The organism is Nitrosarchaeum sp. AC2 (genome assembly GCF_013407385.1).
GTDB classification, from domain to species: domain Archaea; phylum Thermoproteota; class Nitrososphaeria; order Nitrososphaerales; family Nitrosopumilaceae; genus Nitrosarchaeum; species Nitrosarchaeum koreense.
The window spans coordinates 172,111-228,821 of the sequence record NZ_CP030847.1; the positions used below are offsets into that span (position 1 = coordinate 172,111).

A 56,711-nucleotide genomic window follows, 5' to 3' on the forward strand; every position below is an offset into this window, starting at 1 on the left:
TCAATGTCACCATCATAAAACAATGAGCTAATGAAAATATGGTGTTTGGTTACTGCAAACAAATCTTTCAGCATCTGTTCATAATAAGGTAACCATGAAATGGTTCTCCAGCTAATTGAAATATCAAAAGTTTTGCTATATTTTGTTGTAATATTAGAAATATCATTTACTTCAAAAGTAATATTGGATTTATTCTGGCAGAGTTTTTTTGCTTCCTCTATAAGATAAGTTGTTTGATCAACACCTAAGAATTTTGATTCTGGGCTAATTTCACTTAAAAAATAAGATATGTGACCTATGCCACAACAAGCATCCAAAATTGTAGATTTTTTTGTTTTTATAAAAGGTAAAATTATTCTTTCAAGATCTTTATCTATTTCTCTTTTTTCTGTCACACATTTTTTAAATGATGCAATAATGAAATCTTTGTCTTTATTTCCATCATAGTGTTGTCTTTGTTCGTTTTTCATATTAGAGATCTCTCATTAAAATCGATATGCTTACTATCTTTTTCGGATAATATGGGTGATTTGATAGGCCATGTTATGTTAAACTGCGGATCATTCCATCGTATACCTCTAGCAAATTCTGGCATATACAATTGAGTCATTTGATAAAATACCTCGGTATTATTTTCTAATGTCTGAAAACCATGAGCCACTCCTTCTGGCATGTATATCATTTTATAATTTTCTTCAGATAACTCTACACTGATCCATTTTTTAAAAGTCTTGGAGTTTGTTCTCAAATCTATAATTACATCAAATATGCTACCTCGTGTGCATCTCACCAGTTTTGTTTCACTGTACGGATGAATTTGAAAATGTATTCCTCTTATGGTGCCTTTTTTATTGTTAAAAGAAATACTGCATTGTGAAAGATTCTCATTTAAATTCTGTTTTTTGAATATTTCTCTGTCCCAGGTTCTTGCAAAGAAACCTCTGGTATCAATTTTCTTTTCGATTTCTATTATAATGCATCCTTCAATTTCCATGTTGATAAATTTCATCGATATATTCTCACCTTTGGAATTGGAACTACAAATTTACCACCCCATTTACGTATGTCTTTATTCTGTCTCATGATTTCATTTTTTAAATTCCATGGTAAAATCATAACATAATCAGGCTTTGTCTTAAAAATTTCTTGAGGGGCTCTGATTGGAATATGAGTTCCTGGCAAATACAACCCCTGTTTGTGAGGATTCATATCTACTGTATATCTAATTAATTTTGAATTCACCTTACAATAATTTAATAAAGTATTTCCTTTTGCCGGTGCACCATATCCTACAACAATTTTTTTTGCATTTTTAGCATTTGTAAGAAAATCAACAATTTTTTTTTGAGACAGTTTTGTTTTTTTACTAAAATTTGTATATGTACTCAACTTAATTAATCCAAATAATTTCTCCTTTTTTATTAATCTATTAACTGATTTTTTTCTTTTTATATTCTTATTTTCCTTATGTTTTACATAAATTCTCAAAGATCCTCCATGAGTTGAAATTTCTTCGACGTCAAAAATTTCTAAGTTATGTAATTCAAATAATCTTTTTACGGTAATTAATGAAAAATATGAAAAATGTTCATGGTATATTGTATCAAATTGATTCTTTTTTATTAATTGTAGTAAATGCGGAAATTCAATTGTAATGATACCTTTTGAATCTAGAATAATTTTTAATCCCTCTACAAAATCATTTACCTCTGGAACATGAGCTAAAACATTATTTGCAATAAGCAATCGTGGTATTTTTCCAGATTTCTTTAACTCGGTAGCCAATTTCGTTCCAAAAAATTTGGTAATTGTTGGTATATCTTTTTTTTGTGCTATTTTAGCCACATTAATTGCTGGCTCAATTCCTAAAACAGGTATTTTTGATTTTTTAAAATACTGCAGTAAATAACCATCATTACTAGCTATTTCTATAACTAAACTTTTTGAATCCAGTCTGAATTTTTTCATCATTTTATCTACATAATCTTTGGAGTGTTTTAACCATGTTTTAGAATATGATGAAAAGTATGCATAATCTGAAAAAATGTTTTTTGGTTCTTCAATTTTCTCTAATTGAACAAGAAAACACTGTGAGCATACATAAGCATGTAATGGTAATGTTAGTTCTTTATGAACAATGTTTTTCTTGAGAAATGCATTTGCTAATGGCATATTGCCTAAATTAACAAAAGTCTTTGTTATCTTTGCATTACAAATTCTACATCGTCTAGTTTTCATTTTTGCTATAAATCACTAAACTTTGTAATTTGTTCTTCAGTAAATTTTCTCATATCTGTTTTATCTAAATTTTTTTTATACCACTCAATTGTCCATTTTATTGCTTGTTCTGTATTTAATTTTGTTTGCCATCCAAGTTTTGTTTTGGCTTTGTGACAATCTAATATTAGATATTTTGCTTCATGTAAATCCGTTTTCATAATTTCCCAATTAATTTGTGTCTTCCACATATCATTAAATTTCTCTATTATCCATGACACTGGTTTAATTTCATTTTTATCTGGTCCAAAATTCCATCCTTCTGCATATTTATTTTTATAATTCCACATTTTCTCAGCTAGTAACAGGTAACCATTGAGCGGATCTAAAACATGTTGCCATGGTCTAAGTGAGCTTGAATTTCTTATTTTTATTCTGTCATTGTTAATAATACCTTGTATGATGTCTGGAATTAATCTATTTTCAGCCCAATCTCCACCCCCAATAACATTGCCTGCACGTACGGATGCTAATGTTACATTATTTCCGCTATCTGCAGAATTAAAAAATGAATTTCTAAATGATGAAGTAATTAATTCTGAACAACCTTTACTGCTACTATATGGATCATATCCTCCCATGGGATCATTTTCTGTATATCCTTCAAGTGTTTCCCTGTTTTCGTAACACTTGTCACTTGTTACATTGATTATGACTTTGGATTCTTTATTTTCTTTAATGATGTTTAACAAATTCACAGTACCCATAACATTGGTCGAATAGGTCTCTATGGGGTCTTTGTATGATTTTATTACAAGAGATTGTGCAGCTAAATGAAATATGATTTCTGGCTTATGTTTGATAATTACTTGCTTAAGATATTCATAATCTCTAATATCACCAAAAATTGAGGTTATTCCATCTTCTACATTTCCAATCTCAAATAAACTTGGTTTTGTTGGAATTGATTTTGAAAATCCTATGACTTCTACTCCTAATTTTTTTAACCATATTGTTAACCAACTTCCTTTAAATCCTGTATGACCTGTAACTAGAACTTTTTTGTTTTTCCAAAAATCTATCGTCATTCCCAAATTTTCCATGGGGGATTTCCATCTTTCCAAAGTTTCTCTAAATAATTTTTATCCCATAAAGTATCTACCGGATGCCAAAATCCCTTATGTTTGTATGCTGATAGTTGATTATTTTTCGCAAGTTTTTCTAATGGTTCACGTTCCCAAATTGTTGAATCATCATCCAAATAATCAAAAACTTGTGGTTCTAAAACAAAAAATCCTCCATTAACCCATCCTCCATCTCCATCCGGTTTTTCCTCAAAAGATTTTACTCTATTTTGATCTAGATTCAATCTACCGAACTTTCCAGGAGGTTGTATTGCAGTAATTGTTGCAATAGTTTGTTTTTTCTCATGAAACTGTAATAATTCTGAAATGTTAACATTACTTAGTCCATCTCCATATGTAAAGCAGAAACTACTGTCATCTACATACGACTTAATTCTTTTCAAACGTCCTCCAGTCATTGTTTCAATCCCCGTATCAATCAATGTAACTTTCCATGGTTCGCCAAATTTTTTATGCACGTCCATTTTGTTATTTTTTACATCTATTGTAACATCAGATGTATGAAGAAAATAATTTGCAAAATATTCTTTTATTATATATCCTTTATAACCGCAACAAATCAAAAAATCATTGATGCCGTAAAATGAATAATTTTTCATTATGTGCCATAATATTGGCATGTTTCCAATCTCAATCATAGGTTTAGGTTTACCTTGGGTTTCTTCACTAATTCTAGTTCCATAACCACCAGCTAAAATTACAGCCTTCATTATTCTTCTAAGTGCTTATAAATTCGATATAAGGGCTTCTTTTTCAAACCATTAACTTACAGACAGCTTTTCCGTACCTAATTTTTTTAACGATTGTTTTTTCATTTATTTTTAATATTTTATCTATCTATGAATAATTTTTATTTCTTTACCCTCATATTATTATATGATGAAAATCTACCACGTATAATGATTAAGGTAAACAGTTCAGAATTTAACTATACTTATAATGGACGTGTATTTTTTCCTTATAGTATTGCCACATTAGTATCTCATATACTAACTAATACTAGAATAAAAGAAAATTTCAAGTTTGCTAAAACCTTTATCTCTAGACCAAATGTTGATGAATATATTCAAGAGTGTAAGAATTCTGATATTTTGTTATGTTCTTGTTATGTATGGAATTGGGAAATCACTACATATCTAGCAGAAAATGTAAAAAAAATTAATCCCAACTGTTTGATTGTTTTTGGTGGCCCACAAGCCCCTGATCTTACTGATGGTTTTTTTGAAAAATATCCTTTTGTTGACATTATTGTTCATGGTGAAGGAGAAAAAACTCTTGAAGAAATTCTTGAATCTTATCTTGTCAGTAAAGATTTTTCAAATATTGCTGGATTAGAAACAAAAGATTTCAAAACTGGATTAAGACCGAGAATGGATAATCTGAATATAGTTCCGTCTCCGTATTTGAGTAATTTGATATGGGATCTAACTGAAAAAATTGAGGGGATGAAGTATATGGCAATTTGGGAAACTAATCGCGGATGTCCATATCAGTGCACTTTTTGTGATTGGGGCAGTCTAACCTATACAAAACTACGTAATTATTCCGATGATCGACTAATGAAAGAAATTGAATGGTTTGCAGATAATAAGGTGGAATTTGTACATTGCGCAGATGCAAATTTTGGAATTTTTCAAAAAAGGGATTTAGAAATTGCGAAGAAACTCAAAGAACAAAAAATCTTAAAGGGATATCCCCTTGGATTTAGACTCACATGGGCAAAATTCTCTTCTGAAAAAATAATTCCAATTGCAAAAGAATTACAAGATGTGGATCTACTTACAGCTGTTACTTTAGCAGTTCAATCGTTAGATCCTACAACGCTTGATATTATTAAACGTGAAAACATAAAATTTGATACCTTTTCAGAATTAACTAAAGTTTTTAATCAAAACCAAATTCCAACATATACTGAAATTATTAGAGGTCTTCCAGGAGAAACTCTGGAAAGCTTCAAAAGAGGATTAGAAACTATGTCTAAAACTCAAATTAGCACTACATACATTTACAATTGTGTGCTTATGCCTAATGCACCAATGAATAATCCTGAATATAGAAAATTTTATCAAATAGAAGCTGTACGTTCTCCAATATATCTATCTCATTCTTCAACACATAGCAGAGAAATGCAAGAATATGAAGATTTCGTAGTTAGTACATCTTCATTTTCTGTTAATGATTTTAAAGAAATGCATATTTGGTCATGGTTTATGCAAACTTTTCATACATTTGGTATTTTAGATATGATATTGGAATTTTATATTAAATCACATGAATTGTCTTTCATTCAATTTTATGAATCATTTTATAATTTTTGTAAGCAATCCAATTCCATTTTTGCACGAGAATTTGATGTAATGTTACAACATACTGAAAATGGATGTAAAGGTGGAGGTTGGAGTTACTTTGATTCAAATTTGGGGGAAATTTTTGGGCTATTGAAGAGGGTACGTGGCTACATTTAGTAGAAAATGGAAATGATTTAAAGCGTGATATTCTTCTATTTCTCAATTACTTAGAAAATGAATACTCCTTTCATAGTGATCCAATGCTCTTAGAGGATCTAATTACCTTTCAAATATTTCTCTTAACAACAAGAGATGATAAACGAGAAACTAAAACAATGATTTTTAACCACTCTTGGAAAGACTTTTTCGTATCAGAATCACCATTAAAAAATGAAGAAACTATGTATTTCTTCAAAAATCCAGTTCAAGAATTGGATTATGTTAAATGGGGATTTGAAACAATTTGGTGGGGAAGACCTCAAAAGAAATTCAAATTTAGTCCTGAAAATTTAGAATTATCACAAAATACTGAAATCCAAATATGATTAATTTGGATATATTATGAACAATTAGATATTATACATTATGGATAACTAATTTATTAAAAAAGGTTTTATTAAATCCAGATCGACAATTTGACTATTGACATTATCTAAATCTGAAATTATTTTGGTAGATTCTACAATTTCAATTGATGATGTAAATTATAACCTAAATCATGAAATTATAGCCCTTGATTATCTTTCTCATATTCAATTATCTAATAAAAAAATTGACCATAAAATTTCTGATGATTTTGTGACCATTGAAGAATTACAAAAACTTGAAAGTCAAATACATCATTTTGTAAATTGGCATGCATTACCAGAGTTTTCAACAATTATTCTAGAAGATGGTATCAATCTTGGTGAGTTATTTTATATCGAATTTTATGACATATTGACATCATTTTTAAAAAAATTTCTTGAGATCTCAAGTTTTTTAACAATATATCCAAATAATACTTTTTTAGTATCAGAATATGTCTATGAAATTATTTCTAGATATACGAAAAATGTTAAAGTAATTAAAACTAAAACTAAAAATGAATCAATTTATTCCTATATAGAAATCCCAGTAAAAATCGGTCCAAAAATTTTTACTTTGAAGCTAAATTCAGAACACGCTTCAATGATTCAAACAATACTTGATAAATGTATTAAGATTTTTCTGTTAAATAAAAAAATTAAAACTGATGATAAATCAATTTTACTCGTGAATTTTACTACTTTGAAAAATGAAAATTTTCTTTTAACAAGCTCTAAATTTCACTTAAACTTGATAAAATATGATCGAGGTATTCCATCAATTTGGAATAAGAAGACATTCAACATAATAAAGAATTCAAATTGTATAATGGAAAATGAATCAAATCTTCTGAATAAAGAAACAATGACTAGGATAAAACTAAATCAACAAATTTTTGAAACTAAATTAGATTCTATTCTATCTTACGAAAATGTCTTAGCCAAACATTTCTCAATTAACACGACATCTTTTTGGAATGCATTAAAACCCTTTTTTATTCAGCTCTACAAAAGAGGTTTTTTTGAGGCTGCTAAAGAGATAGAACTTGCTAAACAACTATTTCAGAAATATTATTTTTCTAAAGTTTTAATCCTTAATGAAGCTGAAACAATTGAACAAATAATACTACATTTCGCAAAAAAACAACAAATACCAGTTTTTCAACTACAACATGGTCTTTATTATGATTCTCCACAAATGATTTCTAAAAATACATTTCAAAGACTCATACCAAAAAATTCTGATTTTTTTATTTCATATGGTGATAGTTTTAAAAATTATTTGATACATAACGGAATTAAATCTAATAGAGTTAAAAGTATGGGTAGTATATTTTTTGATAACATCTTTGATAATAAAATTTCGGAATTTTTTTCTTCTGATTACGTTTTATTAGCGGCAGATCCTTATGCATTTAATAGATCTTTAGATTTAACAATTAATCAACAAAATCAATATCATAATACTATTGCAAAAATTTGTCAAGTTATTTCCAACCAAAAAAAACATTTGATTATTAAAACACATCCTCAAAAACATGCAATGGAAGATGTAATAGCTAAGCAAATTGATCCCAAGATCCAAGTATTCCATTCAGGTGATATTCAACCACTAATAAAATCCAGTTCCTTAGTAATTGTTACAGATATGAGTACTGTGATTTTGGAGGCACAAGCTATGAAAAAACCTGTTATTTCTATACCAATAAAAGATCATTTTGGCAAACCTGAAGTTTTTAATTTTTGTCCTCAAATCAAATCTAATGAATTAGAATCATGGATTAAATCATTTTATAAAAACCCTGATGTGAAAAATAATTTAATAGAAAAAGGCAACCAATTTCTAAAACTATACCTTGCAAATCCTGGAAGTGCTTCTTCCACAATCCTTAGCTTTTTAGAGAATGATGTATGAACTAAATACTGGAAATAATCAAGACTTAGTGTGAAGAAAAAAATAATTGTAATTCTTGCTATTATGATCTCAATTTTGATTTTTGGTGCAATTGCATACAAGGCACCCTATATGTTACCTCATGAAGTGCTAGAACCAATAAGGTTCTTAAGAGATTTTCAGCAGGAATTTACTCGTACAGCAGAACGAAATGTCGGCATCCCACTAAAAGCACAAACTGTTGACTCTACTTTTATGATTGAAGAATTTGTTACAGGACTTAGTCAACCTACAACCATGACCTTTATGGGAAATGACATATTGATTCTTGAAAAAAATAAAGGAACCATAAGACTAATAAAAAATGGACAACTCCAAACCGAACCTGTACTTGATTTATCAGTTAGTAATACTAATGAACAAGGATTATTGGGAATTCTCGGTATAGATTCTACAGTATATTTGTACTTTACAGAAGCTAAAAATGATGGTGACATAGCACTTGGTAATCATATTTACAAATACAAGTGGGACGGCTCAAAACTTTTTGATCCTAAACTGGTAACAGAACTTCCTAGTAAGTCATTATGGCATAATGGAGGCATCTTGGTTGCTGATTCTGACAAGAATGTATATGCAGTTATTGGTGATCAAACAAGTACCAATTCTCCCTTGGAAAAATATAGAATCTTACAAAACTATCAATCTGGAGAATTAGATGATACTGGTGTCATCATTAAGGTAGGTTTAGATGAATCAATAACAAAACCAAGAGATACCTCAAATCCAATGGATCATTATTATGCAATGGGAATAAGAAATAGTTTTGGTCTTGCTATTGATCCAATAACTGGTCATATGTGGGATACCGAAAACGGACCAGAATTATATGACGAAGTAAATCTTGTATTGCCTAACTCCAATAGTGGTTGGGTAAAGATACTTGGACCATCTCAAGGAAAATCTACTGATCTAACTTTAACTGACCATTTTGAATACAGTGATCCAGAATTCACCTGGGAGTTAACCGTAGTTCCAACAGCACTGATATTTCCAGTTTCACCTCAATTTGAAAAATACAATAACAGTCTTTTTGTGGCTAACTGTTTAGGTGATATCTATAATTTCAAATTGAATCAGGAACGAACAGCATTTGTTTTTAATGATGAGCATCTATCAGATTTAGTATCTAATAAAATCATTGATAACGAAGATAAAACCATTCTTGAACCAATGACTGAGATAATTTTTGGTTCAAATTTTGGTTGTATTACTGATTTAAAATTTGGACCAGATGGTGCGTTATACATAGTGTCCCTTTCAGATAATATAATCTATAAAATGTATAAAAAATAAGATATGACCCAAATTTTTATTATAATGTTCAAATTAGATCTGATCCAATGAAAGTTCTTGTAGTTGGTTATGGTTCAATTGGAAAAAGACATACAAAAAATATTGTTGATAATTTTGATGCAGATATAATAATCTGTACCAAACAAAAAAATATAAATCTACCAAGAAATGATATTCACATAGTTAAATCGATTGAGGATGGTATTGATCAAAATCCCGATATAGCTTTCATAACTAATGAAACAAGCTTTCACATAAAGTCTGCATTGCAACTTGCAAACAAAGGAATTGATTTGTTTATAGAAAAACCCCTTTCTAATTCTATGAAAGATGTAACAACACTTGAAAAAATCATCAACAAAAAAAAACTGATCACTATGATCGGTTGCAACCTCCGATTTTACCCACCAATAAAAAAATTAAAGAACTAGTTGAACAACAAAAAATTGGCAAAATCCTTGCCGTTCAAGTTGATAGTAGCTCATACCTTCCAGATTGGCATCCGCATGAAGATTATCGGAAAGGATATGCTGCACGTAAAGAACTAGGTGGTGGTATAGTACTTACTGCGATACATGAATTAGATTATTTACACTGGATTTTTGGAGATGTGCATGAAGTATTTTCGGTCTCTGAAAAATTAAGTGATTTAAAACTCTCTGTAGAAGATTATTCTGCTGTAATTATGAAGTTTGAAAATAATGTTGTTGCCGAAGTTCATCTTGACTTTTTCCAGCGACCTTACTTTAAGAGTTTTAAAATTAAAGGTACTACAGGAATAATCACATGGAATACTGATGCTAATCTGGTTAAAGTGTTTAATGCAAAGACAAAAAAATGGAAAACTGTTATGGATTCTACACATACTCTTCTTACCTCCACAGCCCAAAATAACAAAATGTATGTAGATGAACTAACACATTTTTTTCAATGTGTACATAAAAGAACAAAAACCATAAATGATCTAGAAGGAGGAATTCGCTCTATGAAAACTGCATTAGCATTAAAGAAATCTTCCAAATTAAAAAGAACAATTTCTGTTTGATTAGATTTATTTTATTTAGATTTTCAATAACTTGTTTTGTATTATCATCTGGGCAATTTTAAATTCAAGTTCCGTGTCGATCATTAATCCTGTTTCAATTGGGATTTCAAATGGTACAGATCTAGACAGATTCATCTTACCTGTTTTTAGAAATTTTTTTACATTGAAAACATGTAACCCGTTCATCTGATAAACTATGGGTGCTTTTTGACGCGAAGTGGGTCTTTCTTTATTTCTTTTTACCAATTTTAAAAAACCTTTTGATGTTTTCTCTACCATGTTGTAATATGGATTGAGATGTTGATTGTAAACTCCTATGACAGTGGTACAGTTTTTTCTGTGTATTAGTTTGATGGAATTTATAATGTCCTCATTTCTGATAAAAGGAACAGTACAATCCCTCCAAACAAAAGTATCAAATTGATAGCCTAATGATAATAGTTTTTTTACATCATGAAAAAGTACATCTTGAATTGGAATTGTATCTCCTGCTAGTTTTCGTGGTCTCAAAAATGGAATCTCTGCACCATACCTTTTAGATATTTTTGCAATTTGTTCATCTTCTGTAGATACGAAAACATGACTGTAAATCTTTGATTTTAAAGATGATTCTATTGTGTATGCAATAAGTGGCTTTCTAGCCATCAGTCGAATATTTTTTTTTGGAATTCCTTTAGAACCTCCACGTGCAGGTATGATGCATATAGGCTTCACGCAGTAACATTCCTATCTAATATAATATCTCTTTTGTTTGGCAAAACCGTAATTTAAGAAAACTAATTAATGAATTACTAAAATAATCTTCATTGAATGTTAAGTGTCTTTTTGATCTGAATGGGAGAGTTGTACTATTAACTGGTGCAGGTGGATTGTTAGGAGAACAATATGCAGATGGTCTTAGTCAAGCAGGAGCACACGTTATACTTGCTGATATTAATTACTCTAAAGTAAAATTGATTGAAAAAACACTAAAATTAAAATACAATACTAAACCTTTTGCAGTTAAATTCGACATTACGGACAAAAAATCAATCAAAAAAATGATTGATTTAATTCTAAGAAAATATTCAAAAATAGATGTTTTAATAAATAATGCAGTAGATCAGGGTAATGCAAAACTACGTACAACAGATTTTATCGACTTGCCACAATCAAGCTGGGACAACGCAATCAAGATTAATCTTACGGGCATGTTTCTATGCTGCCAGGAAGTCGGTAAAGTTATGTTAAAACAAAAAAAAGGCGTGATAATTAATATTTCATCAACATATGGTTTGGTTGCACCAGATCAACGAATATATGGAAAAAGTGGCCAAAATTCTGCAATATTTTACGCTGCTACTAAGAGTGCAGTTCTAAACTTCACTCGTTATCTTGCATCATATTGGCATAACAAAGGCATTAGAGTTAACACTCTAACTCCAGGTGGAGTGGAAAAGGGACAAGATCCAGAATTCATAAAAAAATATTCCAAAAAAACAATGTTGGGTAGAATGGCAAAAAAGAATGAATACGTGGGCGCAATCATATTTCTTGCTTCTGATGCATCATCATATATGACTGGCTCTAACCTCATTATCGACGGTGGGTGGACTGCATGGTAAAGGAGTTCATCAGAATAGGTGATAAAAAAATTGGTGATGATTATCCTTGTTTCACAATAGCAGAAGCAGGAGCAAATCATGATGGCAGCCTAGAAAAAGCATTCAAACTAATTGATGCAGCAGTATCTGCCAACTCTGATAGTATAAAGTTTCAAACATACAAAGCTTCAGAACTCACTACAAAAACTGCACCTAAATACTGGAACGATGGTATCATAAACGAAACCCAATTCGATGTTTTTTCCAAACTGGATATCTTAAACAATGATGATTGGAAGCAAATTTTTGAGCATGCCAATAAAAAAAATATTATGTGCTTTTCTACTCCTTTTGATGAAAAAAGTGTAGATTTGTTATATTCGCTTGGTGCACCTGCTATGAAAATTGCCTCAGCTGATATCACTCATTTACCACTGATAAAACATGCAGCAAAAAAACAGCTACCTGTCTTTATCTCTACTGGAATGGCATCGTTTGATGAAATTGATGATGCAATTAACACAATCAATGACTCTGGAAATCACAATATTGTGATTATGCATTGTATTACTTCTTATCCAACAGAACCGCAAGACGCTAATTTAGAAATGATTAGAACATTAAAACAAAAATACTCTGATTCCATCATCGGTTATTCAGATCACACAATTGGAATTATTGCATCTATATGCTCCACATTTTATGGTGCCAGAGTTATAGAAAAACACTTTACCTATGACAAATTGCTTTCAACAAGTAGAGATCACAGATTATCATTGGATACTAACGAATTTTCTAAATTGGTTGAAGGTCTTAGAATTGCAGAAATCTCAAAAGGAGCACATCTTAGAAAATCATTTGACTCAGAAAAAGAAGCAGTAAAATTCGCTCGTAGAAGCATAGTTTCTACTAGAAAAATTCCAAAAGGTTCCATTATCACTAAAGATATGTTAGCAATAAAAAGACCTGGAACTGGGATATATCCAAAATACATTGACAAAGTTATAGGCTCTGAAACAATAGTTGACATTGAACAAGATATTCCACTACAATTCACTAATATCAAAATTAAAGAATGACTAAAGATAATCTGGCTTTAATTTTAGCAAGAGAAGGCACTGACACAATATCAAGACAGAATTTACGTTTGGTAAATGGTAAACCGCTTATCAAGTATGTGATAGACCAAGTTTTGGCTGAAAAGTCTTGCGATGTATATGTCTCAACAGATTCTAATGAAATTAAAGAACTATCAAAAATATATGGAATAAAAATAATTGACCGACCAAAATCACTTGCTATGGATCATGCTACGATTGAAGAAATAACTCTTCATGCAATATCTTATCTTCGTGATAATGGAATTGTTTACAAAAAATGTCTAGTTCTTAACCCCATGTTGCCTCTGATTAAAAAACAAACAATAAAATCTTTTTTTTCACATCTTAATTCTAAAGTAAACACTATTTTTGGCTATACTGTAGTTGAAGAAAAACATGCACATGTCACTAAACAAATAAATAAAATTTCTACTTTAGAAGAAATAAACACTGATATAGTTAACATTAAAAAAATAGTATCATTTAACTGTCAAAGTTTTTTTGTAGCAAAAGGATTTGAAAAACCATATTATGGTTTGCAATTGCTACCTAATGAAGTATTCTCTGTAAATAGCTATCATGATTTTGCAAAACTAGAAAAATTAATTACACGACGTAAAATACTTGTCAGAGTCAATGGCTCTAGTTCTATTGGTCTTGGACATGTATACAATATGCTTACAATTCTTAATCATTTTCGTGATGACGAAATTTTTATTGTTATGCATAACAAAAAAAAATTAGGCTTTGAAAAATTTAAGGAAAATCTCTATAAAATTAAATTTGTCAAAAATAATTCTGAATTTCTGAAAATTATGTCCATTTTTAATCCTGACATAGTAATTAATGATATTCTTGATACATCTGAATCTTATATCAAACGTCTCAAACAAGACGGAATATTTGTAGTAAATTTTGAAGATCTTGGATATGGGAGAAAATATGCTGACTTGGTTTTTAATCCGATTTATTTATCAAAAAAGAAAAGTAAGAACGAATTCTATGGAAGTAAATATGCCTGTGTTCGAGATGAGTTCTATTTGTGGAAAAAACCACAAACCAATAAATCTGTTAAAAAAATCCTAATTACCTTTGGCGGTTCAGATTCTAATAATTTAACAAAACAAGTTCTTGAAATAATAAAAAAATCAAAACTTAATCAAATTCACTTCAAAGTGATACTTGGCTTAGGATATTCTAGAAAAAATGATATTCAACTCATGGGCAATTACATGCGAAAACATGGATTTTCAATAGAAATTATTGAAAAATCTAATCTGATGGCCAAATATATCTCTGAATCTGATATCGTAATTACTTCAAATGGTAGAACTGTTTTTGAGATAGCATCACTAAATGTTCCGATGATTATAATTTCTACAAATAAAAGAGAGGAAAAACATCCTTTTCTTAGATATTCCTGCGGTGGAATATTTTTAGGAATACATACGAAAATTAATTCTGAAAATTATTGTGTGCATTAAATGAAATGATGCCTCTTAAAAAAAGAGCTGAATATTCTACAAATCTGAAAAAATTTGAAATTCTTAATGGTGTCTTTGAAATAAAAAAATTAATTAATGAAAAATTTGCTAATTATAAAAAAACCTGACACTAAACCAATTTTGATTGCACTATCAGTTTTTTCAATTCATCTTTGGTTATCATCTTAACCGAATCTGAGGAATATGATTTAGTTAAAGATGTTTTTCTACCTGCAGAATATGTCTTAATTTCATCATCTGTTGGAACTTTTTGTAGAATTACATATTTTGAATCTGTCTCTATAGTAGTTCTCATTTCATCTAAATTGATTAGAGTTTCATGATATTTTTCTCCCTGTCTTACTGGAACTCTTATCTCACCCGTATTTTCTAATAGTTCTTGTAATGCCTCTTTTACCGTTTCAATTGTAAATGCTCTTAATTTGGGAACAAAAACTTCAGAACCTTTACCAGTCATTGCAGATTCCAAAATAAAATTCAATGCCTCATCCATAGTTATGCTAAATCTTGTCATTGTTGGATCAGTAATAGTTATTTTTTGTTTTGCTTTTATTTGTGAAATGAATTTAGGAATAACAGAACCACTACTGCCTAAAACATTTCCATATCTTAATGAAATGAATTTTGTTCTATGTCTTTCTTTATTCACGTAATTACTGGCAGTTACAAATAATTTTTCCATTAGTAGCTTTGTTGCACCGTATGTATTTAGTGGCGAAACTGCTTTATCAGTTCCAATTCCTACAACTACTTCCACATCTTCATGAATGCAAGATTCAATCACATTTCGTGAACCTACAACATTTGTGTTAATACCCTCAAAGGGATTGAGCTCTATTACAGGAACATGTTTTAATGCCGCCGCATGAAAAACAATATCTACATCTTCTACAGCACGTTGAATTCTAGAAAGATCTCTTATATCTCCTATCAAAAATCTTAGCCTATCCTCATTCAACTCTGATTGCATCATAACCTGTTTGTTTTCATTTCTACTGAAAATTCTAATCTCATTAACTTTTTCACCTAATAGTCTTTTTGTTAATGCCTGTCCTAAAGAACCAGTTCCACCTGTAATGAGAATTTTCTTGCCCTTTAGTTCATTCATAATGAATTTGTGCTGATTCTATTAAATAATCTTCCTCAATTTTCTATTATCAGGTAATTGAAATTCTCCAACTGTGGTTATGATCTTTCAAATGATTCAATTCTAACAATTTCTACTAATAAACGAAAAGAATTATATCAATTTTCTAATTAACAGGAGATCCAACTCATCTTGAAAGTTATTTAAACTTAAATTTTTATTTACAAAATCAATTCAAAAAATGTTAAAATATCAAAATAGAATTTAACACTTAAAATACACAAAAATATAATTTATTGATTTGTATCGATAAGATTATTTCTGAAGTAAATCATACATATGAAATATTCTCTATTAAATAATTTCTTTATCTTGATAATCTTATTGAAATTGCTTGTTTAAACTTGGTGTTTTCGACTTTAATCGTCCTTCGAGATATATTTTTACCATATCATCATTAAATATATTGTAGATTACTCGTAAATGTTCTGGTTTAAAATCACTCTGAAGAAAATTTTTTCCAGTGCCTTTCTGAAAAAATTTTTGCCAACATTTTTTTTCATTAAAAATTTTAAGCAATTTTAATGCATCTTGAGTAGATTGAATTATTGTCTTACATGCAACATCATGAATTGTATCATTTTTTTCTAATTTAGGAATAGATTGATGTATGATGTCTCCTGCATCTGGTTCTGATACAATGTAATGAAATGTACTTCCTGCGTAGTTCGGCTCCATAAAATAAAATGGCCAAAACAAAGTTGCAGAGCCTCGATATTGTGGAGATAATCCAAGATGTAAATTTATAGAATCTTGTGGAAGACTAGAATAAAGTGGGTCTTTAATCAAACTACAACCAAAAATCAAAACCAAATCAGGTTTAATTTCACTAACGAATTTGGTGGAATTTTCTGTATTAAGTTTATCCTTATCAACTTCTAGTATAGGGCAACTTGGAAATTTTTGTTGTCTGAAGTACTCCAATTCCAATTTTTGACGATTAAAAAAATGTCTTACAAAATTTTGTTTATCTTGTTCTTCTAAATTTGGTTCAGGTTCTGGAAGTAGATTTTCTCTTATCTGAATTATTGCACCAGAAAAAGGGAATTTTTCATGAATTTTATTTGCATAATAAAGATGACGTGGATGATTTCCACCAATAAAAAGAATCTTCATAATTTATTCTCCTCGTCCATAATTTTTAATAAATTATGAGTACATAGTTCATTAGCTACTGACAATAATTCATCATATGGGATATTGGCTTTTTCTATTATATCTTCTAGATTGAATACTCCATCACTATAGAACATAATCCATCTAATTGCATCTAGATGTTTTCCTGTAATCTGTTTTTCTTTTATATTCTGATATGTTCTATCCTGATGTTTCTTTTTTATATCATGTACTTTTTGCTTAATTGTTCCACCACTTGTTGGATATAGATTTCTCTTACTTAACATTGGTTCACAAATAATGTTAGAGATAAATTTTCCCCCCATGTTCTTATTTTTAGAAATTGTAATTCTTTCATTTGAAAAATTATCCATCTCTTCAATCTCTTCAATTACTGAAGTGTAAATCTGAAATAGCTCGATTAAACTTTCTGGTTTAATAAATTCCAAATTGTCTTTCGATGTATGATAATAATCATATTCATAATATTTTGATTTACATATAGTTCCAATAGGAATACGAAAGAATGATGATGAATATTGCCGTTCATCACTACCGTTAATATCGAAATCATAAATTTTAAAATCGATTTTTGTTTTTTTTAAAATTTTCAAAACAATTTCATCTAAAAAATGATTACCTTGAAAAGTTTTTTTGTATTCGATATTATTTGGTCCTGCAACACATGTTAAAATAAAACCTCCTATGATTTCTTTCATTTGTAACTCATTTTTTGATAAATAAGCTATTGCTCCAATTGTTTCAGGTACAATAACAAATCTATAACTATGTTTTCTTTTTTTTGTTTAATCCAATGTAATAATAATATCCATAAGACCATTCCTGACAAATTATCGTTTGCTAATGAGGGATGACAACAATATGTAGAAATTAAAAATTCAAATTTTGATTCTCCTTTTACTATTTTTTGACCGTATGTTAATGAACCATTTTTGAGTGATGTGTCAATCACAACTTCATATGTAGCGTATTTGTCAAGATTTACATATTGATTATGGGATATACAAAACCCCCAATCTTCTTTATAATATGACGTACGATATGGAATTGCATCAGGCATATCTGGTAATGTATCTAAATGTGATTCAAGTTCTTCAAAAGATATGATTTTCTGGATTGGTATACTGTAGTTTTTCAAATGTAAATTATTTTTTTGAAAATCAATCACCTTATTACCACTTTGATCTTTTACATATGCATCATTTACATTCCATTCTTTTGGTATGCTCCAATCATAACATATAGTTCCGGTTGGAATTTCCAAAATTTCAAAATTCGTTATTTCTCTTAAAATAGCAAGAGTTTTTCGAACACCATTACCAGTAATGCTTCTACATATGGGAAATAATTCTCTTAGAAGATTAGATACCTGTTGAATATCTGGCACAAATATACCATCAATATGGGATCCTTTTCAACTTTTTGACAAGATTAACCGAATCACTATTATCATGCAAACTGATTTGTTTTATTTTTTACATAGTCAATTGATTTCATAGATGAATAGATCTATCTTATTAATATGACTTTGTAGTAGAGTAATCTAAAAGGATAGTGTAGATTAATGGTATATTTACTATCCACTTTGCTAAAGATAATGGATCTGTTTTTGATAAAATAGCTGAAAAAATATTTTACAATGCACCAGATTCTCTCATTATTGCAAAAACAATGTGATTTACGTTATTTAAAAAATGAAAAAGTTAAAAGATTCAAATAAATTTATTCTGTATGTCAAAAGAAGAGCATAACAAAATGACCATGATAGAGAATTTGGTATGGGAAGCAGCTAAGATAATGTTCCCAAATTCATACATTGATCCAAAAAAAATCACAAAAGCAAAGGAAAATTTACTAGAGTCTCTTATGAAAAGTAATTGAAGACTGGCTTTAGTACAAATGCATTTACTGAAAAATCGCTGTTATATGGTCTGAATACTATATCTGATATTGGATATGACGGAGTAGAGCTTGTTCTTGACACACCTCACGCTTTCTTACCATTAAATAAAAAATATTTATCTGAAATAAAAAACTGTATTAAAAAAAATAAAATTGAGATAGCAAACCTAAATGCCAATACCGTGGTAGGCTGGTATGACAACAATGCCGTAATAGAGAAATTTGAACCGTCACTTTCAAATAAAAATGATAAACTTAGACAATGGAGATTAAATTACACTAAAAAAGCAGTCGAACTAGCTGACGAACTAGAATCTCCTAGCATATGTCTCACTTCAGGAATTTCAACTAACTTCGAAAAACAAACTTGTCTACGTATTTTTACAAAATCTTTAACTGAACTTGCATCGTTTGCAGAGACAAAAAATATTTCAATAGCAATAGAATACGAACCAGGATTGTTAATTGAGAACTCCGATGATGTATATCATATTGTTTCTCAGTTCAATAACGTCGGATTAAATCTTGATGTCTGTCATGCAGCTGTTTTAGGCGAGAACATATCCAAAATTATCAAAAAATTTCGGAAAAAAATCATTCATACTCACATAAGTGACTGCAAAAATAACATTCACTTTCATCTAATTCCTGGTTTGGGCAGCATCAACTTTTCTGCCATGTACAGATCACTAAAAGAAATCAATTATGAAGGATTTCTTACAGCAGAGCTTTACACATACTCAAAAAATCCAGAGTATGCAGCAAAGATTACTTTTACATACCTAAAGAATTTGATATTAAATCATGTTTATTGATCCACACATTCACATGTATTCTAGAACAACAGATGATTATGAAAAGATGATCTTATCTGGGATTAAGACTGTTATAGAACCTTCGTTTTGGCTTGGGCAAGCACGTACTTCATCAAAAACACTGATTGATTATTGGGAGTATTTGATAAATTTTGAACGAACAAGAGCTAAGGAATTTGGTATAAATCATTATTGTGCCATTTCTGTAAATCCAAAAGAAGCCAATAACTCACAACTTGCAAATGAATCCTTAGATGTTATGGCTAACTATCTTAGTAAAGAAGGGGTTGTAGCAGTTGGCGAGATAGGATTTGATATGATTACCAAGGAAGAAGAAAAAGTGTTTGCACGACAATTGATAATGGCTGAAGAACTTAAAATGCCAGTTATTATTCACACTCCACATATCAACAAAGTGGAAGGAATAAAAAAAACATTTGATATTATAAAAAATTACAATGCCACAAAATCAAGAATTATAATAGATCATAATACTGAAGAAACAATCGAACTTTCTTTGTCTTTTGATGTGATGGCAGGAATTACTGTTTACCCGTATACCAAAGTGAGCTCCATAAGAGCAGTTAATATGTTAAAAAAATATGGTACAGATAGGATTTTGATCAACAGCTCTGCAGATTGGGGAATATCTGATCCTCTAAGTGTGCCTAAAACTGCAATTCAAATGGAAAAAGATGGTTTTAGTAAAAACGAGATTGAACAATTACTTTTTCATAACCCAAATAATTTTTTTAAACAATCAAAAAATTATGTTCCATTATAGATTAATTACATGAAATTATCCTTCAGCACAAATGCATATCGAAATTATTCTATTGAAGATAGCATTCGTTCAATTTCTTCTGTAGGCTATACTGCAATTGAATTGATGTGTGACACACCACATGCATTTCCTCCGTTGTCTGTTGAAAAAATAAATTCAATTAAAAAAGCACTACAAGAAAATCAAATGGAGATTTCCAATTTAAATGGATTTATGATGTGTGCTGTAAATGACTTTCATCATCCATCATGGATTGAAAAAAATCAAAAAGATCGTAATATTCGAATACAACATACCAAATATTGCATTGAATTAGCCTCGAAACTTGGCGTGAAAACGATTTCTACAGAACCTGGAGGGCCACTTTTGGGATTATCTGAAAAAGAAGGGCTTGAATTATTTTATGATGGCTTAAATGAAGTCATTCCTGTAGCAGAAAAAAACAATGTAATACTTTTGATTGAACCTGAACCTGGACTGCTGATAGAAAACTCATCACAATTTCTAAATTTTATGTCTCGTTTTAACACTAAGTACATTGGTCTAAATTTTGACGTGGGTCATTTTTTTTGTGTAGGTGAAAAACCAGATGAATTAATTAAAACACTTGCAGATTTCATATCTCACATTCATCTAGAAGACATTGCAGAATCACAAGAACACAAACATCTGATCCCTGGTCATGGTGCAATTGATCTCAAAAAGGTTTTTGATGCAATTAGTGATATTGATTATAAAAATTACATCACAATCGAATTATATCCTTATCTAGACAATCCAGAAAACGCTGCTAAAGAGGCAATGCAGTTTATGAATTCTCTTAATCTGAAATGATAAAATCATATTTTCAGCTAGTACGATTTCCAGGTATCTTTACCGCATTCTCAAATATTCTTTTAGGGTTTTTTTTATCTTCAGAATTTATTGTAGATTGGTTTAATCTATTTCCACTTCTTGCAGCTTCAGGTTTTTTATTTTTAGCTGGAATGACACTAAATGATTATTTTGATTACAATATAGATAAAAATGAACGACCAGACAGACCACTTCCTTCAGGAAAAATATCAAGAAAAGCAGCATTGTATCTTGGCATTGCATTGTTTATTGCCGCAAACATTTCTGCATCTTTTGTTGGATTTCAAGCAGTAATGATATCTATCATTATGACAATTCTCATCTTAGCATATGACATAAAACTAAAAAATATCAAAACCATTGGAATCTTAAATCTTTCATCCATACGATTTTTGAATGTTATTTTAGGTTCCAGTATGGTTCTTTTTAATTTTGAAATTATCTGGATATCTATCCCAATTGCAATTTTTATAGCAGGAATTAGCACTCTTGCAAAAACCGAGAGTTCCATTTATCCAAGAACAGCGAAAATCATTAATCTGGTTCTTGTTTTGTTCACCATATCATATGTTATAGTTTTAACATATGATGCTGGATTTACTCATTGGCTAGTTCTTGGAGTATTTGTTATCGTTAATTATTTACCTTGGATGATCATCAAAGAAAAATCCTCCAAGACCACACAAAAAATAGTAACGATTCAACTACTTTCAATCCCTATTTTAGATGCAATTTTAGTTATGGCTTTTTCTAATATTATTTTTGCAATAGTGACACTGTCTATGATATTTCCAGCATATGTTGCTTTACGAAAATTATATTTGACATAAATTAGTATGAATGGTTTATTTTTAAGTTAGAAATATTCTGAATAACTAAATGAAAAAATTAATTGTAATTAATGTTGTAGGATTAACAAAAAATTCAATTAACAGTATTTCGCTTCCTAACATGTCAAAAATTTTTACTGATGGGTTTTGCTCTTCGATGATTCCTTCTTTTCCTGCAGTAACGTGTAGTGTCCAGTCTTCAATTACTTCAGGATATTATCCGGCAGATCATGGTATCATTTCAAATGGTTTCTATGATCGAGATACAAAACAGGTTTCGTTCTGGGAGCAGTATGACAGTTTAGTTCAAAAGCCAAGAATCTGGGATATTTTAAAGAAGGCAAATCCAAAATTAAAAACAGCTGTACTTTTCTGGCAAAATTCTCTTTACACAAATTCTGATTTTATTATTACTCCAAAGCCGATTCATCTTGAAGATAAAACCGTAATGTGGTGTTATTCAAAACCTCTCAATTACTATGAGGAAGTTACCCAACATCTAGGCGAATTTGATCTCAAATGGTATTGGGGACCATTTGCATCCATCAAGTCTAGTCAGTGGATAATTAATGCATCAATGTATACAATAAAAAAACATAGACCTGATCTAGTCCTTGTATATCTACCTCATTTGGATTATTCTGCACAAAAGCATGGCCCTCAAAGTAATGAATTCAAACAGAGTTTAATTGAGATTGACAATATGATTGGGGATTTGATAGATTTTCTTGCTGACAATGAGTTTGGCAATGAATATGAGATAATGATTCACTCTGAATATGGATTTAATGAGGTGAATCACTCTTTGTCCCCAAACATACTTTTACGTCAAAATGGATTACTTTTCACTCGAAATATACTTGGAAAAGAATACATTGATTTTGAAAACAGTAATGCATTTACAATGGTTGATCATCAGATAGCACATATTTTTATAAAACCTGGTTATGATAATATCGTTACTTCAATTTTCAAAAAAGAAAAAAACATTGCAAAAATTCTTGATAAAGAATCTCAAATAAAATTAAACATAAATCATACAAGAAGTGGCGAGTTGATTTTATACGCAAAGAATGATTGCTGGTTTAATTATCATTGGTGGGAAGATGAAAATCTTGCACCCTCATTTACTTTTAATGTTGATATCCATCGAAAACCTGGATATGATCCACTTGAATTATTTCTTGATCCAATAACTAAAAGAATTTCTCATGACACTTCATTGATCAAAGGTTCTCATGGTGTGTTTGATAGTGAAAATACTGACGCTTTACCTATATTTGGAATGTCTATTAAACCAAAGAAAGAAACTAATGTTATAGATATTTCTCAAATAGCGCCCACCATATTGAAATTCTTCAACTGTACTTACAATCTTCCAAATGATTCAATCTTGTAATGATCTTTTTTAAAAAGCATGACCATATTATCCAATTCAAAAAATATTCAGAATCTTATATAGAACAAATTCTATAAATTATGATTCATTTGTAATTATTACTTTCATCACACCATCTTTTGATCTAGCATAATTCAGAGCTTTTGTGATGTCCTGAATGGGAACTTTGTGTGTTACTAACTGCCTGACATTGATTGATTTATTATTTATAATTTCAAATGATTCTCTTATCTCGTTTGTTGATGCAGCATAACTTGGTATAATTGAAATCTCTTTAGAATATATCTCACTCAAATTAGTTTTTAAATTACATTCTTTGCTAGGTTCACCAAATAAAAGAATGGTGCCTCCCTTTCTTACTAAATTAATTGCATTATGAAAAACTTCGGTCTGTGAAGTGGCAATTATAATCAAATCCAAATCACTTGTATGTGTACTGATTTTTTCACTAATATCTGATTCATCTCCTTTTAATGGAATTCCAATATTTGCTTCCTTGCAGAAATTTAATCTAAATTCATTAACGTCTACACAAAATATCTTCCCAAAACCATAGTGTTTTGCTAACATTGCGTGCATGACGCCAATTGGTCCCACCCCAAATACCAATACTGAATCATTTTTTGAGAAAGAAAGTTTCTTCCAAGCCCTAATACAACATGCCAACGGCTCAATTAGTGACGCTTCCTCAAAACTCATGGCGTCTGGAATTTTAATTAAACTTTCATGTCTGATATTCCATTCAGGAACCAAAAATTTTTCAGACATACCGCAAGGCTCTAAACATTCAATATACTTTTCACACATCGTCTGATTCCCGTGTTTGCAATAATGACAGTTATCACAAGGAGAATGATGATGTACAAACACTCTATCGTTTAAATCAAATTCCTTAACATTGCTACCCTTTTTTACAATGATTCCTGCAACTTCATGACCGAGCTTAGATGATGGTCTGCACGAATCACCAAATATGTTTCCCAAGTCTGATCCGCAGATTCCACATGATTTCATTTTTATTAATACATCATTATCTCCACATACTGGTTCTGTGACATCTATAAGACTAACTCCTGACGCTTGATTTTTTCTAACACATTTCATGTTTTTATCATTAATTTTGTAAGTGTTTCCTTACTTAGACATTATGTTTAATCAACAATTCTACACAATAAAATCATTTGTAGCATTTGTTATTCTATCAGTGTGTTTGATTCTATGATTTAATCCAATTTCAGATACATGTAAACTCATTTGTAAATAAAAAGAATAATGATATTTCAGAAATACTATTATCAGTTATAGTTATAATTAAGTTGAGATCAAATGACATTAAAATTTATTAAATCTATAAATGATGTTCGTGGAACTATTTTGTTTTATTCTTTTGGGAAATTAACTATTCATTTTGTTGAAACAAAAAAAGGGTTTTCACGTGGCGGTCATTATCATAAATTTAAAAGTGATCATATACTTTTGCAGGGCCAAATTGAGTTCAGGGAATTCAACCTTAGCACAAATATGGAGCAAATTAGTATTATCTATGCACCTTACACTATCTCTGTAGAGCCCAATGTGGCTCATCTTTTGACTGCCTTGGATGATTCTTTATTTCTAGAATGTTTTGATGCAGAGTATTCTGCTACTGATTACTTTCCATATAGAAATATTGTAAATGAAAAAATAAAACAAAGACAGAATATTTAGTTAAATATTATTTGTGTCTAGTCTGCTTTTTATGTAATCTATAGGTAAAACAGGAGAAGGATCTGTCTTTGACAAAACTGCCTTGTAAATTGATACATAGTCAAGCATGTAAATAAGAGAAATTATTTTTGTCAAAATGTTTCCTGAAACAGAGTGAATTTCCTTAAAATCAATTTCTTTTTTTGCAAAGAATTCTTTGATTATGTCAAATCTTTCTTTTGTTTTTATGTAATCGTCTTTTCCTTGCAATAAAATAGGTTGCACCACAGACGGTCTTTCCCATGATACCATGCCGTTATGACAAGCTTCTATGATGTCTTCTGTAATCGCATGAATCTTTGCATTTTCTTGTAAAGATGATTTGAATCTTGTTGCAGTCGATTGCAATCCATGAGGATAATAAATAATGGGAATTCCTGATATCCAACTAGCTAAATTAATTGCAGGATTTGAATCAGACAAATTATGAGAAAAGATTTGTTTTTTAATAATATCAAGTTCGCTTAATGACTCTACAATATCGTTTTTTTTAATTGGAAGAGCTGAATTTAGTGTCTTTAGAATCGAATAAGTAAAACTGACAAGAGATGTTCTTGGTGAATGAATCAATGGAATTTTTCTAAATATGATTTGGTTTTTTTTGCACATGTCTTCCATTTTACCTCCAGATGAAAACGCAATCAATCTACAATCCAGTTTTGCAGCAGAATCAAGTACTGTCAAAGTCTCAGATGTATTTCCAGATATACTTGTAGTTACTACTAGGGTATTTTTATCAACTGTCTTTGGCAAGAGGTATCCTTTGATAAGTGATACGTGAATATCGCTTTTGGATAATATTGAAGAAAACAAGTCCCCAATTGTACCTGAACCTCCCATTCCAGCAAAAACAATGTGATCAATATCATGAAAATCTACAGGTTCGTGATTGGATTCGTATGATTTGCGTGCAATCTCTGGCCATGAATCATAGATTTTGTACATTCCACGAGCATCTATTTTGTCCATTGTTGCAATGTCTAGCAATATGTGATTCAAAATCTGCTAAAACAATATAACAATTTGTAAATCTAAAAGTCTATCATGAATTGGTTGATTGGCTATGTTTTTTCAATTGATTTTTAAAAAGCCTGATTTTGATACGAATGATGGACAATACCGTGATCAATTCCTCGCTAAGAACTGTCGAGTGGAAAGACAACAAAGTAGTGATGATTGACCAGACCAAACTGCCAAATCAGCTAGTCTTTGTAACATATGACGATTATAATCAGGTAGCAGATGCCATTAGAACTCTAGTAGTTAGAGGGGCACCTGCTATTGGAGTATCTGGCGCTTTTGGTTTGGCTTTGGCATCTTTACAGAGTAAGGCAACTACAAAAGATCAATTAATCTCTGATCTGGAAAAGGCAAGAAAAATTCTATATGAGACAAGACCAACTGCTGTAAATCTAAAATGGGGACTGGATAAAATTATGAAGATTGCAAATTCTGGGGATACAGTTGAGCAAATTAAACAATTGGTAATTAATGAATCAAAAAAGATGGCAGATGAAGATATCCAAATAAACAAAACTATGGGAAAAAATGGCTCTGTACTTTTTGATAACAATGATACTATAATGACTCATTGCAATGCAGGTGCACTAGCTACGGTAGCCTATGGAACAGCGTTAGGTGTGATTAGAGCAACAAGAGAGAGCGGAAAAAACATCAAAGTAATAGCTACAGAAACTAGGCCAATTCAACAAGGCTCCAGACTAACAGCATTTGAGCTAAAGCATGATGGGTTTGACGTTAGTCTGATTCCTGATACTGCAGTAGGATATTCGATGGCAAACGGACTAGTCAACAAGGTAGTTGTTGGTGCAGACAGAATTGTAAGAACTGGTCATGTCTTTAACAAAATCGGAACATATCAGGTGGCAACCATGGCAAAGCAACATGGAATTCCATTTTATGTAGCGGCACCATTATCTACCTTTGATATGACTAGTGATGCCAAAGACGTAATTATTGAGATGCGAAAGGGAACAGAAGTTACTGGGATTGGTGATAAAAAAACAGCACCTGATGATATCAACGTGATAAATCCTGCATTTGATATGACTCCACCTGAGTTAATCTCTGGAATAATTACTGAAAAAGGTGTGGCAAAACCACCCTATGAAGAATCTATCAAAAAATTATTTGAAGCTAATTAATAGAAAGTTTTTATTGATTTTATCTTCCACTAATAATATGAGTACTGTAACTGCACAAGCCGTAAAGGAATCACTAAAACAATGCATGGATCCTGAAGTCCCACTAAATATCGTAGAGATGGGATTAATCTATGGAATTGATGTTGTTGAAAATAATAATGTCAATATCAAAATGACAATGACAACACAAGGCTGTCCACTACATGAGACTCTAGTTCAAGATGTGACAAGATACGCAAAAAAAGTTCCAGGTGTAAATAATGTCAAAGTAGACATTGTCTGGGAACCAAAATGGACAATGGATAGTATGACTGAAGAAGGAAAAGCAAAAATCAAAAACATGACCAATACAATGACTACACCAGCTCCAATTAATTATGAAATTGCGTTACCTCAAGGAGTTGGCAAACTTGTACAACAAGAAGACGGCTCAATGGTTCTAGCTAACGAACATGATCAGGGGTTTATGGTTAATCAGGCAATTGTAGATTTTTGGAAGTCATGTAATGGACAACGCAAAGTCACTGAACTAGTAGAAATATTTGCACAACAAACAGGACTGCAAAGAAATCAAGTAGAAAAAGAAGTAATGCAATTACTCCAACAACTACGTGAAGGTGGATTGATTGCAATTCCAGATGCACCTAATGTTGAATTCAAAAAATAGCCTTAGAAAATATAATTTGAGTTTGCGCCATCAAAATTAATTACAACTCCTGTTAGATACTTTATCTTGTTTTCAATAATTGCTTTGACAAAATTTCCAATTTCTTCTGGCTCTCCAAGTCTTTTCATAGGCAGTGACTTTTTGTATTCATCAATGTTTTCAATTAGTTCTCTGGTTCTATCTGTGTTTATTGGACCTGGCGCAATATTGATGCAACTGATATTTTTTGTAGCATAGTCTTTGCTTAGAATCTTAAAGACTTCACTAAATGCAGCACGATACGCAGACGATATTATCAATTTTTTATTTGGTTCTTTAATTACACTAGAACTAATCAAAAAAATATAACCATCATCATTAACCTTGATGTTTTGTAAAATTATACAAAATCCTAAAAATAACTGGTTATGATATTTTTTCCAATCTTCTTCTGACACATTAGAAAATTCTTTAGCCTCAGGTCCACCTGTATTGAGTACTAGTATGTCTGTCTGATTATGAGTTTGTACAAATTTTTTTACACTGTCCAAATTTGAAGTGTCAATATCATTTTTTGATGCTGCAAAAACGTCTATCTTTATTGATTTTAGTGATTCTGAGATTGCCTTGCCCATTCCTCTGGAACCGCCAAGAACAATCGCTCTAGTCATAATGTTATCCTATGATAATCTGTAATTAAATTTCTTTATGGAAGATAAATTAATTCATTTAGGATCTTTTCTTATAACCATTTCTCAACCATGTTACTGATCTTTTCTGCCTGCTGGTTAAATGCAATTTTGGAATCTCTTAATCATGCAAAAACTTTCAGGACTGTTTCTGGTTGCTGTGCTTGTTTCAGGAGCATTTTCCTCAAGTTTTGCATTTGCTCAAGTTCCTACAGCACAAAATGATCAATACTCATTAAATGAGGATTCAGTTCTTACTGTTGGTCCTACTGGAGTTTTGATAAATGATGCAAATATTGATAATAATTTCTTTGCAATAATTCAGACTAACGTTGGTTTTGGAATACTTACGCTAAATTTGAATGGAACATTTACCTATACTCCTAATTCAAATTTTAATTCTGTTGATTCATTTACCTATATTGCAACCAATGGAACGCATAGCAGTAACAATGCCACCGTCACACTTTCTGTTAATCCAGTTAATGACGTACCAATAGCACAAAATAACACTGCAACAACACCAGAAAATACCTCAGTAATCATTTCTGTACTAAACAACGACTCTGATGTTGACGGTGATTCACTCACAGTTAGTTCTGTAACACAAGGAGCTAACGGAACAGTCACAACCAACGGCACCATTGTAACTTACACACCAAAGCCAAACTTTCATGGAGTAGACTCTTTTGCTTATACCGTATCTGATGGATTGTTAACTGATACTGCAACTGTTACTGTAAATGTAACTCCATTTGATGATCAAGATGATGATAAAGTCAATATTTGCCATAAAGACAAGAAGACAATTTCTGTTTCAATCAATGCTATCTCTGCTCATCTAAAGCATGGAGATACGATTGGAGTATGTGAAAATGATCATGATCAAAATACTGATAAAAAGTTAATTGAAGAACAGCTAAAAGCACTAAAGAAGGATTTCCAAGCACAAGAAAAAATACTCAAAGATCAACTAAAAGCATTAGAGAAAAAATTCAAAGCACAAGAAAAAGAACTAAAAGAGCAACTAAAAGATTTGAAGAAAGACAAGAAATCTAATGATAACCATAATGATGACGAAGATGATGACCATGACGATGATGACTAAACTAAAGATTTACATCTAAAATTATTTTTAATAAGAATTTTTACTAGTTAGATTTCTTTAATCTCTGTAATTGTTCCTAGCACAGAATCCATCTTCACAATGGCTTTTTTCTCATCCCAACCAAGCGCAACGTACCAGTCACCTGCATCCACATCATATTTTGTCTCCAAAGTCTTTAGATTTTCTGGTTGAATGTTGTATTTTTTTGCAATACCTGAAATAGCTAAAGAAATAGCATCTCTTTCTTTTTCCAGTCTTCTCTTCATTAATCCTATTCCTGGACTCATATTCTCTCTGATTCTTTTGTTCTAATATAGTTAATTCTCAAAATTACCCACAATGTTTAATTTTTTTATTTGATAAATTTACAACGCTTCAAATACCTAGATCAAAAGGTTATACTACAATGAAATTAATCCAAAAGTTTTCAAATTCATCGCTTGCAAAAACTAGTACTCTAGTATCTCTAGTTTCAGTTCTTGCAGTTGTTGGTCCTTTTGTAGTTGTATCTGCAGGATTTTGGGATGCAATATCTCATCTTCAAAAAGAACCCGAATTCTTTTGGAGCATACAGCATATCGTTGTATACACCGGAGTTTCAATAACTACAAGCGCTGCTATAGTTGGAACAATTCTATTGCTTCAAAACTCTACAAAAAATTCTCTTAAAAATGGAATCATTTTAGTGATTGTTGGTTCACTAATTCAAATAGTATCAGGATATGCGGATTCACTTTCACATGAACTTTTTGGAATTGATGGTTTGATATCTTGGTCTCATCAGCCACTAGAATTTGGTCTAGTTTTATCTGCTTTGGGTGGATTTTTGATATTAAAAAATCTTGAAAAAACAAAACTCAGAGTACTTGTTCCGTTCTCAATTATTTCATTTTTGTTTTTTACAACTTGGCTTGTGTTTAACTTAGTGTTTATTTTTGGTCACACAATACAATGTCTTCCAGTTTACAAGATATTCTTATCTGGATGTTCAATCTTGTAATTTTTTAATTTCATATATGATGTAAAAATAACCATTACTGCACCTACTAGTATTATTATTCCTGGCGGTATCATAACCTCAGAGCCTGCATCTCCTAACTCAACTTGCAAATTTATTTGATTTTTTGAAGGATTTGTTACTTTAACTGTGTAACTTCCACTTTTCTCAAAATCAAAATACCCAACAGACATTTTTGTCTGAACACTTTCTTCAGATATTGTATTCTGGTTATTATCTAAAATTTGAACAAATATCTGCTCACCGCTAAATTCTGGCATGAATACTTTGTAATATCCAATACCTTTGCCCTCAAAATTCATCTTTAGATCATGTGAATTTGATGATTCAAGTACCGTTTCTTCTGATATTTTGTCTCCTTGTACAAAAACAAATGATATCCAAATCATTCCAATCACACATAATATCACACCAATTTTGAACAAAGATAACTTCAATTCATCAAATATGTGAATTGTTTGTTTAATAAAATAATCTAAGAGGGCTCGGAGGGCTTCGATCCCTCGACCTAGCGGTTCGAAGCCGCTCGCACTATCCAGACTGTGCAACGAGTCCAAACAAGTAAGAATTTAACAGGCCTAAATATCTGTCTAGGTACTTTGAAAATATCAAAAAAAGTAGCTGGAGTTGAATATGCAATTAGGGATATTGTTTTAGCTGCAAGAAAAGTTGAAGAAAAAGGAATGAAAGTTGATTATCTCAACATAGGTGATCCTGTACAATTTGGTTTTCAACCTCCTGACAATGTAAAAGAGGCAATGATTAATGCAATAAGAAACGGTGAGAACTTTTATTCCACATCAGAAGGTCTCAAAGAACTACGAGTTGAAATTGCAAAAAAAGAAAATGTAAAAGGATTATCAATCTCACATGATGATATTTTAATCACAAATGGAGTTTCTGAAGGACTTGATATGGTAATATCGTCAATCGTTGAAGAAGGCGATGAGGTTCTCTTGCCAGGTCCATACTATCCACCATATGCCTCATATGTTAGATTACATGGTGGAATCCCAGTAGAGTTTGCAGTGGATTTGGATAACTCTACGCCTGATATTGAAGATATCAAATCAAAGATTACATCAAAAACAATTGCTATTTGCTTAATCAGCCCAAATAACCCAACAGGTGTAGTATTTAATGAATCATCACTAAAAAAATTAGTAGAAATTGCAAATCAACATAATCTATACATCATATGTGATGAGATTTATGATCAAATAATTTTTGATCATAAATTTGTAGGAATTGGCAAAGTTGCAGGTGATTCACCAGTAATTGTGCTAAATGGATTCTCCAAAGTCCATCTAATGTCTGGATGGAGAATTGGATACATTGCATTTAATCAATCATCAAAACTAGATGCACTAAGAGAAAATCTCCCAAAACTTGCACGAGTAAGAATTGCCACTAATCTTCCAGTTCAGCACGCTGCATTAGAGTCATTGCGAGGACCACAAGGATACATCACTGAATTTGTATCTGAATTAAAAAAGCGAAGAGATCTTGTTGTAAAACGACTCAATGAAATGCCTGGTCTATCATGTCCTAATCCAAAAGGCGCGTTCTATGCTTTTCCAAAAATTGAAGACAATAAATTTGGTACTGATAAGGAGTTTGTACAAAAACTTTTAGAAACAAAAGGTGTCTTGACTGTACATGGTTCTGGATTTGGAGAAAAATATGGTAGCGGACACTTTAGATTAGTGTATTTACCAAGTCTTGAAATTTTAGATTCTGCAATGAACAAAATAGAAGACTTTGTCAGCTAATAACTCCAAATTGAAAACTTTTCTGGAATTATCTCTATAATACAATCTGTATTGTCTAATAGTTCTACTGCAGATTTATTTTGCAAACTTTTGAAATATCTTGCAAGTATTTTTTTTGCAATTTTTTTTACTTTATTATTTTCTAAAAAGATATTTGCTTTTCCTTGACCCATTACTCCAAATATTGGAGAATTTACTCCCACATCTACACAAAATGCAACTTTGTTATTTTTTCTAACATTTTGTGTCTTTTTGGTTTTAGTGTTTGTGCCTATGTAGATTTTTTTTGAACTATACAAATACCATACAGGTACTATATGTGGAATGTTTTTACTTCCTATTGTTGTAAGATGTAAAATTTTTTGAGTTTTTAAAAATTTATCTTTGCGGTTCATGGTTTCTAAATCCTAACAGTATCATAAAAATCCCAAAGCCGATCATGCCTACTGACACTTTTTCATTGGTAAATTCAGAATTTAAAATAAAGTCTTCTACAAATTCTGGTCCCCAAAGTATTATTTGTCTAACAAGAACTATTCCTGCCATAATTAAAAACAAAGAGCCAACTGCAGTATACCAGTTTCTTCCTCTTCGAAAATACTCGTGACTCATTTACAATACTTAGATAATTTTGATACCTGGATTTTTTATTTTATTTCGTATCATTGCATTTAGCAATAACGGTGTTGATATCTCTGCAAGATATGATAATTCTCCTGGTCCCAAATAAATTGGTCTTAAACCTTTGATTTCGTTGATCAAACCATTTACCACATCAATTGCATCTTTATCGTCACCACATACAAAAATATCATAATCAAGTACCATTGTTGGATTGACAAGCTTCTTTTCTGAAATCACATGAAATGCTGAAACCAATTTTGATTTATTTTTCATGTGTTTTAAAACCATCTGATAAGAAAATGGTTTATTCTCTTTAATTGGAATAAACTCAAAGCCTACATCTGTTTTTACCATTGGAACAATTGGAGATACAACTACACAACTATCTTTAACTTGAGATAAAACTTCTGAGCAAACCGAGTCAATGTTTTCATAAGGAATAGATAAAATCAAAACATCGCTATCTTTTGCAACTGAGATATTGTCATTGCCTGTAATTGTCCCATTAATCTGTCCAAATGATTCCTTTGCAATATTTGTATACTCATTTGCAGATTCTGATGCCCTTTTTGCATCCCTTGATCCTACAATTACATTATGATTTTGAGACCATCTAAGAGCAAATCCTTTTCCCATTCCTCCAGTTCCACCAATTATTCCAATTTTCACGATATTCTTCTGAGAATCTTATTATTATCTTTATTTGACATCCGATCATATTGGGCTCAGTTATTTTTCTACGACACGGTCAAGCTAAAAACAATATAGAAAGAATTCTAACTGGAAGAACTCCAAATATTCCATTAACTGAAAAAGGAATCGAGCAGGCAGAAAAGACAGCAAAATTCGTAGAGCAAATGAACATATCTGCAATTTATTCTAGTCCTATTGAAAGAGCAAAACACACAGCAGAAATTGTTGCTAAACATAATTCTCTTGATGTAATAACTGATGATAGATTAATTGAACTTGATATGGGAAAATTTACTGGTGTGCCTTATGATGAAATTTTTACTAGTCATGGAAATGTCTTTATGAAATTCTATAATGGTGAGTTAGAAATTGCCCATAACGGCGTTGAGACTTTCTCCGAAGTCAAAAAACGTGTACTAAGTATTGTTGATCATGTCATTGAAAAACACCCTGATCAAAACGTTGTACTTGTAACTCATATGGACCCAATCAAAGCAATGTTAGCTACAGTAGTTGATCTTTCACCTACTAATCTATTTGAGCTAATTATTGCAAATGCTTCATTGAATATCTTTAGAGAATACAACCGTAAATTTTCAATTTCTGGAATCAATGTAATGGATCCATCTCGTTTCAATCATGATTGGTAACTAATAATCTTGAAAACCCTTAAATAGAAATTACAGGCCACGTTTCTCAACCGCTGATGAAGAGTATATTTGGTCTATTCTTAGTATTGGCAATTTTGGTAATCATTCCAGCAGCAGAATATGCACTTGCTGCCGGTGACGAGCCTGGTCAATATCTTGATCGTAGAGTAGTAATTTGGAATTTATTTTATAGAATGATGACTGTGGCATTTACAGTGGGCGCAGTTGTATCTGGAACTATAATCTGGCTTTGTTGGAGATTCAGAGAATCAAATCCAAAAGCCACTCCAACTCCATATGAAAAGGAAGGAGTTTGGTAAAAATGGGACATCATTCTAACTGGCCAGAATGGGTTTACGTTGGAGTTGTCATTGCACTAATGTGTTGGGTAGGTGCAGAAGCTTGGAATGCCGAAAGACTTGTAGAACATGTTCCAGCAGACGCCGAAGTTATCAAAGTCACAGGACAACAATGGTTCTGGACATTTGAACATGAAGACGGAACAAAAGAAATTGGTGAACTACATGTTAAAGTCGGTAAAGCTTACAAATTTGAAATAATGTCAAAAGATGTCAATCACTCATTTAACATTCATGATTATGTTGTGTTGATGGATGCAGTACCTGGCAGAGTCAATACTGTATGGTTTGCTCCAATGGAAGCTGGCGAACATGACATTCAATGCAGAGAATATTGTGGACTAATTCACTATAACATGCGTGGTAAACTAATCATAGAGGATGATTCATCTTGATGCTAACCCTTTTATCTAAACTTTCAAGTGAGGAGAATTATCAATGGTTCTAGAATTACAAAAGCCACGTCCAATTTGGCAAATAATGTTTTCAACACATCATACTGATGTAGGTTTACTATACCTCATTACATCTCTTGCATTCTTGTTTATGGGTGGTGCATTAGCACTTGCAATTAGAGCAGAGCTGTTCTTCCCTGGAGCACAAATCATCACAGATGCTATGACCTTTAACAGAATTTTTACCGTACATGGAACAACACTGATCTTCTTGTTTATCATACCATTTGCATCTGCAGTTGGTAACTACTTTGTACCAATTATGGTACGATACAAAGACATGGCATATCCAAAATTAAACGCAATAGCATTTTGGATGATTCCGCCTTCTGGTGCTCTAATCTGGTTAGGCTTTGCTGACTTTACTTGGTATGCAACTCCGCCATATTCTATTATCAGCGCACCTGGTCCTGCAGCAGATATGTGGATATTTGGACTAAAGATTTTGGGAGTCTCTTCAGTATTAGGTGCAATTAATTTTGTAGTTACTATTCTAAAATGTAAACATCCAGACATGTCAATTGGACAGGTACCATTACTTGCTTGGTCATTTTTAACATCATCTTTAATCATTATTGTTGCAATTCCAACATTTGCTGCAGCTCTGTTGATGTTGCTAACTGACAGATTAGGTGTCTCTGGATTCTTTAATCCTGCAATGGGTGGAGATCCAATTGCATATGCTCACTTGTTTTGGTTTACATTCCATCCTGAAGTGTATGTGCTAGTTATTCCAGCAATCGGAATGATGTATGAAATTATTCCAAGATTTTCAAGAAAACCAATTTTTAGTCATAGTTCTGGAATCTTTGCCTTTGTATTATTATCAATAGTTAGTTTCTCATCTTGGGCTCATCACATGTATGCTACAGGAATGTCATTTACTGAAAAAACTGTATTTATGATTGGAACACTAGCTGCAGTACCAGCATCTGCAATGCACGTCTTTAACTTTATTGCAACAATGTGGAATGGTAGAATAAAGTTTTCAACACCAATGATGTGGGCAGTTGGAGGAATTGCATTATTCTTCTCAGCAGGAGCAGGTGGTGTAGTAAATGCTGCAATGCCACTTGACTTTCAGACACACGACAGCTATTGGGTAGTTGGTCACTTTCACCTATTTGTAATGGGAACAATTGCATTTGGTTCTATAGGATATCTATACTACATGTTCCCATATGTTACTGGTAGAATGTATAATGAAAATATGGGTAAAGTTCACTTTGTAATGTCATTTGTAGGAACAGTTTTAGTATTTTTCACACAACATGTCCTTGGTCTATATGGAATGCCAAGAAGAATTTTCGACTATCCTCCAATCCCAGAATGGATTGCTATGAACCAAATTGCATCTGTAGGTGCTATGATTATTGGTGTCAGCATGGTAATATTTTTGATAAATATGATTCACAGTTCTGCAAAAGGAAAATTAGCAGATACAGACGATCCGTTCAACTTGGGTGGCAAATACTATTATCCATTTGAATCAAAGAACCCACATCATCATTAGGAGAAATATGAAATGAATCAAGATACTCAAAATATTTACAGAACAACTCCTGCAAGAACTGGAAAAATGATGGCCATAATGTTGGGCATTTGTATTGTTGGCGGTGCAATATTTTTTGGCATGTGGGATTACTGGACTTCTCAACCAGCACCTGTAGTTGGAATGATGAGTGAAACAATTGAACATGATGTTAAAGCAGCTTTTTCAGGAGTACATATTCCAATCACATTATCTTTTATTGAATCATCTGATTTTAGAACATTAGCGTTTAATGCATTACCTGGTGAAGAAGGGCATAATCCAACAATTAATGCTAATGTTGGTGATGAAATTAATTTCTCTTTAATTAATAATGGAAAATCATTTCATTCATTTGGCGTAACAAAAGCTGATGAGGGATTTGCTGGAATTATTCCCGGTTCAGAAGTTGCAAGTGCATCAAATCCCCTTAAACCTGGAGAAGGTGGAGAATCTAAATTCATTCCTGGTGAAGAAGGTACCTATTACTATATCTGTACAGTTCCAGGACATAGAGAGCAAGGAATGGTTGGTGAAATTATTGTTGGTCCGGCAAAATCTATATCTCCTTCAGCTCCAGCAGCTCCAACTGGAGTTAAACATGATTTTAGTGTAGACTTTGTAGAATCATCTGATTTTAGAACATTAGCGTTTAATGCATTACCTGGTGAAGAAGGACATAATCCTGAATTTCGAGTAAACTCTGGCGATGAAGTGACTTTTTCATCAGTTAACAAAGGAAAATCATTTCATTCATTTGGAATTGTATCAAATCCAGAAGACTTCAATAGTATACTTTGGAATTCTGCTATTGCATCTGCATCAAATCCATTAAAACCAGGTCAAGATGGTAGTGTGACATTTACAGCAGGTGCACCAGGAACTTACTATTACATATGTACAGTTCCAGGACATGCATTGCAAGGAATGCAAGGTTCATTCATAGTAGAATAGATTGGCCCTACAATATCTGGCATTAGCATCATTAGTAATTTTGTATTCTCTTATGTTTATTGGAGGATACATTTCATCGGCTGGACTTGGACTAACATGTCCTGAATGGCCATTATGTCCAAATGGAATAATGCCAAATGAAGAATATTTTATTGAATGGACTCACAGATTAATTGCTGCAACTACTGGAGCTCTTGTAATTGCAACTACCGTAGGAAGCTGGATTAACAAAAATGCTGGACGAAAGATACGATTTACTAGCACTTTTGCATCTACACTTGTAGTTACTCAAATCACACTTGGTGCACTAGTAATTGATCTAAAACTACACGCGGTACTTGTTGCAATTCACTTAGGTGTTGGAATATTGTTATTTTCAATGGTTTTACTAACTACATTATTTGCATTTAGAATTGCAAAAAAACCAATAGAGTCTACAGTTTAGATTTTAATCTTATTTTTTTTGGAATGTAGATATATGCTATGACTACTCCTAATGTAATGGCTCCAAAAGTGATTGCCATGATGAAAATATATCCAAATGGATTTTGTGTACCCATGTTAAAAGTATAAGTAAGAATTTCTGGACTACCATCCATATTATATAGATCAACTTTTACAATATGATTTCCTGAATTTTTCCAAACATAATCTATTTCATAATGACCTCCCTTGTGTAACTCTGGATTGATTGCATCAATTTGTTGATCATTATAAAAAAATCTAACCCCCATCGTAAACTGTTCTACTTCATTAAATTCACTATCTCCAACTCTGAATAAAATCTGTGACTTTTCACCTATCTGTGGAAATTCTGGTAGTGTTGCAACTTGTACTCTATACCCACCAAGAAACTCTTCAGCAGAATTAAACATTGAATGAGCATATGCGTCAGAAACTAAGGGAAAACTAATTGATACTAACATAAACATAATGATGACTGATCGTACTTTTGTCATTATGAATTCTATAATTTTGCATAAATATAGTGTTAATCAATTTTTGTTGGAAAATCTTCAAAACCTTTAAATCCTTATTGGCAAGACACTGAAATGTTGACTATCGTAAGCAAATCAATCGATATTAAAACACCTATAGAAAACGTATTTACATATTTTGCAAGACCAGAACACGTTTCTGATCAAATCAAAAATGATGCAGTAGGCATGACTGTAATTCCTATGGATATTAAAGAAGGAATGGGTGTGGGAACAACCTTTAGAATAATTGGTGACTTTAATGGTAAACGATTAGAATGGGATTGTGAAACAACTGAATTTGTCAGAAATGAAAGAATATCTGCAAAACAAATTTCAGGACCATTTAAGCACTGGAAAATCACTAATGAATTCAAATCATTGGGTGATAATTTAACCAAAGTAACAATGTCTGTAGATTATACAATGCCATTTGGTCCATTAGGAGCAATTTTGGATAAAGCAAAGTTTGCAAAATCTGCTGAACGTGGAATGGAAACAGCACTTTACAATGTTAGAGGACTACTTGAAGGAAATGGTTCAATTCCAGTATACATCACATTAGATGCATACCAAAAATTACTTGCCGAAAAGAAAAAAATGAATGATGTTCCAGTTTCAACAGCACTTACTGCAATTCTTGAAAAATATGCTGAAATTGAAGCAAAAGCTCAAAATTAAATTTTCATTTCTATAACAATCTTAAGATTAATAACAACTCGAGGATTTTCTATTTTTGTGGGTCTATGGCGCAGCCAGGTAGCGCACCGGACTCTTAATCCGGTTGTCGTGGGTCCGAATCCCACTAGACCCGCTTTTTTGTTAAATTAATTTCAATGTGAAAATAAAAATTTTAAAATAATTTTAATTTTGTAAATCTGATGATAATTCTAAGTCTAATTCAAACTCTTTTGGTAATCCTTTCCACCAATTATTATCCGTCATTCAAAATGTCTTGTGACTTGTTAGCTTATAGATCTTTCTAAATCTGGATTAGATGTTGAATTTTTATTCTCTGAACTTTTACAATATTTTTTTGCCAAGTTTAACAACTCATCTACTCCGATTGGTTTTGAAATTACAGAAATCAAACCTTGTTCAAGAGCTAGTTTATTTTTTTCATAAAATTCAGAATATCCTGTTACTATTACCACCTTTGCATTTTTATCAAATTCTATAATTTGAGAAAATGCATCATAACCATCCATTTTTGGCAAGATTCCATCCATCACTACTAAATCAGGATGTATTTGCTTGTATTTTGATATGGCCTCCTCACCATCAATGGCTGTTTGAACACTAAATCTATTAATTTCCAGTGTTTCTACATACAAATTTAATAATTCTTCATCATCTTCAACAATTAAAATCACTGTCATGTTCTCAGTATGATGCTCTTAAGATATTAATTAAATTTAGGATTGTGAAATTTAATACAAATAACTAATTTCCTTACTCCCCATTAATCAATTAATGCGTAAATCTCACAAAAACATATTATCTAATTACTACACTAATCTATGTGAAATTAAGAGGCTTCATTTATGGATAATTTAGAGCATAAACATAATAAAAAAGACCATAATCCCATTATTTTTCTAGTATCTGCTCTATTGGGAATAACACTACTTTATCAGGTAAAGCCCTTTTTAGAAGATTCGCAATTTATCTTGGTTTCTATTCCCGCATATGCAATTATTCCTGGAATATTGATTTTAGTTTCATTTCTTCTTACAATCAAATTATACAAACAGAATAATTTTCAATCAAAGGCATTTGTGCTCTTTACCATAGGTGTTTCATTTTGGTTTATCGCAGAACAGATTTGGGTTATCTATGAAGACATCTATGATGTAGATCCTTTTCCCTCAATTGCTGACATTTTTTATATTGGTGCATATCCTTTTTTTGTTGGATTTCTTTTATTATCATTAAAGCCAATCAAAAAATTAATAACAAAAAAGATTTGGTTATTTGCATTTTTACTGTCACTTTCATTTGTAATTCCATCTATGATAGGATATTCTAATTCATTTGATGAAGAGGAAGGGTTAGATGTTTTTTCCAAATCTATTTTATTATCATATCCTATAATGTCTGGATTTCAATTAGCTCCTGCTATTGTTGGAATTTTGTTTATGGTAAAAAAAGGCATTAACTATTCATGGATGTTAATGTTGTTTGCATTTCTGATTTATAGTGTCTCTGATACATTCTATCTTTTTTCAGAGTTAAATGGCACATATCATGATGGACATCCTGTCGATGTAATGTATCTGTATAGTTATATTTTGTTAATATTTTCTGTTCATAGTCGCATAAAAATTTCCAATAATTCTGATATTCATAGTAATGAGATATTTTTTAATGAAAATATAAAATTTGAAACTATTACCAAGTACGGTATTCCGCTAACATTGATGATATTTTCAATGATTGTTGTTATCTCTATAATCAACGTATTCTACTTAAATCCTGAAGAGGGATTGTCAGTTGAATATATTGTATTTGGAATTACTGCAATACTTATTGTATTTACTGTTATAATTCTTACAATTAACAGAAATCTCACAAAATTTGTTCAAATGAGGACTATAGATCTTGAAAAACAACGAAATAGTTTAGAAGAACTAATTGAAGAAAAAACACAAGCAGTACTCAAAGCTGAAAGATTATCTGCTATTGGAGAACTATCTGGTCGTTTAGCACATGATCTAAGAAATCCATTATCTGTAATGAAAATGTCCGTTGATTTGATAAAACAACATCCTGCAGATGCAAAAATTTCTGATACTGTCATTACTAAAAGACTTGAATTAATTGAAAAAAGTATCGATAGAATATCTCATCAAGTAGATGATGTATTAGGTTATGTTCGAAATTCTCCCTTAAAGCCTACTTCTACATCTCTTAGAGAATTAATTTTAACATCAATTGACAAGGTCAACGTGCCGCACGATGTTATAATTACTGTCTCAGATACTGATGTAATTGTAACTTGTGATGTAGTGAAAATTGACGCCGTTTTCATTAATCTCATTGTAAATGCAATTCAGGCAATGAATCAAGGAGGTACACTTGAAATAAATATTAAAGCATATGGCGATTATGCTGTTATTGATTTTATTGATTCAGGTTTGGGTATTCCTGAAGATTTCATTAATAAAATATTTGAGCCTCTATTTACTACAAAACAAAAAGGAACAGGACTGGGTCTAGCTAGCTGTAAAAATATTATTGAACAACACAATGGAAGTATCACAGTAAAAAATAATCCAACTACATTTACAATCAAAATACCAAAAACCTATGATGAATTAGGTAAACAATAACCTCGATATTTCTAAAGTTTTCTTAGAAGCGTAAATCTACTTTTATCTGGTTCTATTTCTTCATGCATATTCACATTACTGATTATTTTGACTTTATACTCTAGCCATCTTTTTTGCATATTTCTAAATTTAGAATTATTATTGATTTGTTTTTCTGATTCATCATATCTTTCACAATTCATAATATATTTTCCAGATATTCGGTACATTTCAGAAATTCCTTTTTCTAAAATATCATCTTCAAGATAGTTTAATAGCTGATGAGTAAATACAAAATCAACTGATGCATTTTCAAAAGGCAAATCTGTAATTGATGCTTTTTTAAAATTAAACATTGGGCTTTTTGATTTTGCAATATCTAATGCTGTATCGTTTAAATCTGCACCATGAACATCAAATGATTCAGGAAATAATCGTAAATCAATTCCAGTCCCACATCCTATTTCTAATACACTTGTACAACGTAATGAAACTGCCAAATCCCTGACAAATTTTGCAAATTCTTCATTGAATTTAGATTCATTTTCAATTGCATATTTATCCCAAAACTCTTTATCATAATTCATAAAATGTTTTCATTTGTCTTGTATTTGATATTATTTGTTTAATGCTGACACTTGCATGGGACAAGTTTTGTATCAAATGTGCAATCATGAGGTCCATCTGATTTGTTATCCATTGGAATCTCTTTCATGCAATCATCATGGCGACCTTTTCTACAAAACCAGCATATCTCCTCTGTATTTCCAGTTGAGCAAGATTCCATACTTGTATTGCTGTATTTGTGGGTAAAAAACTTCTTGGAATGTTAAATAAAGGTCAACCACGGTAAAAATCTCTCATCTTTTCCCATTGTGACATCTAAAAATAATTTTTGTAATTCTTTTGTGGTCTTTCCCATCTTTGCATTTCCAATTATTACTTTATCAATTTGTGTGACTGATTTTACTTCAGCAGCGGTTCCTGTCATAAATATCTCATCTGCAGAATACAAATCTCCTCTTTCAAGATCTCTTTCTATTACATATCCTCCATTTTCTTCAATGATTTGGATTACACTATCACGCGTAATTCCTTCTAAACCTCCTGCTGAAAGTGGGGGAGTTTGAATCGTATTGTCTTTCACAATGAAAATATTTTCTGCGCTACCTTCTGCAACTTTTCCATTTATGTTTAGCATTATTGCTTCATCATATCCGTTCTCTAGTGCTTCGACTCTAGCTAGTGCAGCATTTGCATAGTTTGAAGCTGCTTTTGCCTGCATTGGCTGTGATCTAGAATCAATTTTTATCCAACTCGAAACTTTGCATTTTGCACCAGAGAATTTTCCAGCTTTTCCTTCTCCCATATTCCATTCCCAACAAGCAATTGACACATCAACTTTGTTTGGAGTTGGTGTAAGACCCATTGTACCAAAACCATAGTATGCTAATGGTCTAATGTAGCATTCTTTTAATCCATTAGCTTTTACTGTTTTAATTATTGCATCGGTTATCTCTTTTTTTGAATATTGCATCTTCATAGAATATAATTTTGCTGAATTAAACAATCTGTCTACATGTTCTTCTAATCTAAAAATTGCTGATCCTTTTGGTGTATTATAACATCTAATCCCTTCAAAGATTGATGTTGAATAATGTAAGGCATGAGTAAGTACGTGTACTTTGGCATCTTTGAATGGTACTAACTTCCCATTCATCCAAATTTTGCCAATTTCCTTCATAGGAAAGAGAAAATACTATGCCAATTTAAAGAATATCTTTGAGATTGGTAGAATATCTTTATTCAAAATTGTTTATGATGTTAATTTGTAAGTGCCTAAATACAGCATAAATCAATTTAGATCATGGAATGGGTATTAGGTTTTTCTGCAATTATTCTTTTAATAGTGGGTCTAGTTGGTCAGGCATTTGAATTCAGAAAAATTAGAATTGATTCTATTCAAGATCAACTAGGCTCAGCTAATATTTTTCTTAACAAGAAAAATTTCAAGTGGTATGCAATAATTATTGTAGGCATGATTATTTGGTATATAGCTGAGCGTATGTGAAGATTCTATATAGATCACATCTATATACTTGAAAATGCAAGTATTATTATCGCGTGTTTAGGGTAACGCCGGACTAAATCTAGATAAGGTCCAAGAACAAACCCTTATTGGCGGTAAAGGTGAAAGCCCTTAACGCCTCTTTAACTCAATTAAATAAAATTAATCTTTGATATTTCTTGATGAATCACGTTTATAGCTTTTCTGATACTATCTTTAGAATCTTCAATAACGATAATTATTCTTGAAGTCTCTTCTTGTGCATCCATATTCAAAATGTTCAGTCCTACCTCACCAATCTTTGCACTAGTTCGTGATGCTACCTGTTGCACTCTCCACATCTCATCTCCAATTAGTGTGATTACTCCTCGGTTGTATGTTATTGAGGCAAGTGGATCAAATCCGAGAAAATATTTTTCATTTCTTTTAATGTAATCTGCATCTAAAAATAATATTCTTGAAAATTCAACACCGTCTTTAGTAAATGGCGATAAAATTATGTATTCACTATATCGTTTGTCTTTTTCTAATGATACTAGTAATTTTTGGGCTGCATTTGTTTCAATTTTAAAAATCGCACAATTTTCTTTTCCAGTTACAATTTTAATTGGATGACCATTTTTGCTATCTGGCACTCGTTTTATTGTAGTATTTTTTGATGGTTCTTTCATATTTGTAACAATAATTGGCATATCCACTCCATTTTCTACAATCTCTTTGATTGCAATAGGATCCAAAATTTTCATTCCAAACATTCCTGCTAGTCTTGCCTCATTGTATGATAGCTCATCTACTTCCGTCAACCCGTTTTCAACAATTTTTGGATCTGCCGACACTACAGAACTATCTTTTTCAAAATCAATTCTGGTTTCATATTTTTTATGAAATAGTATTCCAAGATCAGCTGCAGTTCTATCCGAACCTCCTCGTTCATACGTAGTAATTACTCCCTCTGGAGTTTTTCCTATAAAACCTCCAATTGCAACTACCTCATTTTCGTCTACCATTTTAGCTGTTTTTCCAAGATTTTCTCTTGATTTAGATGCAAGAAAATTTGTTGATTCTATATTATGATCTGTTATTATTGGCCAGTCATCATAACTTACCGCACTTGATTTTATCCCGTTACTTTTAAGAATGTAATTCATTACATGTGAAATTAGAATTTCTCCTGAAAATGCCAATGATCGTGAACGTACCTCATTTGCAAATTCTTTTTTTAATAATGCTTCATCTAATGCCATTTCAGCTTTTTTTAGGAACAAATCTATGCTTTTTTGACAATCTTCTTTATTTTCAGAATTTACAAATTTTATGATTTTTTCATAACATGATTTTATAACATCTAAATTTGCTTTTTTACCATTTTCAACATTTCTTCCTTGCTCTAATATTACATCTGTAAGCGAGCATTTTTTTCCATTTTGAATTGTAAGTGGTGCTGAAAATACTGCAATAATTTTGGAATCTTTCTTTAAATCATTAATTCTGTCTATAACTAATGGTATTGAAATACCATCAATACCGATAGCACTACCACCAAATTTGGCTACGACTAACTTTGTCATGATACTTTAACAAAAATAATTAGTTATCTATTAAGGATTGGATCAAGATTGCATCAATTTTTTGATTATGTTGTATGTATTAATTGCTCCACTAGTCTGTACTGGATTTCTCTTTTGCTCTAGTTTTTCAATGATTAGTTCATCAATTTTATAAATATCCTCAAAAACAAATCCTTCTTCTTTTGCGTTATCTTCTTGCTCAAAATGCCCCTTTATTGGAATAAAGATTCCAGGCGTACCATACACTTTTGATTCATCTATAGTCGATTTTCCTGCAAGTGATACTATCACATCAGATGCAAAAATTATCTCATGGAGGTTATCTACAAATCCAAAATTTCTTACAGTTTCTCCAAACTTTTTACTCAAAGATGGGCCTGAAACTACTATTATATCGATATCTTTTTTTATTTTTGAAATTAATTCTATTGTTTTTTCAATTAGATACAAGCCAGCATTTGTTCCTCCTATCGAAATAACTATAGTTTTTTTATCAAATGAAAACTTTTTCCGAAGTTCATCTCTGGAAAAACTTGTTTGTCTTACAATAGGTCCAACTCTTTTAATATTTCCTTCATCAGGTCCATTCTCAGGAATAATCACAGTATCACAATTTTTCATAATTTTCTGCATAGATTTGTTCATCTTTTTTTCAATAAACGATGTTATGCCATTTACAAAATTAGTTTGTACAATATCTGTAATCAAGATAGTTGGTATTTTTTTATTTTGAGCTACAGTAAGTGAAGCAAAGTCTTCATCACTTACAATTAATTTTGGTTTATCTTTTTGTATGATCCCTTCAGAAATTTTTTTACATTTTTTATAATATTGATAATAATTCCAAAGCCATCTAGTTGAATTTTTTAGCTTTCCATTTTCTATAATGAATGATGGGGGAATATACACATCTTCAACTTTAAAATCTAAATTTTTTAGAATTTTTGTAGCATTACTCCCTGTGATAAATTTAGTAGAAATGTTTTCAAAATTATTTGCAATTGCTATGTCTCTTGTAACATGACCTAATCCTATTGGACTAGAAAAAAAATCTAAATCTATCATATTTGTATGAAATTCTGATCAAATTTCTAGATTATTACTTGTCTCAAAGTTTAAATGGTTTTTAACAAGGTATGTTTTCGGGCTCATGGTCCAGATCGGTTATGACGTCGCCCTTACACGGCGAAAATCCAGGGTTCAAATCCCTGTGGGCCCATATACCATCATGGGGTTAAAAAAGGACGCATTCATGCCTAAATTATGGAAATTTCACTTGATAAAGTAAATTCTCGTTCTGACCCTTACCAATTATTCCTAGATTCAATTCGTAGTCCATCAACTATGAGAAGATACAAGAATCTACTATACACATTTCTCAAGCTTATTCCAAATCAAATTTACATTGATTCACTTGGAAAAACTCCACAAGATAGAGAAGCAATTACACTAGCTACATTCTTTGTTGATCTTGCAAGAAAAGATCTTGACTTAGCTTCAAATGTCATTGCTGCATTTATCAAAGAAGACAAAAAGCGAGTTGTATCGGGTGAAATTAGTTCTCAAACACTTCCTAATCATATCAAACCAATCAAAGTTCTACTTGATGCAAATCGTATTCCAATTCATTGGAAATCCCTTCACAAACTATTACCTAGAAGAGAATCAAAATCACAGGACAGAGCATACACTAGAGAAGAGATTCAAAAAATGTTAGATGTGTCAAATGATCTCACCGATAAGGTAATCGTATTGATGTTTTCATCAGGGGGATTTCGATTAGAAGCATGGGATTATTTTACATGGAAGGATGTAACATTTTTCAAAAACGATGATGGTACTTACAAGGGAGCTGCATTATTAATTTACCGAGGAGATCCTGAAAACTACTTTACATTTATCACACCAGAAGCTTGCAAAGCACTAGAACTCTACCGTGAACATTGGAAGGCTGACATTGGAAGATATCCAAAACCAGATGAACCTTTAATCAAATCAATAAGATATCCTGTAATTCGTAGATTAAATCAAAAGGGAATAAGAAAAAGAATCGATAAATTAGTAAGTGATATTGGTCTTAGACCTCCATTACCTCCAGGTAAACGAAGACATGAGGTTCAGCTTGATCATGGTTTTAGAAAATATTTCAATACCATGATGAGACGTGCCAAGATAGACTATTTAGACAAGGAAGACATGATGGGTCACAAAATAGGCTTGGAAAAACATTATGAACGATATAATGAGGAAGATTTTGAGCGATTTCCTGAATATCAAAAGGCAATACCATTTCTTACCATCTCAGATGAGGAAAAAATACGACTTGAAAACATCAAACTAAAAGAAGAAAAATCCGAACTTGAAAAAACAAAAGAAAAACTAGAAGATGCCGTTCAAAAAATTGATGAATTATGGGCTGATAAACAACGTATGGAAAAATCACATGAGAACAATTAGATAAGTAATGAATCTAATACCTTGATTCTATCTTCCTTTTTGAGTGAATTTAAACACATTTTCATAGAATCCCAGATCTTTTTCTTTGCATTTTCTTTTTGTTGAAATTTAGTTTTACTTTTTGTAATTGATTTGTCGTATAGCTGTCCAATGACTATGCTTTTGTATTTCTTCATAGCTAAATTCATGTATTGACTACTTAGTATCAATCTTTCTTCATTTTTTAGATCCTTTTGAAATAACTTGATCTGAATTTTTTCTAAATCTTTTGTAAATTTTTTAAATTCATTATCAAAATCAAAATTTTTAATACAATATCTGTCTCTGTTTTTTACTTTTTCATATGTGATTTTGCCGTCATTTTGGAGTTTATCCAAATAGTCTCTTAAATAATTTGAATTAAACTCTCCAGTTTTTCTCATTTTTTTTAATTTGTTGAATCCTGTTACACATCCTCCTTGTTCTTTTAGAATTTCAATTATTTCATCTTCATAGTTACTTCTTACCAAGTGTTACACTTAGTGTATCACTTTACACATGGTATTAAATATTATTACTGTGAAAACTGTAACATGAAGTGTTCAATTCAGATAAAACAATCAACAAAAGAAAAATTATCTAGTTTTGGAACATTAGCAGAAACATATGATTCTGTAATTAATGATTTAATTGATCATGCACTTAGATGCCAATTATTTAACAAGGAGAAAAATCTTGTCTAATGCAACAATATTCAAATGCTGTAAACAAAAACCATACTTTCTTGTGACTTATTCTGTTGCAAATCATGAAAAAACATATCAAATTTGTAATTCATGTATTGAATTAGATTGTTTTTCTAAATTCATTCTACGGAAAATGATTATTCATGAAAAAAAATAAGCATATTTGTATTTTTGTCCCTCACTCAAGTAGTTGGTATGTATAATTGGTTTATAGAAATACCCTTTCTGCAACTCAAAAAGATAAAAAAATCCCTTTTATCATAGATAGAGATGGAAATGTTTGTTTTTATGATAAAATGCCTTTTGTTAATGAAATTCCAGGCTTAAGACGTACTATTGATCATGCAAATAATAATGAACAAGATAATCGAATAGAAAACTTACTTCTAGCTCATTGGGAATGTAATGAAAAGAAAAAGACTAATGTTGATATGCAATTTATTGCAAAAGATGCTTTAATTGCAAACATCCGAAACGCATCTGAGTCTCTGAGTGAGGGAGAAAAACATACAGAAACGCACAAGGATATAGACGAATTGAAAGAAGGAGATATCAATCTCATTGTAAATAAATTAGTTTTAGCAGAGCTAGAATCTCAATTTTCAAACAAAAATGATTGTACTGGAATTTCTTATAATAGATCACTTAAAAAAATTCATTACTTACTGATAACGCAAACTGGAGGACGTGGTAGTGAACAAGCAGTTAGGAGATCATTGGATGCATATTGTTCTGATTATGCACCATGGAAAAGTGAAAAACTAGGTAAAGGAAATAGAATCATTAGACGTAGAAAACCTGATGAATTAGGATGATTTTATCGCTTTTGTTTCAAAATTATGTTATATTTTGTTCTTTTACAATTCTTGCACAATATTCAAAGCCGTGACTCTTGTTAGCGAATCGTCCTTTTTTTACTTGAGATTCAATCCATTTTAGAATTTCAATATCTATTGAAATAGCTGTTTTTACCTTCGTATAACTGGGTAATACTGAGTATGATTTAAAATGGGTATTACAAAGTATAACAAAGTAGTATACATGCCTGAAAAAAAGAAAATGAGAAAGGACTTGATATTTTTTGTGGTTGTTTTGATTTTTAGTTTATCATTCAATTTACTATCTTTAGCATATGCAGAACCACAAATTACACTCAATGTTATTGAAAAATCATATGGCCACGATCTTATTATTCGAGGTGATAATTTTACACCAAATTCAGAATATCTGATAAAACTAATAACTCCAAATGATCTTTTAATGCATTTAAAACAAGGTTTGACTACTGGGGGTGATTTTGGAGTCATACAACCTATTGAATTTGGCGCAATGATTGGAAACTATACAGTAATTATTGAAACTGAGTCTGAAAAAGCAACAAACTTTTTCACAATAATAAGAGAACCATACAGTACACAACAAACAATTACAGTAGAAGAAAAAGAATTTGTTACTGATCATACACCATATGTGGGTAACGTTGGCACTAATCTAGAAGAAATACTAAAAGAACAAAAAGAACGAATAATTAATGAATCGGGTAATGTTACAACTGCATCAACTAATCAAATATTAGAAAAACCCGTAAAAGAAATTCCATCTTGGGTAAAAGAAGTATTCAAAATGTGGGCAAATGGACAAATTACTGATACTGATCTAATCAATGGAATACAGTATTTGATTAAGATAGGAGTAATTGTAGTTTAGACTGAAATTGATGTAGAATATTCAATTAGAAAATTTATTGAACATGATAAATCCATATTTCTGAAAGATCGCAAATAATTAATATTTTTACAGGCATGAAAAAAGGAGATTAAGGCTGTAGAAATTGAGCTTTTTTGAGCTATTAAAAAAATAATTTTATTTTTAGGCGTGAAGGAAACTTCAGCGATCAACCTTCGCATAGTTTGATGCTAAGGTTTAATTCTGATTTTTATTTTTTATTGAATTTTTATAAAATCTATCATAACAAAAATTATTTCAGATGACACACAATGAAATAGAAAAATGAATAATGAGAAAATTATTCAAGCAAAATATTTGAATGAATAAATATTATAGTTTAACAGAGATGTTACCGAATCTTGATGATGAAATAGTAGTACTTTGGTCAGGTGGATTAGATAGTACTGGATTGATATTTTTATTACTAAACAAGTATCCGAATTCAATTATTCACCCTCTTTTCATAAAACATGGACAAAAAAATATGAAGTATGAAGAAGAATCTGTATACATATATTCAAAAATATTTTCCGATAAATTTCCCTTACGATTTAATGAACCATTTGTAATATCTACTGACATCCCAGCAAAAGAATTTAAAAAAATTAACTCAAAAACTAGGCATTATCTTCGTAATTCAGATTTGATAAATAACGCTGTAAGATTTGCTACTTACAAAAATATATCAATTATTATTTTAGCAACGTTTGAAGATGATTTTGTAGATGGAACAAAAGAATATTTACAAATTAAAAATGAGGAAATTAACAAAGGTACCGATGAATACTTTACTTTATTATCTCCATTCCTAGAAGATAATTTTTTCTGTCATACAAAAACGGAATTAATATCCATTTGTAAAGCAAATGGATTAGAACTTAATAAAACTAGAAGTTGCTATGAAGATAATCCAGAACCATGTAATGATTGTCCTAGTTGTAAACGTAGAGATATTGCATTATCCAATAGCGCTGGTCTTTTTGGAAATTAAAATTATTTTATTCTTTAAATGTCTGTTTTCTATCTTTAAATCTCTATAACATGTAAACTTAATACTAATACTCTAAGTTACAAATCAACTTATGGATGTTACAATCAAACATCAAGGGAAACAAAATTCTAAAATCCGTCAAATATCTGTGAATGACAAAATATTGATTACACCTACATATTTTCCGTCAATAAGTAGTGCTGAAATTCGTGCAGATATGGAATGGCTTACCAATTTCATGATTGATGAAGAATATCCCCGATTACTTGTTTCATCGTATGATATTGCCAAATTATCTATCTCCCAGCAAAATCTACTAATAAAAAAATTGGATACATATTCTGCAAATGGAGGTTTTTTGATGATTGATAGTGGGGAATTTGAAAGATATTACTCACATTCTAAAATTTGGACAAAAGAACAATATGTACAAATAATAAATAAAATGTCTTCTGATTTCTTTTTTGGTTTTGATAGAATTCCAGACCTTGAAACAAAAACAATTGAAATTAAAAATGAAATTACAGATAGTATTTCCATATCGAATTCATTAATTATGAACAATCATTGTTTTACAATTTTACATGGAAGAGATTTAGATGAAATAAGAGATATCACAAAATTTGTGATAGACAAGTACAGTGATCTCAAGTTTATTGCAATTACTGATAGAGAATGTGGAAAAACACTTCAGGACCAATATAGAACAATTACAATGATAAGGCAAATTTGTAATGATAGTAAAAAAGACATTATAATTCATGTACTAGGATGCGGTAATCCATTATCCATGACTGTATTGTCTTATGCAGGTGCAGATTCATTTGATGCTGTAGATTGGTCTAGATGGATTTTAGATAATAAAACATGGCAATGTTCAAATCTTTCACATGTAAAACTTTTGGAATGTTCTTGTTTAGCCTGTTCATCTGAAAAAATCACTGATGAAAAAATTCGCGCTTACCAACATAATTTAATATTTTATCAAGATTTTATAACAAGATTACAAAATGCCATAAGCAAAGACTATGATTTAATTTCATTTCTTAAAAGTGAAAATTTAGATCAAAATGTGATTGAGATTTTAGCAAACTCTTTTAAAGTAAATTAAACTTTTTACGAATGTTGTCGATATCTCAAAGAGTGACTCGAAATATTATTGACTCTTATGTTCCACAAAAAGTAATGTATCATTACAATGAAATTGAAAAGAATCAGAATAAGAAAACAGATTGGAAAAATAAAACAGAATTAGAGATATGGAATGAATTATGTTTTTGTATACTTTCAGGAAATGTATTATATGATTTAGCAAAATCAGTTATTGAAATACTAAACAAAAAAGAACTATTGAATCCTTATTGGATAAATGAAACTGATAATGCTTTATCAATCATTCAATTAGTATTAGAGACTCCAAATTTTGAACCACGTAAGAAAAATGGTGAGTTAAGAAAATACAGATACCCTAAAAAAGAGCAAAGCAAATTGTTGCCGCTGCTCAGATTTTATATTCTAATAACAATTCAATTAAAAATATTTTACATGCTTCGAATTCTGACATTGATGTTAGAAATTTTTTTGCTGAACAAATTCCAGGGTTAGGAATTAAAGAATCATCACACTTTCTAAGAAATATCGGATATTCTGATTCATTAGCAATAATCGATGTACATATGTTATCTTTTTTACACTCATATGCATTTTTAGAAATTAGAAAAGGAATTCATTTAACTACTAAAATGTATCTGCGAATAGAAAATTTATTAAGAAATTTTGTCAAATATCATGGTTTGAATCTCGCTATTTTTGACTTGGCGGTTTGGCATCATATGAGAAATTTAATATGAAAATTGTATGTTTGGTTTCAGGAGGACTTGATTCCTCATTACTTTTGTATATGCTAAAAAAAGATGGCAATGATCTTTTTCCACTATTCATTGATTATGGTCAAAAAGCAGTACGAATGGAATTAAAGGCATATTCAAAAATTTGTAAACTTTTGAAAGTAAAACCATTTGTAATTAGATTTCACGATTTTGCCAGAATTTCATTATCGGGACTTACTAACAAAAATTTATCTCCAATTGATGCACCTTTTGTTCCTGGACGAAATTTATTGTTTTTAGTGATAGCTGGATCATATGCATATTCTAAAGGCACAAAAATCATTTCAATTGGACTATTAAAAAATGCCGTTTTTCCTGATCAAACAAAAAAATTCATTACAAATGCTGAAAATATTATTCAGATATCTACTGGTTATAAAATTAAAGTGTTATCTCCATTTATGAAATTAGACAAGAGAGGAATTATAGGATTAGTCAAAAAACACAACTTTCCATTAAAAATCACCTATTCTTGTCAAACTGGAAATTCAAAACCATGTGGAAAATGTGCCTCTTGTAAAGAGAGAAAACTTGCAGAAAAACATCCTGTGATCTAGACAATGTTTTATACATATTAAGCGAAAGATAACTTAAATGGGTGCATCAGGAGGAGGATTCAATTATCAACCAAATCAGACCTCATCTGATTCTCAAAGAAAATATCAATCTGCAACAGATGAAGCAAAAAGATTTGAAGCTGGGACTGGAAAAAGAAATGTTTTTGTCAGTTTTCATATGGAAGATGAAGCACAAGTACGACTCCTTACTCATCAAGCAACAAGTGGGAATTTTGGATTAGAATTTAGAGATTATTCTGTAAAAGAACCGTTTGATGAAAAATGGAGAGCCAATGTAAGAGAAAGAATCAGTCAAACTTCTGTAACGATAGTTATGATAGGCCCTGATACGGCCTCAAGACCAGCGGTAAATTTTGAGATTGAAGAATCATACAGACAGGGTAAAAAGGTAATAGGAGTAAAAATCTATAAAGATCGAAATGATCCAATACCAAATGCAATGGTAAAACACAAGGCACCTATTGTTAATTGGGTTTTATCTGACATTCAAAAAGAATTAGATGAATCCTAACAAATGAGTGAAATACTAACATGAGTAAATCTAACGACGATAAACTATTTCCCAATACTAAATCAGAATATGGTGAAAAATACTCTGAACATCTTATTGAGCAATATAGAATCTATGTCGAAAATACTGATAAACTGCTAGACCGACGAGACAAAGCAAATACATTTTTTCTTAGTGCAAATTCGTTTCTTTTGTCAGCTTTAGGGATTTTAACACAATTTAATTTTTTAATATTAAACGTTTACTGGATTGTAATTGCATCTGTAGCAGGAATTACTTTTGCTATGACATGGATGTTAGTAGTTAGAAGTTTTAGACAACTCAGTTCTGGAAAATTTGAGGTTATTAATGCAATAGAAAAAAAACTCCCTGCAGCACCATTTACAAAAGAATGGGAGTTTTTAGAATATGGACAAAATTGGAAAAAATACACCAAATTAACCAAAATTGAAATAATTGTTCCTATTATTTTTGCTGGACTCTACATTGCTCTTAGCATATTGATTTTAGTTATTAATAACAAGTCCAATTAAAGTCTCTACCAAATAGTCTCATTCAGAACAATATATTATTAAACGTAAAACAACATTGTTTATTGATGGAAAAAATATCTGACAGACATCGTGAGGCTCTTGCATTTATTGCTAAGACTCATGAAGATTTAGCATTAGCATCAATGTTCTTATTGGATAGTAAAGCAGCTCAGGCATATGGTCATGTAACTAGAGCTAAAGAATCAATACGACAAATATTGGAAGTTCAACAAGATCTCACTCCTGAGGATAAAGATCAATAACTAATTCTAGGCCTTCTCTGAAGATGATTCAAACCATGTGGGATTCACATTATATTGCTAAAACAGAAATTAGGTATGATTTTACTGAAGATTTTATTACTTTTCAGAATCGTATGGAAATATGAATAGACAAGAACAAGAAGAATATTTTTTATTAAAAAATTATACTCGTGAAAATGTTTTTGCAAGAGGGACACTAACAAATTTTATTTCAACATATATTGATATGGTAAACAATGATTCCGTATTTTTAAAAATAAAAGGAAAAATTGAAAAACATCACTTTCAAGGTAAAGACAAACAAAAAATTCTTTGTTTATTACATATTGACTTGGTATCAAAATTATTATTATTCATAGAGGATTATGCAATTTTTGCTGAATCATTTAGACAAAAACGTAGTTTTTATTCTATAGTTTCTAGTAATAATAAAGAAGATGATGTAGGATTATTAATAAAAAAATTTTTGGAAAATGCACCAAATTTTTCATTTGAAGAAATACAACAAATTCTTAGTTATGCATCATCTGATGTTTTAGAGTTAAGTGAAAAAGAAAAAGAAGTAGTTGATAAAATTCAACATGGAAACATTGAGGATATGAGAAGAGTATTCAAAGACATGCATGAATTTGGTAAATCTCATCACTTAATTTTTAAACGATTCAAACATGCAGGATTTCCTGTATTTTTGGGATTAGAATCTGAAAAATCTACTCGTTTTAAGGACTATGAAACATTTTTTGCCGTAATGGGTGGAAAATCAATTACTTCTGATGTTCATTATTTTCCATTATCAAATAAAATCAGAGAAATAATAGAACTCATGATAAATTCAATTCAGATATTGTTACAAGATATTATCACTAACAAAATTGCATCCATGGAAAGAGAATCTCCAGGTATTTTTCCTACCGTTTCACATCAAGATATCTCTAAAGAAGATTGGGAACTATACCTGCAAATTCTTGAAAAATTTTATTCAAAATTTCCTTTTAAAGAAATACCTAACAAATTCATGTTGCCCAAAGTAAATGCAGAACAATTGTCATGGTATGCAAATTTGGATGATTTCTTAAAACAAGCATATCAACGAAAAATTGAACAAGATAAAGCTCAAGAAAAATTTAAGTGAAA

At 30.9% G+C, this 56,711-nt stretch carries 66 protein-coding genes, 3 tRNA genes and 1 pseudogene (1 of these 70 running past the window's edge); 44 read left to right on the plus strand and 26 right to left on the minus strand.

Annotated features, from left to right (window positions below; translation table 11 throughout):
• The 5 genes in view from DSQ20_RS00860 to rfbF are tightly spaced (at most 5 nt apart) and all read right to left on the minus strand, a layout consistent with a single transcriptional unit that may run on beyond the window.
• On the minus strand, positions 1-470 hold the 5' portion of the coding sequence (locus DSQ20_RS00860) for a class I SAM-dependent methyltransferase (protein WP_179365689.1). The gene continues 274 nt to the left of window position 1, outside the view; only the first 470 of its 744 coding nucleotides appear in the window; the start codon lies at positions 468-470; the stop codon falls past the left edge of the window.
• Positions 467-1,009: a dTDP-4-dehydrorhamnose 3,5-epimerase gene (rfbC, locus tag DSQ20_RS00865; RefSeq protein WP_179365690.1), complete on the minus strand. Its 543-nt coding sequence runs from the start codon at positions 1,007-1,009 to the stop codon at positions 467-469. Before rfbC ends, DSQ20_RS00860 begins: the two co-directional genes overlap by 4 nt.
• Positions 1,006-2,238 (minus strand): class I SAM-dependent methyltransferase, encoded by a 1,233-nt coding sequence (locus DSQ20_RS00870; protein ID WP_179365691.1) that lies wholly within the window; start codon positions 2,236-2,238, stop codon positions 1,006-1,008. The genes rfbC and DSQ20_RS00870 overlap by 4 nt, the downstream gene beginning before the upstream one ends.
• Before the next feature lie 5 nt (positions 2,239-2,243).
• The gene (rfbG, locus tag DSQ20_RS00875; protein ID WP_255458281.1) at positions 2,244-3,320 is read right to left on the minus strand and encodes a CDP-glucose 4,6-dehydratase; all 1,077 of its coding nucleotides are present in this window, start codon (positions 3,318-3,320) and stop codon (positions 2,244-2,246) included.
• The gene (rfbF, locus tag DSQ20_RS00880) at positions 3,302-4,072 is read right to left on the minus strand and encodes a glucose-1-phosphate cytidylyltransferase (protein ID WP_179365692.1); all 771 of its coding nucleotides are present in this window, start codon (positions 4,070-4,072) and stop codon (positions 3,302-3,304) included. The genes rfbG and rfbF overlap by 19 nt, the downstream gene beginning before the upstream one ends.
• Before the next feature lie 189 nt (positions 4,073-4,261).
• On the opposite strand from rfbF, the gene DSQ20_RS00885 reads away from it, so the two are divergent.
• The 6 genes from DSQ20_RS00885 to DSQ20_RS00905 all read left to right on the plus strand — a co-directional run bounded on the left by DSQ20_RS00885 (position 4,262) and on the right by DSQ20_RS00905 (position 10,511).
• A complete protein-coding gene (locus DSQ20_RS00885; protein WP_179365693.1) occupies positions 4,262-5,827 on the plus strand; it encodes a B12-binding domain-containing radical SAM protein in 1,566 nt (521 codons plus the stop codon).
• Positions 5,828-5,910: 83 nt separating this feature from the next.
• Positions 5,911-6,195 (plus strand): hypothetical protein, encoded by a 285-nt coding sequence (locus DSQ20_RS00890; protein WP_179365694.1) that lies wholly within the window; start codon positions 5,911-5,913, stop codon positions 6,193-6,195.
• 97 nt (positions 6,196-6,292) lie between these two features.
• Positions 6,293-8,131 carry a UDP-N-acetylglucosamine 2-epimerase gene (locus tag DSQ20_RS00895; protein ID WP_179365695.1) on the plus strand — a complete coding sequence of 613 codons (1,839 nt, stop codon included), beginning with the start codon at positions 6,293-6,295 and terminating at the stop codon, positions 8,129-8,131.
• A gap of 30 nt (positions 8,132-8,161) precedes the next feature.
• A complete protein-coding gene (locus DSQ20_RS00900) occupies positions 8,162-9,466 on the plus strand; it encodes a sorbosone dehydrogenase family protein (RefSeq protein ID WP_179365696.1) in 1,305 nt (434 codons plus the stop codon).
• Between the two features lie 47 nt (positions 9,467-9,513).
• Positions 9,514-9,897, plus strand: a complete 384-nt coding sequence (locus tag DSQ20_RS10415; RefSeq protein WP_218841290.1) for a Gfo/Idh/MocA family protein — start codon at positions 9,514-9,516, stop codon at positions 9,895-9,897.
• Positions 9,852-10,511, plus strand: a complete 660-nt coding sequence (locus DSQ20_RS00905; RefSeq protein WP_218841291.1) for a Gfo/Idh/MocA family protein — start codon at positions 9,852-9,854, stop codon at positions 10,509-10,511. Before DSQ20_RS10415 ends, DSQ20_RS00905 begins: the two co-directional genes overlap by 46 nt.
• 15 nt (positions 10,512-10,526) lie before the next feature.
• On the opposite strand, the gene DSQ20_RS00910 is transcribed toward DSQ20_RS00905, so the two are convergent.
• On the minus strand, positions 10,527-11,225 hold the full coding sequence (locus DSQ20_RS00910) for a cytidylyltransferase domain-containing protein (protein WP_179365697.1): 699 nt from the start codon (positions 11,223-11,225) through the stop codon (positions 10,527-10,529).
• Between the two features lie 92 nt (positions 11,226-11,317).
• On the opposite strand from DSQ20_RS00910, the gene DSQ20_RS00915 reads away from it, so the two are divergent.
• Genes DSQ20_RS00915 through DSQ20_RS00925 form a run of 3 tightly spaced genes read left to right on the plus strand, consistent with a single transcriptional unit; the run spans position 11,318 to position 14,678 of the window.
• Positions 11,318-12,115 carry an SDR family oxidoreductase gene (locus DSQ20_RS00915; RefSeq protein ID WP_179365698.1) on the plus strand — a complete coding sequence of 266 codons (798 nt, stop codon included), beginning with the start codon at positions 11,318-11,320 and terminating at the stop codon, positions 12,113-12,115.
• Positions 12,109-13,173 (plus strand): N-acetylneuraminate synthase family protein, encoded by a 1,065-nt coding sequence (locus tag DSQ20_RS00920; RefSeq protein ID WP_179365699.1) that lies wholly within the window; start codon positions 12,109-12,111, stop codon positions 13,171-13,173. Before DSQ20_RS00915 ends, DSQ20_RS00920 begins: the two co-directional genes overlap by 7 nt.
• Positions 13,170-14,678 (plus strand): cytidylyltransferase domain-containing protein, encoded by a 1,509-nt coding sequence (locus DSQ20_RS00925; RefSeq protein ID WP_179365700.1) that lies wholly within the window; start codon positions 13,170-13,172, stop codon positions 14,676-14,678. Before DSQ20_RS00920 ends, DSQ20_RS00925 begins: the two co-directional genes overlap by 4 nt.
• Positions 14,679-14,808: 130 nt before the next feature.
• On the opposite strand, the gene DSQ20_RS00930 is transcribed toward DSQ20_RS00925, so the two are convergent.
• The 3 genes and pseudogenes from DSQ20_RS00930 to DSQ20_RS10975 form a co-directional block, all read right to left on the minus strand.
• Positions 14,809-15,807, minus strand: a complete 999-nt coding sequence (locus DSQ20_RS00930; RefSeq protein WP_179365701.1) for an SDR family NAD(P)-dependent oxidoreductase — start codon at positions 15,805-15,807, stop codon at positions 14,809-14,811.
• Between the two features lie 360 nt (positions 15,808-16,167).
• On the minus strand, positions 16,168-16,962 hold the full coding sequence (locus DSQ20_RS00935) for a formyltransferase family protein (RefSeq protein WP_179365702.1): 795 nt from the start codon (positions 16,960-16,962) through the stop codon (positions 16,168-16,170).
• A pseudogene (locus tag DSQ20_RS10975) lies at positions 16,959-18,370 on the minus strand (DUF4910 domain-containing protein). Before DSQ20_RS10975 ends, DSQ20_RS00935 begins: the two are co-directional and overlap by 4 nt.
• 344 nt (positions 18,371-18,714) lie before the next feature.
• Between DSQ20_RS10975 and DSQ20_RS00950 the strand changes: the two are divergent.
• From DSQ20_RS00950 to DSQ20_RS00975, 6 genes are read left to right on the plus strand one after another with little or no spacing between them, the layout of a single operon-like run.
• Positions 18,715-18,864: a hypothetical protein gene (locus DSQ20_RS00950; RefSeq protein WP_179365704.1), complete on the plus strand. Its 150-nt coding sequence runs from the start codon at positions 18,715-18,717 to the stop codon at positions 18,862-18,864.
• Positions 18,861-19,700 (plus strand): sugar phosphate isomerase/epimerase, encoded by an 840-nt coding sequence (locus DSQ20_RS00955; RefSeq protein ID WP_179365705.1) that lies wholly within the window; start codon positions 18,861-18,863, stop codon positions 19,698-19,700. The genes DSQ20_RS00950 and DSQ20_RS00955 overlap by 4 nt, the downstream gene beginning before the upstream one ends.
• Positions 19,690-20,484, plus strand: a complete 795-nt coding sequence (locus DSQ20_RS00960) for a TatD family hydrolase (protein ID WP_179365706.1) — start codon at positions 19,690-19,692, stop codon at positions 20,482-20,484. The genes DSQ20_RS00955 and DSQ20_RS00960 overlap by 11 nt, the downstream gene beginning before the upstream one ends.
• Before the next feature lie 9 nt (positions 20,485-20,493).
• The gene (locus tag DSQ20_RS00965) at positions 20,494-21,318 is read left to right on the plus strand and encodes a sugar phosphate isomerase/epimerase (protein WP_179365707.1); all 825 of its coding nucleotides are present in this window, start codon (positions 20,494-20,496) and stop codon (positions 21,316-21,318) included.
• Entirely contained in the window at positions 21,315-22,169 is an 855-nt protein-coding gene (locus tag DSQ20_RS00970; protein WP_179365708.1) for a UbiA family prenyltransferase, read from the plus strand. The genes DSQ20_RS00965 and DSQ20_RS00970 overlap by 4 nt, the downstream gene beginning before the upstream one ends.
• Positions 22,170-22,218: 49 nt before the next feature.
• Entirely contained in the window at positions 22,219-23,568 is a 1,350-nt protein-coding gene (locus tag DSQ20_RS00975; RefSeq protein WP_179365709.1) for an alkaline phosphatase family protein, read from the plus strand.
• 78 nt (positions 23,569-23,646) lie between these two features.
• On the opposite strand, the gene DSQ20_RS00980 is transcribed toward DSQ20_RS00975, so the two are convergent.
• Positions 23,647-24,672, minus strand: coding sequence for an alcohol dehydrogenase catalytic domain-containing protein (locus DSQ20_RS00980; RefSeq protein ID WP_179365710.1), 1,026 nt, complete (start codon positions 24,670-24,672; stop codon positions 23,647-23,649).
• 222 nt (positions 24,673-24,894) lie between these two features.
• On the opposite strand from DSQ20_RS00980, the gene DSQ20_RS00985 reads away from it, so the two are divergent.
• Entirely contained in the window at positions 24,895-25,275 is a 381-nt protein-coding gene (locus DSQ20_RS00985; protein ID WP_179365711.1) for a hypothetical protein, read from the plus strand.
• Here the strand turns inward: DSQ20_RS00985 and DSQ20_RS00990 are convergent, their stop codons facing one another.
• Positions 25,276-26,283: an SIS domain-containing protein gene (locus tag DSQ20_RS00990; protein ID WP_255458282.1), complete on the minus strand. Its 1,008-nt coding sequence runs from the start codon at positions 26,281-26,283 to the stop codon at positions 25,276-25,278. It abuts the gene before it with no gap.
• A gap of 137 nt (positions 26,284-26,420) precedes the next feature.
• Between DSQ20_RS00990 and mtnA the strand changes: the two genes are divergently transcribed.
• Complete coding sequence (gene mtnA, locus DSQ20_RS00995) at positions 26,421-27,479, plus strand: S-methyl-5-thioribose-1-phosphate isomerase (protein ID WP_179365713.1); 1,059 nt, start codon at positions 26,421-26,423, stop codon at positions 27,477-27,479.
• A gap of 37 nt (positions 27,480-27,516) precedes the next feature.
• The gene (locus tag DSQ20_RS01000) at positions 27,517-28,146 is read left to right on the plus strand and encodes a PqqD family peptide modification chaperone (RefSeq protein ID WP_179365714.1); all 630 of its coding nucleotides are present in this window, start codon (positions 27,517-27,519) and stop codon (positions 28,144-28,146) included.
• Positions 28,147-28,148: 2 nt separating this feature from the next.
• Here the strand turns inward: DSQ20_RS01000 and DSQ20_RS01005 are convergent, their stop codons facing one another.
• Entirely contained in the window at positions 28,149-28,796 is a 648-nt protein-coding gene (locus DSQ20_RS01005; RefSeq protein WP_179365715.1) for an SDR family oxidoreductase, read from the minus strand.
• A 121-nt stretch (positions 28,797-28,917) separates the two neighbouring features.
• Between DSQ20_RS01005 and DSQ20_RS01010 the strand changes: the two genes are divergently transcribed.
• On the plus strand, positions 28,918-29,922 hold the full coding sequence (locus tag DSQ20_RS01010; protein WP_179365716.1) for an Ig-like domain-containing protein: 1,005 nt from the start codon (positions 28,918-28,920) through the stop codon (positions 29,920-29,922).
• 47 nt (positions 29,923-29,969) lie between these two features.
• Here DSQ20_RS01010 and DSQ20_RS01015 read toward each other — a convergent pair whose 3' ends face one another.
• The gene (locus DSQ20_RS01015; RefSeq protein WP_179365717.1) at positions 29,970-30,209 is read right to left on the minus strand and encodes a hypothetical protein; all 240 of its coding nucleotides are present in this window, start codon (positions 30,207-30,209) and stop codon (positions 29,970-29,972) included.
• Positions 30,210-30,328: 119 nt separating this feature from the next.
• Between DSQ20_RS01015 and DSQ20_RS01020 the strand changes: the two genes are divergently transcribed.
• Positions 30,329-30,922: a hypothetical protein gene (locus DSQ20_RS01020; protein WP_179365718.1), complete on the plus strand. Its 594-nt coding sequence runs from the start codon at positions 30,329-30,331 to the stop codon at positions 30,920-30,922.
• Here the strand turns inward: DSQ20_RS01020 and DSQ20_RS01025 are convergent.
• Complete coding sequence (locus DSQ20_RS01025; protein ID WP_179366281.1) at positions 30,886-31,329, minus strand: hypothetical protein; 444 nt, start codon at positions 31,327-31,329, stop codon at positions 30,886-30,888. The genes DSQ20_RS01020 and DSQ20_RS01025 overlap by 37 nt on opposite strands.
• Before the next feature lie 91 nt (positions 31,330-31,420).
• A tRNA-Arg gene (locus tag DSQ20_RS01030) sits at positions 31,421-31,495 on the minus strand.
• A gap of 44 nt (positions 31,496-31,539) precedes the next feature.
• Here DSQ20_RS01030 and DSQ20_RS01035 point away from each other — a divergent pair.
• Positions 31,540-32,712, plus strand: a complete 1,173-nt coding sequence (locus DSQ20_RS01035) for an aminotransferase class I/II-fold pyridoxal phosphate-dependent enzyme (protein WP_179365719.1) — start codon at positions 31,540-31,542, stop codon at positions 32,710-32,712.
• Here DSQ20_RS01035 and DSQ20_RS01040 read toward each other — a convergent pair.
• The 3 genes from DSQ20_RS01040 to npdG are packed head-to-tail and all read right to left on the minus strand — an operon-like array spanning position 32,709 to position 34,005.
• Entirely contained in the window at positions 32,709-33,107 is a 399-nt protein-coding gene (locus DSQ20_RS01040) for a pyridoxamine 5'-phosphate oxidase family protein (RefSeq protein WP_179365720.1), read from the minus strand. The genes DSQ20_RS01035 and DSQ20_RS01040 overlap by 4 nt on opposite strands.
• Positions 33,091-33,324 carry a hypothetical protein gene (locus tag DSQ20_RS01045; RefSeq protein WP_179365721.1) on the minus strand — a complete coding sequence of 78 codons (234 nt, stop codon included), beginning with the start codon at positions 33,322-33,324 and terminating at the stop codon, positions 33,091-33,093. Before DSQ20_RS01045 ends, DSQ20_RS01040 begins: the two co-directional genes overlap by 17 nt.
• A 9-nt stretch (positions 33,325-33,333) precedes the next feature.
• Positions 33,334-34,005: an NADPH-dependent F420 reductase gene (gene npdG, locus DSQ20_RS01050; protein ID WP_179365722.1), complete on the minus strand. Its 672-nt coding sequence runs from the start codon at positions 34,003-34,005 to the stop codon at positions 33,334-33,336.
• A gap of 50 nt (positions 34,006-34,055) precedes the next feature.
• Here npdG and DSQ20_RS01055 point away from each other — a divergent pair, with 50 nt between their 5' ends.
• From DSQ20_RS01055 to DSQ20_RS01080, 6 genes are read left to right on the plus strand one after another with little or no spacing between them, the layout of a single operon-like run.
• Positions 34,056-34,679: a histidine phosphatase family protein gene (locus tag DSQ20_RS01055; protein ID WP_179365723.1), complete on the plus strand. Its 624-nt coding sequence runs from the start codon at positions 34,056-34,058 to the stop codon at positions 34,677-34,679.
• A gap of 56 nt (positions 34,680-34,735) precedes the next feature.
• Positions 34,736-34,999 (plus strand): heme transporter CcmC, encoded by a 264-nt coding sequence (locus tag DSQ20_RS01060; RefSeq protein ID WP_179365724.1) that lies wholly within the window; start codon positions 34,736-34,738, stop codon positions 34,997-34,999.
• A gap of 2 nt (positions 35,000-35,001) precedes the next feature.
• Positions 35,002-35,433: a cupredoxin domain-containing protein gene (locus DSQ20_RS01065; RefSeq protein ID WP_179365725.1), complete on the plus strand. Its 432-nt coding sequence runs from the start codon at positions 35,002-35,004 to the stop codon at positions 35,431-35,433.
• Between the two features lie 43 nt (positions 35,434-35,476).
• Positions 35,477-37,006 (plus strand): cbb3-type cytochrome c oxidase subunit I, encoded by a 1,530-nt coding sequence (locus DSQ20_RS01070; RefSeq protein WP_179365726.1) that lies wholly within the window; start codon positions 35,477-35,479, stop codon positions 37,004-37,006.
• 12 nt (positions 37,007-37,018) lie between these two features.
• A complete protein-coding gene (locus DSQ20_RS01075; protein ID WP_179365727.1) occupies positions 37,019-37,978 on the plus strand; it encodes a plastocyanin/azurin family copper-binding protein in 960 nt (319 codons plus the stop codon).
• Between the two features lies 1 nt (position 37,979).
• Positions 37,980-38,423, plus strand: a complete 444-nt coding sequence (locus DSQ20_RS01080; protein WP_179365728.1) for a heme A synthase — start codon at positions 37,980-37,982, stop codon at positions 38,421-38,423.
• On the opposite strand, the gene DSQ20_RS01085 is transcribed toward DSQ20_RS01080, so the two are convergent.
• Positions 38,413-38,937, minus strand: a complete 525-nt coding sequence (locus tag DSQ20_RS01085; RefSeq protein WP_255458284.1) for a hypothetical protein — start codon at positions 38,935-38,937, stop codon at positions 38,413-38,415. The two genes, DSQ20_RS01080 and DSQ20_RS01085, sit on opposite strands and share 11 nt — an antisense overlap.
• Positions 38,938-39,033: 96 nt before the next feature.
• On the opposite strand from DSQ20_RS01085, the gene DSQ20_RS01090 reads away from it, so the two are divergent.
• Entirely contained in the window at positions 39,034-39,636 is a 603-nt protein-coding gene (locus tag DSQ20_RS01090) for an SRPBCC family protein (protein ID WP_179366283.1), read from the plus strand.
• Between the two features lie 59 nt (positions 39,637-39,695).
• Positions 39,696-39,769, plus strand: a tRNA-Lys gene (locus DSQ20_RS01095).
• 151 nt (positions 39,770-39,920) lie between these two features.
• Here the strand turns inward: DSQ20_RS01095 and DSQ20_RS01100 are convergent.
• Positions 39,921-40,334 carry a response regulator gene (locus DSQ20_RS01100; protein WP_179365729.1) on the minus strand — a complete coding sequence of 138 codons (414 nt, stop codon included), beginning with the start codon at positions 40,332-40,334 and terminating at the stop codon, positions 39,921-39,923.
• A 165-nt stretch (positions 40,335-40,499) separates the two neighbouring features.
• Here DSQ20_RS01100 and DSQ20_RS01105 point away from each other — a divergent pair, with 165 nt between their 5' ends.
• Positions 40,500-42,287, plus strand: coding sequence for a sensor histidine kinase (locus tag DSQ20_RS01105; RefSeq protein ID WP_255458286.1), 1,788 nt, complete (start codon positions 40,500-40,502; stop codon positions 42,285-42,287).
• An 11-nt stretch (positions 42,288-42,298) separates the two neighbouring features.
• Here DSQ20_RS01105 and DSQ20_RS01110 read toward each other — a convergent pair whose 3' ends face one another.
• The 3 genes from DSQ20_RS01110 to DSQ20_RS01120 are packed head-to-tail and all read right to left on the minus strand — an operon-like array spanning position 42,299 to position 44,010.
• Complete coding sequence (locus DSQ20_RS01110; RefSeq protein ID WP_179365730.1) at positions 42,299-42,853, minus strand: class I SAM-dependent methyltransferase; 555 nt, start codon at positions 42,851-42,853, stop codon at positions 42,299-42,301.
• A 38-nt stretch (positions 42,854-42,891) separates the two neighbouring features.
• Positions 42,892-43,053, minus strand: coding sequence for a hypothetical protein (locus DSQ20_RS01115; protein ID WP_179365731.1), 162 nt, complete (start codon positions 43,051-43,053; stop codon positions 42,892-42,894).
• A gap of 42 nt (positions 43,054-43,095) precedes the next feature.
• Positions 43,096-44,010, minus strand: a complete 915-nt coding sequence (locus DSQ20_RS01120) for a branched-chain amino acid transaminase (protein ID WP_179365732.1) — start codon at positions 44,008-44,010, stop codon at positions 43,096-43,098.
• Positions 44,011-44,133: 123 nt separating this feature from the next.
• Between DSQ20_RS01120 and DSQ20_RS01125 the strand changes: the two genes are divergently transcribed.
• The gene (locus DSQ20_RS01125) at positions 44,134-44,337 is read left to right on the plus strand and encodes a hypothetical protein (RefSeq protein WP_179365733.1); all 204 of its coding nucleotides are present in this window, start codon (positions 44,134-44,136) and stop codon (positions 44,335-44,337) included.
• Positions 44,338-44,486: 149 nt separating this feature from the next.
• On the opposite strand, the gene DSQ20_RS01130 is transcribed toward DSQ20_RS01125, so the two are convergent.
• Together DSQ20_RS01130 and DSQ20_RS01135 are read right to left on the minus strand one after the other, a co-directional pair.
• The gene (locus DSQ20_RS01130) at positions 44,487-45,902 is read right to left on the minus strand and encodes an aspartate kinase (RefSeq protein WP_179365734.1); all 1,416 of its coding nucleotides are present in this window, start codon (positions 45,900-45,902) and stop codon (positions 44,487-44,489) included.
• A gap of 42 nt (positions 45,903-45,944) precedes the next feature.
• A complete protein-coding gene (locus DSQ20_RS01135) occupies positions 45,945-46,967 on the minus strand; it encodes a glycosyltransferase (protein ID WP_179365735.1) in 1,023 nt (340 codons plus the stop codon).
• Between the two features lie 79 nt (positions 46,968-47,046).
• Between DSQ20_RS01135 and DSQ20_RS01140 the strand changes: the two genes are divergently transcribed.
• A tRNA-Val gene (locus tag DSQ20_RS01140) sits at positions 47,047-47,121 on the plus strand.
• A 44-nt stretch (positions 47,122-47,165) separates the two neighbouring features.
• Positions 47,166-48,359 (plus strand): site-specific integrase, encoded by a 1,194-nt coding sequence (locus DSQ20_RS01145; RefSeq protein ID WP_179365736.1) that lies wholly within the window; start codon positions 47,166-47,168, stop codon positions 48,357-48,359.
• Here the strand turns inward: DSQ20_RS01145 and DSQ20_RS01150 are convergent.
• On the minus strand, positions 48,356-48,868 hold the full coding sequence (locus tag DSQ20_RS01150) for a hypothetical protein (RefSeq protein ID WP_179365737.1): 513 nt from the start codon (positions 48,866-48,868) through the stop codon (positions 48,356-48,358). The genes DSQ20_RS01145 and DSQ20_RS01150 overlap by 4 nt on opposite strands.
• Positions 48,869-48,931: 63 nt before the next feature.
• Here DSQ20_RS01150 and DSQ20_RS01155 point away from each other — a divergent pair, with 63 nt between their 5' ends.
• The 11 genes from DSQ20_RS01155 (at position 48,932) to DSQ20_RS01205 (ending at position 56,709) form a co-directional block, all read left to right on the plus strand.
• On the plus strand, positions 48,932-49,081 hold the full coding sequence (locus DSQ20_RS01155; protein ID WP_179365738.1) for a hypothetical protein: 150 nt from the start codon (positions 48,932-48,934) through the stop codon (positions 49,079-49,081).
• Between the two features lie 206 nt (positions 49,082-49,287).
• On the plus strand, positions 49,288-49,899 hold the full coding sequence (locus DSQ20_RS01160; RefSeq protein ID WP_179365739.1) for a hypothetical protein: 612 nt from the start codon (positions 49,288-49,290) through the stop codon (positions 49,897-49,899).
• 193 nt (positions 49,900-50,092) lie between these two features.
• Positions 50,093-50,791, plus strand: coding sequence for a hypothetical protein (locus tag DSQ20_RS01165; RefSeq protein WP_179365740.1), 699 nt, complete (start codon positions 50,093-50,095; stop codon positions 50,789-50,791).
• A gap of 340 nt (positions 50,792-51,131) precedes the next feature.
• On the plus strand, positions 51,132-51,803 hold the full coding sequence (locus DSQ20_RS01170) for a 7-cyano-7-deazaguanine synthase (protein WP_179365741.1): 672 nt from the start codon (positions 51,132-51,134) through the stop codon (positions 51,801-51,803).
• A gap of 91 nt (positions 51,804-51,894) precedes the next feature.
• Positions 51,895-52,914 carry a hypothetical protein gene (locus DSQ20_RS01175; RefSeq protein WP_179365742.1) on the plus strand — a complete coding sequence of 340 codons (1,020 nt, stop codon included), beginning with the start codon at positions 51,895-51,897 and terminating at the stop codon, positions 52,912-52,914.
• Positions 52,915-52,946: 32 nt separating this feature from the next.
• The gene (locus tag DSQ20_RS01180) at positions 52,947-53,408 is read left to right on the plus strand and encodes a hypothetical protein (RefSeq protein WP_179365743.1); all 462 of its coding nucleotides are present in this window, start codon (positions 52,947-52,949) and stop codon (positions 53,406-53,408) included.
• 241 nt (positions 53,409-53,649) lie between these two features.
• Positions 53,650-54,249 carry a 7-cyano-7-deazaguanine synthase gene (locus DSQ20_RS01185; RefSeq protein WP_179365744.1) on the plus strand — a complete coding sequence of 200 codons (600 nt, stop codon included), beginning with the start codon at positions 53,650-53,652 and terminating at the stop codon, positions 54,247-54,249.
• 37 nt (positions 54,250-54,286) lie between these two features.
• Positions 54,287-54,781 carry a TIR domain-containing protein gene (locus tag DSQ20_RS01190; RefSeq protein WP_179365745.1) on the plus strand — a complete coding sequence of 165 codons (495 nt, stop codon included), beginning with the start codon at positions 54,287-54,289 and terminating at the stop codon, positions 54,779-54,781.
• Positions 54,782-54,801: 20 nt separating this feature from the next.
• A complete protein-coding gene (locus DSQ20_RS01195) occupies positions 54,802-55,314 on the plus strand; it encodes a hypothetical protein (RefSeq protein WP_179365746.1) in 513 nt (170 codons plus the stop codon).
• A gap of 65 nt (positions 55,315-55,379) precedes the next feature.
• On the plus strand, positions 55,380-55,577 hold the full coding sequence (locus DSQ20_RS01200; RefSeq protein WP_179365747.1) for a hypothetical protein: 198 nt from the start codon (positions 55,380-55,382) through the stop codon (positions 55,575-55,577).
• A 121-nt stretch (positions 55,578-55,698) separates the two neighbouring features.
• Positions 55,699-56,709, plus strand: coding sequence for a hypothetical protein (locus DSQ20_RS01205; RefSeq protein ID WP_179365748.1), 1,011 nt, complete (start codon positions 55,699-55,701; stop codon positions 56,707-56,709).
• Positions 56,710-56,711 lie beyond the last annotated feature (2 nt).

What these genes read in the sequence shown, in the direction of transcription:
- rfbC (WP_179365690.1), bottom strand. Translation starts at nt 1,009, where the DNA reads ATGAAATTTATCAACATGGAAATTGAAGGATGCATTATAATAGAAATC.
- DSQ20_RS00870 (WP_179365691.1), bottom strand. Translation starts at nt 2,238, where the DNA reads ATGAAAACTAGACGATGTAGAATTTGTAATGCAAAGATAACAAAGACT.
- rfbG (WP_255458281.1), bottom strand. Translation starts at nt 3,320, where the DNA reads ATGGAAAATTTGGGAATGACGATAGATTTTTGGAAAAACAAAAAAGTT.
- rfbF (WP_179365692.1), bottom strand. Translation starts at nt 4,072, where the DNA reads ATGAAGGCTGTAATTTTAGCTGGTGGTTATGGAACTAGAATTAGTGAA.
- DSQ20_RS00885 (WP_179365693.1), top strand. Translation starts at nt 4,262, where the DNA reads ATGATTAAGGTAAACAGTTCAGAATTTAACTATACTTATAATGGACGT.
- DSQ20_RS00890 (WP_179365694.1), top strand. Translation starts at nt 5,911, where the DNA reads ATGCTCTTAGAGGATCTAATTACCTTTCAAATATTTCTCTTAACAACA.
- DSQ20_RS10415 (WP_218841290.1), top strand. Translation starts at nt 9,514, where the DNA reads ATGAAAGTTCTTGTAGTTGGTTATGGTTCAATTGGAAAAAGACATACA.
- DSQ20_RS00920 (WP_179365699.1), top strand. Translation starts at nt 12,109, where the DNA reads ATGGTAAAGGAGTTCATCAGAATAGGTGATAAAAAAATTGGTGATGAT.
- DSQ20_RS00925 (WP_179365700.1), top strand. Translation starts at nt 13,170, where the DNA reads ATGACTAAAGATAATCTGGCTTTAATTTTAGCAAGAGAAGGCACTGAC.
- DSQ20_RS00930 (WP_179365701.1), bottom strand. Translation starts at nt 15,807, where the DNA reads ATGAATGAACTAAAGGGCAAGAAAATTCTCATTACAGGTGGAACTGGT.
- DSQ20_RS00935 (WP_179365702.1), bottom strand. Translation starts at nt 16,962, where the DNA reads ATGAAGATTCTTTTTATTGGTGGAAATCATCCACGTCATCTTTATTAT.
- DSQ20_RS00950 (WP_179365704.1), top strand. Translation starts at nt 18,715, where the DNA reads ATGTCAAAAGAAGAGCATAACAAAATGACCATGATAGAGAATTTGGTA.
- DSQ20_RS00960 (WP_179365706.1), top strand. Translation starts at nt 19,690, where the DNA reads ATGTTTATTGATCCACACATTCACATGTATTCTAGAACAACAGATGAT.
- DSQ20_RS00965 (WP_179365707.1), top strand. Translation starts at nt 20,494, where the DNA reads ATGAAATTATCCTTCAGCACAAATGCATATCGAAATTATTCTATTGAA.
- DSQ20_RS00970 (WP_179365708.1), top strand. Translation starts at nt 21,315, where the DNA reads ATGATAAAATCATATTTTCAGCTAGTACGATTTCCAGGTATCTTTACC.
- DSQ20_RS00975 (WP_179365709.1), top strand. Translation starts at nt 22,219, where the DNA reads ATGAAAAAATTAATTGTAATTAATGTTGTAGGATTAACAAAAAATTCA.
- DSQ20_RS00980 (WP_179365710.1), bottom strand. Translation starts at nt 24,672, where the DNA reads ATGAAATGTGTTAGAAAAAATCAAGCGTCAGGAGTTAGTCTTATAGAT.
- DSQ20_RS00985 (WP_179365711.1), top strand. Translation starts at nt 24,895, where the DNA reads ATGACATTAAAATTTATTAAATCTATAAATGATGTTCGTGGAACTATT.
- DSQ20_RS00990 (WP_255458282.1), bottom strand. Translation starts at nt 26,283, where the DNA reads ATGGACAAAATAGATGCTCGTGGAATGTACAAAATCTATGATTCATGG.
- mtnA (WP_179365713.1), top strand. Translation starts at nt 26,421, where the DNA reads ATGATGGACAATACCGTGATCAATTCCTCGCTAAGAACTGTCGAGTGG.
- DSQ20_RS01000 (WP_179365714.1), top strand. Translation starts at nt 27,517, where the DNA reads ATGAGTACTGTAACTGCACAAGCCGTAAAGGAATCACTAAAACAATGC.
- DSQ20_RS01005 (WP_179365715.1), bottom strand. Translation starts at nt 28,796, where the DNA reads ATGACTAGAGCGATTGTTCTTGGCGGTTCCAGAGGAATGGGCAAGGCA.
- DSQ20_RS01010 (WP_179365716.1), top strand. Translation starts at nt 28,918, where the DNA reads ATGCAATTTTGGAATCTCTTAATCATGCAAAAACTTTCAGGACTGTTT.
- DSQ20_RS01015 (WP_179365717.1), bottom strand. Translation starts at nt 30,209, where the DNA reads ATGAGTCCAGGAATAGGATTAATGAAGAGAAGACTGGAAAAAGAAAGA.
- DSQ20_RS01020 (WP_179365718.1), top strand. Translation starts at nt 30,329, where the DNA reads ATGAAATTAATCCAAAAGTTTTCAAATTCATCGCTTGCAAAAACTAGT.
- DSQ20_RS01025 (WP_179366281.1), bottom strand. Translation starts at nt 31,329, where the DNA reads ATGATTTGGATATCATTTGTTTTTGTACAAGGAGACAAAATATCAGAA.
- DSQ20_RS01040 (WP_179365720.1), bottom strand. Translation starts at nt 33,107, where the DNA reads ATGAACCGCAAAGATAAATTTTTAAAAACTCAAAAAATTTTACATCTT.
- DSQ20_RS01045 (WP_179365721.1), bottom strand. Translation starts at nt 33,324, where the DNA reads ATGAGTCACGAGTATTTTCGAAGAGGAAGAAACTGGTATACTGCAGTT.
- DSQ20_RS01060 (WP_179365724.1), top strand. Translation starts at nt 34,736, where the DNA reads ATGAAGAGTATATTTGGTCTATTCTTAGTATTGGCAATTTTGGTAATC.
- DSQ20_RS01065 (WP_179365725.1), top strand. Translation starts at nt 35,002, where the DNA reads ATGGGACATCATTCTAACTGGCCAGAATGGGTTTACGTTGGAGTTGTC.
- DSQ20_RS01070 (WP_179365726.1), top strand. Translation starts at nt 35,477, where the DNA reads ATGGTTCTAGAATTACAAAAGCCACGTCCAATTTGGCAAATAATGTTT.
- DSQ20_RS01075 (WP_179365727.1), top strand. Translation starts at nt 37,019, where the DNA reads ATGAATCAAGATACTCAAAATATTTACAGAACAACTCCTGCAAGAACT.
- DSQ20_RS01085 (WP_255458284.1), bottom strand. Translation starts at nt 38,937, where the DNA reads ATGACAAAAGTACGATCAGTCATCATTATGTTTATGTTAGTATCAATT.
- DSQ20_RS01100 (WP_179365729.1), bottom strand. Translation starts at nt 40,334, where the DNA reads ATGACAGTGATTTTAATTGTTGAAGATGATGAAGAATTATTAAATTTG.
- DSQ20_RS01105 (WP_255458286.1), top strand. Translation starts at nt 40,500, where the DNA reads ATGGATAATTTAGAGCATAAACATAATAAAAAAGACCATAATCCCATT.
- DSQ20_RS01110 (WP_179365730.1), bottom strand. Translation starts at nt 42,853, where the DNA reads ATGAATTATGATAAAGAGTTTTGGGATAAATATGCAATTGAAAATGAA.
- DSQ20_RS01115 (WP_179365731.1), bottom strand. Translation starts at nt 43,053, where the DNA reads ATGGAATCTTGCTCAACTGGAAATACAGAGGAGATATGCTGGTTTTGT.
- DSQ20_RS01120 (WP_179365732.1), bottom strand. Translation starts at nt 44,010, where the DNA reads ATGAAGGAAATTGGCAAAATTTGGATGAATGGGAAGTTAGTACCATTC.
- DSQ20_RS01125 (WP_179365733.1), top strand. Translation starts at nt 44,134, where the DNA reads ATGGAATGGGTATTAGGTTTTTCTGCAATTATTCTTTTAATAGTGGGT.
- DSQ20_RS01130 (WP_179365734.1), bottom strand. Translation starts at nt 45,902, where the DNA reads ATGACAAAGTTAGTCGTAGCCAAATTTGGTGGTAGTGCTATCGGTATT.
- DSQ20_RS01135 (WP_179365735.1), bottom strand. Translation starts at nt 46,967, where the DNA reads ATGATAGATTTAGATTTTTTTTCTAGTCCAATAGGATTAGGTCATGTT.
- DSQ20_RS01145 (WP_179365736.1), top strand. Translation starts at nt 47,166, where the DNA reads ATGGAAATTTCACTTGATAAAGTAAATTCTCGTTCTGACCCTTACCAA.
- DSQ20_RS01155 (WP_179365738.1), top strand. Translation starts at nt 48,932, where the DNA reads ATGAAGTGTTCAATTCAGATAAAACAATCAACAAAAGAAAAATTATCT.
- DSQ20_RS01165 (WP_179365740.1), top strand. Translation starts at nt 50,093, where the DNA reads ATGGGTATTACAAAGTATAACAAAGTAGTATACATGCCTGAAAAAAAG.
- DSQ20_RS01170 (WP_179365741.1), top strand. Translation starts at nt 51,132, where the DNA reads ATGAATAAATATTATAGTTTAACAGAGATGTTACCGAATCTTGATGAT.
- DSQ20_RS01175 (WP_179365742.1), top strand. Translation starts at nt 51,895, where the DNA reads ATGGATGTTACAATCAAACATCAAGGGAAACAAAATTCTAAAATCCGT.
- DSQ20_RS01185 (WP_179365744.1), top strand. Translation starts at nt 53,650, where the DNA reads ATGAAAATTGTATGTTTGGTTTCAGGAGGACTTGATTCCTCATTACTT.
- DSQ20_RS01190 (WP_179365745.1), top strand. Translation starts at nt 54,287, where the DNA reads ATGGGTGCATCAGGAGGAGGATTCAATTATCAACCAAATCAGACCTCA.
- DSQ20_RS01195 (WP_179365746.1), top strand. Translation starts at nt 54,802, where the DNA reads ATGAGTAAATCTAACGACGATAAACTATTTCCCAATACTAAATCAGAA.
- DSQ20_RS01200 (WP_179365747.1), top strand. Translation starts at nt 55,380, where the DNA reads ATGGAAAAAATATCTGACAGACATCGTGAGGCTCTTGCATTTATTGCT.
- DSQ20_RS01205 (WP_179365748.1), top strand. Translation starts at nt 55,699, where the DNA reads ATGAATAGACAAGAACAAGAAGAATATTTTTTATTAAAAAATTATACT.